Origin of the sequence: Dethiothermospora halolimnae (assembly GCF_037577855.1) — a bacterium.
Lineage (GTDB): Bacteria > Bacillota > Clostridia > Tissierellales > VENL01 > Dethiothermospora > Dethiothermospora halolimnae.
On record NZ_JBAKFX010000008.1, the window covers coordinates 1 to 57,671 of the forward strand.

Annotated in this window: 58 protein-coding genes, 1 tRNA gene, 1 other RNA gene and 1 other annotated feature (1 of these 61 running past the window's edge); of the genes, 9 read left to right on the forward strand and 51 right to left on the reverse strand. The window is 31.0% G+C overall.

Annotated features, from left to right (window positions below):
- Positions 1–185 precede the first annotated feature (185 nt).
- From V6137_RS05060 to V6137_RS05080, 5 genes are all read right to left on the reverse strand, one after another.
- Positions 186–1,667, reverse strand: coding sequence for a DUF7922 domain-containing protein (locus V6137_RS05060; RefSeq protein ID WP_425446802.1), 1,482 nt, complete (start codon positions 1,665–1,667; stop codon positions 186–188).
- Positions 1,668–1,976: 309 nt separating this feature from the next.
- Positions 1,977–2,843 (reverse strand): 16S rRNA (adenine(1518)-N(6)/adenine(1519)-N(6))-dimethyltransferase RsmA, encoded by an 867-nt coding sequence (gene rsmA / locus V6137_RS05065; RefSeq protein WP_425446803.1) that lies wholly within the window; start codon positions 2,841–2,843, stop codon positions 1,977–1,979.
- Positions 2,843–3,379, reverse strand: a complete 537-nt coding sequence (gene rnmV / locus V6137_RS05070; protein ID WP_425446804.1) for a ribonuclease M5 — start codon at positions 3,377–3,379, stop codon at positions 2,843–2,845. The genes rsmA and rnmV overlap by 1 nt, the downstream gene beginning before the upstream one ends.
- A gap of 199 nt (positions 3,380–3,578) precedes the next feature.
- Positions 3,579–4,580 carry a resuscitation-promoting factor gene (locus V6137_RS05075; protein WP_425446805.1) on the reverse strand — a complete coding sequence of 334 codons (1,002 nt, stop codon included), beginning with the start codon at positions 4,578–4,580 and terminating at the stop codon, positions 3,579–3,581.
- 286 nt (positions 4,581–4,866) lie between these two features.
- The gene (locus tag V6137_RS05080) at positions 4,867–5,340 is read right to left on the reverse strand and encodes a hypothetical protein (RefSeq protein ID WP_425446806.1); all 474 of its coding nucleotides are present in this window, start codon (positions 5,338–5,340) and stop codon (positions 4,867–4,869) included.
- A gap of 177 nt (positions 5,341–5,517) precedes the next feature.
- Here V6137_RS05080 and V6137_RS05085 point away from each other — a divergent pair, with 177 nt between their 5' ends.
- On the forward strand, positions 5,518–7,638 hold the full coding sequence (locus V6137_RS05085) for a methyl-accepting chemotaxis protein (RefSeq protein ID WP_425446807.1): 2,121 nt from the start codon (positions 5,518–5,520) through the stop codon (positions 7,636–7,638).
- A gap of 71 nt (positions 7,639–7,709) precedes the next feature.
- On the opposite strand, the gene V6137_RS05090 is transcribed toward V6137_RS05085, so the two are convergent.
- The 5 genes from V6137_RS05090 to V6137_RS05110 all read right to left on the reverse strand — a co-directional run bounded on the left by V6137_RS05090 (position 7,710) and on the right by V6137_RS05110 (position 16,516).
- Entirely contained in the window at positions 7,710–9,389 is a 1,680-nt protein-coding gene (locus V6137_RS05090; RefSeq protein WP_425446808.1) for a methyl-accepting chemotaxis protein, read from the reverse strand.
- Positions 9,390–9,749: 360 nt separating this feature from the next.
- Positions 9,750–10,523 carry a TatD family hydrolase gene (locus tag V6137_RS05095; RefSeq protein ID WP_425446809.1) on the reverse strand — a complete coding sequence of 258 codons (774 nt, stop codon included), beginning with the start codon at positions 10,521–10,523 and terminating at the stop codon, positions 9,750–9,752.
- 455 nt (positions 10,524–10,978) lie between these two features.
- The gene (gene metG / locus V6137_RS05100) at positions 10,979–12,925 is read right to left on the reverse strand and encodes a methionine--tRNA ligase (protein ID WP_425446810.1); all 1,947 of its coding nucleotides are present in this window, start codon (positions 12,923–12,925) and stop codon (positions 10,979–10,981) included.
- A 225-nt stretch (positions 12,926–13,150) separates the two neighbouring features.
- Positions 13,151–13,394, reverse strand: a binding site (T-box leader).
- 78 nt (positions 13,395–13,472) lie between these two features.
- Positions 13,473–15,083 (reverse strand): RDD family protein, encoded by a 1,611-nt coding sequence (locus V6137_RS05105; RefSeq protein ID WP_425446811.1) that lies wholly within the window; start codon positions 15,081–15,083, stop codon positions 13,473–13,475.
- 119 nt (positions 15,084–15,202) lie between these two features.
- Positions 15,203–16,516 carry a nucleotide sugar dehydrogenase gene (locus V6137_RS05110; protein ID WP_425446812.1) on the reverse strand — a complete coding sequence of 438 codons (1,314 nt, stop codon included), beginning with the start codon at positions 16,514–16,516 and terminating at the stop codon, positions 15,203–15,205.
- A 222-nt stretch (positions 16,517–16,738) separates the two neighbouring features.
- On the opposite strand from V6137_RS05110, the gene V6137_RS05115 reads away from it, so the two are divergent.
- Positions 16,739–17,596, forward strand: a complete 858-nt coding sequence (locus tag V6137_RS05115; RefSeq protein ID WP_425446813.1) for a glycosyltransferase — start codon at positions 16,739–16,741, stop codon at positions 17,594–17,596.
- Positions 17,597–17,661: 65 nt separating this feature from the next.
- Entirely contained in the window at positions 17,662–18,267 is a 606-nt protein-coding gene (locus V6137_RS05120; protein ID WP_425446814.1) for a class I SAM-dependent methyltransferase, read from the forward strand.
- A 65-nt stretch (positions 18,268–18,332) separates the two neighbouring features.
- Here the strand turns inward: V6137_RS05120 and V6137_RS05125 are convergent, their stop codons facing one another.
- Genes V6137_RS05125 through V6137_RS05135 form a run of 3 tightly spaced genes read right to left on the reverse strand, consistent with a single transcriptional unit; the run spans position 18,333 to position 21,234 of the window.
- The gene (locus V6137_RS05125) at positions 18,333–19,451 is read right to left on the reverse strand and encodes a DegT/DnrJ/EryC1/StrS family aminotransferase (RefSeq protein ID WP_425446815.1); all 1,119 of its coding nucleotides are present in this window, start codon (positions 19,449–19,451) and stop codon (positions 18,333–18,335) included.
- Positions 19,448–20,485: a dTDP-glucose 4,6-dehydratase gene (gene rfbB / locus V6137_RS05130; protein WP_425446816.1), complete on the reverse strand. Its 1,038-nt coding sequence runs from the start codon at positions 20,483–20,485 to the stop codon at positions 19,448–19,450. Before rfbB ends, V6137_RS05125 begins: the two co-directional genes overlap by 4 nt.
- A complete protein-coding gene (locus V6137_RS05135) occupies positions 20,482–21,234 on the reverse strand; it encodes a sugar phosphate nucleotidyltransferase (RefSeq protein WP_425446817.1) in 753 nt (250 codons plus the stop codon). The genes rfbB and V6137_RS05135 overlap by 4 nt, the downstream gene beginning before the upstream one ends.
- Positions 21,235–21,379: 145 nt before the next feature.
- Between V6137_RS05135 and V6137_RS05140 the strand changes: the two genes are divergently transcribed.
- Positions 21,380–22,075, forward strand: coding sequence for a glycosyltransferase (locus V6137_RS05140; protein WP_425446818.1), 696 nt, complete (start codon positions 21,380–21,382; stop codon positions 22,073–22,075).
- A gap of 250 nt (positions 22,076–22,325) precedes the next feature.
- Here V6137_RS05140 and V6137_RS05145 read toward each other — a convergent pair whose 3' ends face one another.
- From V6137_RS05145 to V6137_RS05175, 7 genes are all read right to left on the reverse strand, one after another.
- Positions 22,326–22,988 carry a NeuD/PglB/VioB family sugar acetyltransferase gene (locus tag V6137_RS05145; RefSeq protein WP_425446819.1) on the reverse strand — a complete coding sequence of 221 codons (663 nt, stop codon included), beginning with the start codon at positions 22,986–22,988 and terminating at the stop codon, positions 22,326–22,328.
- Positions 22,989–23,001: 13 nt separating this feature from the next.
- Complete coding sequence (locus V6137_RS05150; protein ID WP_425446820.1) at positions 23,002–23,535, reverse strand: spore maturation protein; 534 nt, start codon at positions 23,533–23,535, stop codon at positions 23,002–23,004.
- A 1-nt stretch (position 23,536) separates the two neighbouring features.
- A complete protein-coding gene (locus V6137_RS05155) occupies positions 23,537–24,112 on the reverse strand; it encodes a nucleoside recognition domain-containing protein (protein WP_425446821.1) in 576 nt (191 codons plus the stop codon).
- Between the two features lie 497 nt (positions 24,113–24,609).
- Positions 24,610–25,830: an HD domain-containing protein gene (locus V6137_RS05160; RefSeq protein WP_425446822.1), complete on the reverse strand. Its 1,221-nt coding sequence runs from the start codon at positions 25,828–25,830 to the stop codon at positions 24,610–24,612.
- A 22-nt stretch (positions 25,831–25,852) separates the two neighbouring features.
- On the reverse strand, positions 25,853–27,700 hold the full coding sequence (locus V6137_RS05165) for an ATP-binding protein (protein WP_425446823.1): 1,848 nt from the start codon (positions 27,698–27,700) through the stop codon (positions 25,853–25,855).
- A gap of 302 nt (positions 27,701–28,002) precedes the next feature.
- Entirely contained in the window at positions 28,003–29,094 is a 1,092-nt protein-coding gene (locus tag V6137_RS05170) for an HD-GYP domain-containing protein (RefSeq protein ID WP_425446824.1), read from the reverse strand.
- 107 nt (positions 29,095–29,201) lie between these two features.
- Positions 29,202–30,218 (reverse strand): DNA double-strand break repair nuclease NurA, encoded by a 1,017-nt coding sequence (locus V6137_RS05175; protein ID WP_425446825.1) that lies wholly within the window; start codon positions 30,216–30,218, stop codon positions 29,202–29,204.
- 142 nt (positions 30,219–30,360) lie between these two features.
- Here V6137_RS05175 and V6137_RS05180 point away from each other — a divergent pair, with 142 nt between their 5' ends.
- A complete protein-coding gene (locus V6137_RS05180) occupies positions 30,361–30,600 on the forward strand; it encodes an AbrB/MazE/SpoVT family DNA-binding domain-containing protein (RefSeq protein WP_425446826.1) in 240 nt (79 codons plus the stop codon).
- Between the two features lie 34 nt (positions 30,601–30,634).
- Here the strand turns inward: V6137_RS05180 and V6137_RS05185 are convergent, their stop codons facing one another.
- From V6137_RS05185 to V6137_RS05280, 20 genes are all read right to left on the reverse strand, one after another.
- The gene (locus tag V6137_RS05185) at positions 30,635–30,823 is read right to left on the reverse strand and encodes a DUF1858 domain-containing protein (protein WP_425446827.1); all 189 of its coding nucleotides are present in this window, start codon (positions 30,821–30,823) and stop codon (positions 30,635–30,637) included.
- 10 nt (positions 30,824–30,833) lie between these two features.
- A complete protein-coding gene (rsmI, locus tag V6137_RS05190; protein WP_425446828.1) occupies positions 30,834–31,685 on the reverse strand; it encodes a 16S rRNA (cytidine(1402)-2'-O)-methyltransferase in 852 nt (283 codons plus the stop codon).
- Positions 31,672–32,439, reverse strand: a complete 768-nt coding sequence (locus V6137_RS05195; protein WP_425446829.1) for a tRNA1(Val) (adenine(37)-N6)-methyltransferase — start codon at positions 32,437–32,439, stop codon at positions 31,672–31,674. The genes rsmI and V6137_RS05195 overlap by 14 nt, the downstream gene beginning before the upstream one ends.
- Positions 32,440–32,939: 500 nt before the next feature.
- Positions 32,940–33,110, reverse strand: coding sequence for a DUF362 domain-containing protein (locus tag V6137_RS05200; protein WP_425446830.1), 171 nt, complete (start codon positions 33,108–33,110; stop codon positions 32,940–32,942).
- 90 nt (positions 33,111–33,200) lie between these two features.
- Positions 33,201–34,010: a PSP1 domain-containing protein gene (locus tag V6137_RS05205; RefSeq protein WP_425446831.1), complete on the reverse strand. Its 810-nt coding sequence runs from the start codon at positions 34,008–34,010 to the stop codon at positions 33,201–33,203.
- Positions 34,011–34,012: 2 nt separating this feature from the next.
- Positions 34,013–34,993 carry a DNA polymerase III subunit gene (locus tag V6137_RS05210; protein ID WP_425446832.1) on the reverse strand — a complete coding sequence of 327 codons (981 nt, stop codon included), beginning with the start codon at positions 34,991–34,993 and terminating at the stop codon, positions 34,013–34,015.
- Between the two features lie 23 nt (positions 34,994–35,016).
- Positions 35,017–35,346 (reverse strand): cyclic-di-AMP receptor, encoded by a 330-nt coding sequence (locus tag V6137_RS05215; RefSeq protein WP_425446833.1) that lies wholly within the window; start codon positions 35,344–35,346, stop codon positions 35,017–35,019.
- A gap of 14 nt (positions 35,347–35,360) precedes the next feature.
- The gene (locus V6137_RS05220) at positions 35,361–35,687 is read right to left on the reverse strand and encodes a cyclic-di-AMP receptor (RefSeq protein ID WP_425446834.1); all 327 of its coding nucleotides are present in this window, start codon (positions 35,685–35,687) and stop codon (positions 35,361–35,363) included.
- Between the two features lie 159 nt (positions 35,688–35,846).
- Positions 35,847–36,464, reverse strand: coding sequence for a dTMP kinase (gene tmk / locus V6137_RS05225; RefSeq protein WP_425446835.1), 618 nt, complete (start codon positions 36,462–36,464; stop codon positions 35,847–35,849).
- A gap of 16 nt (positions 36,465–36,480) precedes the next feature.
- On the reverse strand, positions 36,481–37,896 hold the full coding sequence (locus tag V6137_RS05230) for an aminotransferase class I/II-fold pyridoxal phosphate-dependent enzyme (RefSeq protein ID WP_425446836.1): 1,416 nt from the start codon (positions 37,894–37,896) through the stop codon (positions 36,481–36,483).
- A 347-nt stretch (positions 37,897–38,243) separates the two neighbouring features.
- A complete protein-coding gene (locus V6137_RS05235; RefSeq protein WP_425446837.1) occupies positions 38,244–38,435 on the reverse strand; it encodes a sigma factor G inhibitor Gin in 192 nt (63 codons plus the stop codon).
- A 99-nt stretch (positions 38,436–38,534) separates the two neighbouring features.
- Positions 38,535–39,032, reverse strand: a complete 498-nt coding sequence (locus tag V6137_RS05240) for a hypothetical protein (RefSeq protein ID WP_425446838.1) — start codon at positions 39,030–39,032, stop codon at positions 38,535–38,537.
- 15 nt (positions 39,033–39,047) lie between these two features.
- The gene (locus tag V6137_RS05245) at positions 39,048–40,205 is read right to left on the reverse strand and encodes an NAD(P)-dependent malic enzyme (RefSeq protein ID WP_425446839.1); all 1,158 of its coding nucleotides are present in this window, start codon (positions 40,203–40,205) and stop codon (positions 39,048–39,050) included.
- Between the two features lie 11 nt (positions 40,206–40,216).
- Complete coding sequence (locus V6137_RS05250) at positions 40,217–40,768, reverse strand: Fe-S-containing hydro-lyase (protein ID WP_425446840.1); 552 nt, start codon at positions 40,766–40,768, stop codon at positions 40,217–40,219.
- A gap of 18 nt (positions 40,769–40,786) precedes the next feature.
- Positions 40,787–41,629 carry a fumarate hydratase gene (locus V6137_RS05255; RefSeq protein WP_425446841.1) on the reverse strand — a complete coding sequence of 281 codons (843 nt, stop codon included), beginning with the start codon at positions 41,627–41,629 and terminating at the stop codon, positions 40,787–40,789.
- 121 nt (positions 41,630–41,750) lie between these two features.
- Complete coding sequence (locus V6137_RS05260; protein ID WP_425446842.1) at positions 41,751–41,915, reverse strand: hypothetical protein; 165 nt, start codon at positions 41,913–41,915, stop codon at positions 41,751–41,753.
- A gap of 232 nt (positions 41,916–42,147) precedes the next feature.
- Entirely contained in the window at positions 42,148–42,789 is a 642-nt protein-coding gene (locus V6137_RS05265; RefSeq protein WP_425446843.1) for a 50S ribosomal protein L25, read from the reverse strand.
- Between the two features lie 269 nt (positions 42,790–43,058).
- On the reverse strand, positions 43,059–43,679 hold the full coding sequence (locus V6137_RS05270) for a 50S ribosomal protein L25 (RefSeq protein WP_425446844.1): 621 nt from the start codon (positions 43,677–43,679) through the stop codon (positions 43,059–43,061).
- 163 nt (positions 43,680–43,842) lie between these two features.
- Complete coding sequence (locus tag V6137_RS05275; protein ID WP_425446845.1) at positions 43,843–44,124, reverse strand: pro-sigmaK processing inhibitor BofA family protein; 282 nt, start codon at positions 44,122–44,124, stop codon at positions 43,843–43,845.
- Positions 44,125–44,183: 59 nt separating this feature from the next.
- Positions 44,184–44,450: a YaaL family protein gene (locus tag V6137_RS05280; RefSeq protein WP_425446846.1), complete on the reverse strand. Its 267-nt coding sequence runs from the start codon at positions 44,448–44,450 to the stop codon at positions 44,184–44,186.
- 130 nt (positions 44,451–44,580) lie between these two features.
- Between V6137_RS05280 and lepB the strand changes: the two genes are divergently transcribed.
- A complete protein-coding gene (gene lepB, locus V6137_RS05285) occupies positions 44,581–45,174 on the forward strand; it encodes a signal peptidase I (RefSeq protein WP_425446847.1) in 594 nt (197 codons plus the stop codon).
- Positions 45,175–45,215: 41 nt separating this feature from the next.
- On the opposite strand, the gene V6137_RS05290 is transcribed toward lepB, so the two are convergent.
- The 11 genes from V6137_RS05290 to V6137_RS05340 all read right to left on the reverse strand — a co-directional run bounded on the left by V6137_RS05290 (position 45,216) and on the right by V6137_RS05340 (position 55,606).
- The gene (locus V6137_RS05290; protein WP_425446848.1) at positions 45,216–46,007 is read right to left on the reverse strand and encodes an ABC transporter permease; all 792 of its coding nucleotides are present in this window, start codon (positions 46,005–46,007) and stop codon (positions 45,216–45,218) included.
- On the reverse strand, positions 45,994–46,641 hold the full coding sequence (locus tag V6137_RS05295; RefSeq protein WP_425446849.1) for an ABC transporter ATP-binding protein: 648 nt from the start codon (positions 46,639–46,641) through the stop codon (positions 45,994–45,996). Before V6137_RS05295 ends, V6137_RS05290 begins: the two co-directional genes overlap by 14 nt.
- Positions 46,642–46,819: 178 nt before the next feature.
- Positions 46,820–48,106 (reverse strand): S41 family peptidase, encoded by a 1,287-nt coding sequence (locus V6137_RS05300; RefSeq protein WP_425446850.1) that lies wholly within the window; start codon positions 48,104–48,106, stop codon positions 46,820–46,822.
- 285 nt (positions 48,107–48,391) lie between these two features.
- The gene (gene recR, locus V6137_RS05305) at positions 48,392–48,991 is read right to left on the reverse strand and encodes a recombination mediator RecR (protein WP_425446851.1); all 600 of its coding nucleotides are present in this window, start codon (positions 48,989–48,991) and stop codon (positions 48,392–48,394) included.
- Positions 48,992–49,272: 281 nt separating this feature from the next.
- Positions 49,273–49,611, reverse strand: coding sequence for a YbaB/EbfC family nucleoid-associated protein (locus V6137_RS05310; protein WP_425446852.1), 339 nt, complete (start codon positions 49,609–49,611; stop codon positions 49,273–49,275).
- 49 nt (positions 49,612–49,660) lie between these two features.
- The gene (dnaX, locus tag V6137_RS05315) at positions 49,661–51,268 is read right to left on the reverse strand and encodes a DNA polymerase III subunit gamma/tau (RefSeq protein WP_425446853.1); all 1,608 of its coding nucleotides are present in this window, start codon (positions 51,266–51,268) and stop codon (positions 49,661–49,663) included.
- A gap of 84 nt (positions 51,269–51,352) precedes the next feature.
- A complete protein-coding gene (locus V6137_RS05320) occupies positions 51,353–54,037 on the reverse strand; it encodes an HD domain-containing phosphohydrolase (protein ID WP_425446854.1) in 2,685 nt (894 codons plus the stop codon).
- Between the two features lie 68 nt (positions 54,038–54,105).
- An RNA gene (gene ffs, locus V6137_RS05325) (signal recognition particle sRNA large type) lies at positions 54,106–54,369 on the reverse strand.
- Positions 54,370–54,381: 12 nt separating this feature from the next.
- Positions 54,382–54,476, reverse strand: a tRNA-Ser gene (locus V6137_RS05330).
- A gap of 318 nt (positions 54,477–54,794) precedes the next feature.
- Positions 54,795–55,229: a DUF948 domain-containing protein gene (locus tag V6137_RS05335; protein WP_425446855.1), complete on the reverse strand. Its 435-nt coding sequence runs from the start codon at positions 55,227–55,229 to the stop codon at positions 54,795–54,797.
- A gap of 17 nt (positions 55,230–55,246) precedes the next feature.
- Positions 55,247–55,606 carry a YtxH domain-containing protein gene (locus V6137_RS05340; RefSeq protein WP_425446856.1) on the reverse strand — a complete coding sequence of 120 codons (360 nt, stop codon included), beginning with the start codon at positions 55,604–55,606 and terminating at the stop codon, positions 55,247–55,249.
- A gap of 304 nt (positions 55,607–55,910) precedes the next feature.
- Here V6137_RS05340 and V6137_RS05345 point away from each other — a divergent pair, with 304 nt between their 5' ends.
- The 3 genes from V6137_RS05345 to V6137_RS05355 form a co-directional block, all read left to right on the forward strand.
- On the forward strand, positions 55,911–56,474 hold the full coding sequence (locus tag V6137_RS05345; RefSeq protein WP_425446857.1) for an ECF transporter S component: 564 nt from the start codon (positions 55,911–55,913) through the stop codon (positions 56,472–56,474).
- 19 nt (positions 56,475–56,493) lie between these two features.
- Positions 56,494–57,027: a DICT sensory domain-containing protein gene (locus V6137_RS05350; protein WP_425446858.1), complete on the forward strand. Its 534-nt coding sequence runs from the start codon at positions 56,494–56,496 to the stop codon at positions 57,025–57,027.
- Between the two features lie 148 nt (positions 57,028–57,175).
- Positions 57,176–57,671, forward strand: partial view of a hypothetical protein gene (locus tag V6137_RS05355; protein ID WP_425446859.1) — the start only. The gene runs 833 nt beyond the window's last position; 496 of the gene's 1,329 nt are visible here — the first part of the coding sequence; it begins with the start codon at positions 57,176–57,178; its stop codon lies beyond the right edge, outside the window.

Genomic DNA, 57,671 nt, shown 5'->3' on the forward strand with positions numbered 1-57,671 from the left:
TGCCGCCGACTTCCTTCAGATTCCACCTCACGGTGGACACCCTTGTCTTCAGCTAGCACCTATATCACCTTCGGTGTTCGGGACTTTCACCCTATAGACTGTGTCCATGCTGGGCACACATAAAAAAGGATTTTGCCTAGGCAAAATCCTTTTTTGCTTAAACTAAAACTAAGACTTAAACTCAATTATCTCCTTGGTTTTGTTGGGGTTAATGGGGTTACTATTTTACCGCTTAGTGGCTCTATATGTAGTAACCAATATCCTACTTTTTCTGTACTTTTCATTTTACTTTCCACCCAAGTTACAAAGCCAGTTGTACCCCTATAGGGTTGATCTGATAGTGTGAATCTGCCAGGCACTCCATAAACATAATACTTTATATCGTTATCCTGTTCTAATATTCCAAATATATAGTGATCATATCTTCTCATTAGACTTTGACAAGTTGTTGTTCTAGACATAAATGGATAGGGATAGTACATATTTACCATATAATTATAAAATGGTAAAAAACCTTTATAGGCATTTTTCTCATCATATTCAACTTCCCAGAATCTATAATTTTCTAAAGAATACTCGAATGGCTCAACCTCTTGAAAAAATTTAAGTATATTTAAAGTATAATTAGCTACCTGTTCAGCATAATTTACAGCCCTATTATCATAACCCATATTTCCGTTTATGGAGTATCCATACCTATTATATTTATTATGAAAATTTGTTTCATTATCTTTAATATTCTTTTGTTCTTTCACATAGTAGTCATCCATTTTTCCCTCTATAGTCATATAGCCATCTTGGTTTTTTATATTATTAACTCTATGCTCTTCATATCCTACATCTATAGTTTCATCTTCCATATCTTTTTTCTTCATATGACCATTGACATTATCTTCTTCTATGTTCTCTTTCTGTTTAGCCTTATTCCTTAATACATTACTTTCAATACCCCTAATAGCTCTAACCTCTTCATGCCCCTCTTCTTTTGTCTCCCAATATCCTTTTCTTACCTCTTCTTCATATACATCATCATTCATCTCTCTTTCTACTCCAGTCTCTGTATCTTCTATTTCTTCCTTCTCTTCTCTTTTAATCTCTATATCTTTTCTTTCTTCTTTCTTATTTACACTTTCTTCTCTACTTAACTCCTCTACTTCATCTTCAATCTCTCTTTCTACTTTAATCTTTGTATCTTTTACTTCTTCTTTAGCCTCTATATCTTCTACTTCCCCTTTCTTCTTTACACTTTCTTCTTTATTTAAGTTTCTTATTATCTTTTCTATATCATATTTTTCCCCATCAATGTAACCATATAATAGAACCTCAATATCGTTATGTTGCTTTTTCCCTATTAAAACGGTAGCAAATTCATCTATTGATAAATTAGTTTTAAGAACATTTTCTGGATTGAACTCTGTTGATACATTTCCTCTTCCATTATCAGTTATGGGAATCACACCCATATCAACCCAAGTCATATTATTATCTTTAGATACTAAGTACCCTCTATAGATGTCATCCTTATTACCCTTAAGTCCCTCAACATTAAAGCTAACTTTTCCCCGTCCATTTCTCACCTCTATTTTTGTATGCCCTTTAACTTTACTATTAAAAACCTTCTTTCTACTTTCTAATATTATAAACTTTCTTAAGTATTTTTTAGCCACACTACTTCCCTCCTTTCAATCCTTATTATCAATATATGTGAAAGTAGGGGAATAGTTTACAAAAAAATAATAGTGAGCCAAAAGCAAGGCTCACTATTATTTTTTTGTAATTTTAAATTTTAAATTATAAATTAAAAGATAGAAACAAAGGCACCTTCGGTGCTCCTTTGTTCAGTTTAAGGTGCAGATACCAAGGAATTGACAATTCCATAGTTCAATGAGCTGTGGGATTACGAATCCCCCAGCAACTAAAAGTAAGTTTACTATTATACTATATAGTCTTAAAATCATCCTGAATATATTCAGACCCTACATAATACTTTCTATATGATTAGCTAGCTTAGCGTATTCCTCTATTGTCAAAGTTTCTGCCCTTCGTTTAGGGTCTATATCACAGCTTTCAAGGGCATTTCTTATATCATCCTTTTCTAGACCTAAGGTACTTTTACTTAGAGAGTTTAATAAAGTTTTTCGTCTTTTACTAAAGGCTGCCCTTACTATATTAAAAAATAATTTTTCATCCTCCACATTAACTTTAGGCTTATTATATACATCTAGACTTATAACCGCTGAGTCTACATTTGGTTTTGGTATGAACACATTTTTCGGTACATCTACTATAATATTTGCATCACAATAATATCCAACCGCTATTGATAATGAACCGTAGTCCTTGGTTCCAGGTCCTGATTTCATTCTATATGCCACTTCTTTTTGTACCATTACCACTATTTTGTCAATATCAAGCCTCTCTTCTAGTAACCTCATAATTATTGGAGTAGTAATATAGTAAGGTAGATTGGCAACTACCTTTACTTTTTTATTATTAAATTTATCTTGAAATAGCTCCTTTAAATCTATCTTGAGTACATCCCCATTTATAACTTCAAAATTATCATAATTTTCTAAAGTTTCATTAAGAACTGGTATTAACCTCTTATCAAGCTCTATTGCAATAACCCTTTCTGCCCTTTCACAAAGTTCCTGGGTAAGGGTACCTATTCCCGGTCCTATTTCTAGTACATAATCATCCTTTGTTATATTTGATCCGTCACATATATTATCTATAATATTTCCATCTATTAAAAAGTTCTGACCTAAACTTTTTGAAAACCTAAACCCATACTTATTAATTATTTCTTTTGTTTTACTTGGGGTATATAATTTTTTGTCCATTACCCATCTATCCTCCTAATAGCATCATTAAATTCCTCTCTTGTTATGCCATAGTTATTTAACCTTTTTAAAAACTGCTTAGAATTACAATACCCTATTCCCAGTATTCTACCTAATTTACCCCTTCTATTTGAAGAGCCCTCTATTCCTATTAGTTTATGTAAGAATAGGTCTGTTCTTTTAAACTCAGTTCTACTATCAGTTGATTCTACCCTTACCCTTTTAAGGGCATCTATTATATCTTCAGGCTTTGCATTTTCGATCCCCACATTATCCCCTTTAATAGCTTTGTCCTTAGGTAAAAAAGCATGTTTGCAATTTTTTACTTCCCTTGAAATCATTTTTCTTATCTTCTCCCCTGGATAGTCAGGATCTGTAAATATTATTATTCCCTTATTCTTAGCAGCTAATTTTATTCTCTCCATAACACCCTTTGGAAAGCCCAAGCCTCCAGTTGTTATTATTTCAGCATCAACGGCCCTCTTTATAGCCGCAACATCGTCTTTTCCTTCCACAACTATAACTTCCTTAATCAAATTTTTATCCTCCTTTTACTTTCTTATATATTATTATATCAATATATTTTGTATCTATTGGGTATTTTATAATATTTCCAACCTCTTGCTATCAATAAATTATCATTTATTGATGGTATTTGCAACAAATTATAAAAGATAATCCAAGGTACAGAGAGGAAAGTACAGTAAAAGAGGGCTGGATATATCCAGCCCTCTTTTACTCTAGTATATAAACTCTAACTCTTCTTAACCCAAAATCTAATGCTTTTTTTCTATTTTTCATGAATAGGTCTATTCTTTTTCCCTTTATTGCTCCCCCAGTATCCTCTGCTATTGCGTATCCATAATCTTTAGTTCCGTCTAATGATTTTATATAAATTTTAGTTCCTAGGGGAATAATTTTGGGATCTACGGCTACAACTCCAGGTCTTACTTTAGTTCCTGAAGCAGTTATGCCATAATATTTATCTCCGGGCCTTTTCCCTGTACTTTGATAGGATAAATCATAGGCACTGGCAGTCATATCTATGTAGCTTCTATAGGTAACTCCACCCCTAGAGGCTACAAAATAATTTTTACTCCCCTTTTCTATTATCCTATTAGTAGGAGTTTCCTTTATATTTTCTTTAACCAGCACTTCTTCCTTAAGGTCTCCATTTTCATATATCTTTTTTACTTGTATAGTCTTTATTCCATTTTTACCTTTTTGTATCTCCTTACTATCACCTAATGCTAAAGAATCATTGGATTTAGTTAAGGTTCTATAGGGTATCTCTTCTTTATAATTTTCTACTATTTCATCTACCTTAGTTACTTTTATCTCTAAACCTTTTTTAATTTTGTCTTGTAATAATGGGGTTACTTTATCATTATCATCAATAACTATATTCAAATCTTCTAGCAAGGATTTTACATCTTTATGGTTTGAATTCGTTTCTATTTTTTTATTACCATTATAAACAGTAACAGGTACAGCCCTCCTTATTACAATTTCCATACCGTCGGTTAATTTGTCCTTTAGTCCAACATTTATATAATCACCTTCACCAATGTTAATGTTATTGCCAATTAATAGTTCTTCGGCACTAGATGCCATGGTATTAAAGGCAACCTTCTCATCATCTATTATAACCTTAACTTCATTAAATAAATGGCTATAAATGCCTAGTCCTATAACCATAATAATTATAACAAAGAATATAATCTTTTTTTTACCCATTTTCTTACCTCCTTATTTAACCACCTAGATAAGTTTATTTTAAAAATAATGTTTTGTCAAATTTTTAGCATTTTACTGTTGTCATCCCAGATATTACTATTATTGCTATTACTATCTCTATATTATATTAATTATATCCCATATATTTCTTTTTATTCATAAAAAAAATGCCTAAGGGCATTTTTGTACAGAGTCCAAGGTGCAAAGGACATAGAAGTAATGGGCCCATAAATAAAAGGGACCCTAGGTCCCTATTTAAATTATATACACATTATATACTATATACTTATCTTCTAGGATTCATAGGATCCATTGGATACATTGGATAGTCCTCACCCATATCTGGCATCATTGGATAATTAGGGCATGGTTGATAGCCCGGAGACATGGGTTGCTGATAGTCCATACCTGGCATCATTGGATAATTAGGACATGGTGGATACATATTTTGTTGCATACATTTCTCCATACAACTTCTCATACATTCCATCATCATAGGATTCATACCCATACCACCCATACCTGGCATAGTTGGATACTGGGGATACTGAGGGTACTGAGGGTACTCAGGATACCTAGGACATTCTGGCTGTCTAAATTCAGGCATTGTAGGTTGCCTAGGGGGCATTGGATAGTCTATTGGCTCCCTTCTTGGTGTTTCGGGACATTCTATTGGTTCTCGTCTTGGTGGTTTAGGACATTCTATTGGTTCTTTAGGTGTCTTCTTTTTTCTATCATCATATTTTCTAGATTTTCTCATTAAATCAACTCCTTAATATGCTTTAATCTATCTATTAACATTATATGAAAACTAATAAATGGTGTTACTATAGATGTCTGTGAAATTTAACTTAGATTTTACATGTAAAAAAAGGATATTGGAGTTTTTTGTCGAATATTGTATTGTGGTGAAATAGCTCTAAAGGAGGCTAATATAATGAAAAAATTTAAAATCAATAGAAAAACTTTTAGTAAAATCAGTTATAAGATTGTATTTGCTATTCTGTTTTGTTCTATTATAATTTCTACAATAGTAGGATTAACAGGATATATTAAAAGTAATAATATTATTACAAAGGAGTCCAAGGAAAAGCTTGAGTATATGTCTAAATATTATGGTAGCGATTTTAACAGAGATTTTGAAAAGGTTGAAGATATAGCAAATAATCTTAAGTATTTAATAACTTCTAAATTTAATGTTGAGGAGTTAAAAAACAATTCTAATTACTTAGAAGAATTCAAGGAAAATATAAGTCCAATAGTAAAGGAAATAGCCCAGGAAAGTAGTAGTGCCAAATCTGCATATATATACTTCAATTGGGAGTTAACAGGAGAATCCCATGATTTATATTATATAGATCATGACAAGAACGGTACAGTGAGTAGACAAGCTCAAGTGGACATTTCCTTTTATAAAGAGGGTCCAACAACAGATGATCCTAAATCTTGGTGGTTTAAACCTATAGAAGAAAAAAAAGGTGTATGGACTGATCCCTATGTTTGGGAATTTGATGATGGTACCAGCGATATTTTTGTATCATATACAGAGCCGGTTTTTATTGATGACAAATTAATAGCTGTTATCGGAACAGACTTTATGTTTGATGATATGAATGAAATAATATCCAATCTAAAGATATATAACTCAGGATATGGATTTTTAATGAATAGTAACGGTGACTTTTTAATCCATCCAGAGTTTAAAGGTCAAAATTTTAAGACCATGGCAGATGGTAAATTTTCTTCAATAGCTAAAGAGATGTTAAGTAATGACTTTGGTATAACAACATATAAACTAACAGATGGTAAAGAGAAAATAACATCCTATACAAAGTTATCAAATGGATGGGTTTTCGGTATAACCCCACCTAGAAGTGAAGTTTTTTCAGGATTAACCTCCCTAAGAAATCTAATTATAATTATTCTTATAATAGGTCTAATATTATCATCTATCTTAGCTACTGGTGTGGGACGAATTATATCCAAACCCTTAACAACAATATTTAACCACTTAGATAAAATTTCAACAGGAAACTTTAAAGTTTCACTTCCTAAAAAATATTTAAAAAGAGATGATGAAATTGGAAGTTTAGTTAAGTCCCTACTTAATATGCAGGATAATCTAAAGTCCCTTATAAGTAATTCTAAGGTAACAGCTCAAAGAGTAAATGTAGCTTCCCATTCACTGGCTTCATCTAGTGAAGAAAGTAGTGCCTCTGCTGAAGAAATATCCCAGTCAATAGATGAAGTATCAGTAGGGGCATCGGAACAAGCCCGGGATGCAGAAAACACTAATATGCTAATGATAAAACTTAGCGAATCCTTTAATGAGTTATCCCTCAACGGGAACAATATATTGTCAAGTATTAAAAGTGTAATTAACGACAATATAAAGGGTGTTAATTTAATAAGAGACTTAAAAAGTAAGAATGAGTTTAATAATAATTCCATAGATAATATTGAAAGGTCAATTAATAAATTAAGTAATAAAATAATGAACATAGAAAATATTCTAGAGACTATAACATCTATTTCAGACCAAACTAATTTACTTGCATTAAATGCTAGTATAGAAGCTGCAAGGGCCGGGGAAGCTGGCAAAGGTTTTGCCGTTGTTGCCAATGAAATCCGTAAACTAGCTGAACAATCTAATGGTTCTGCTGAGAAAATAAGTAAAATAATTTATGATATACAAGATGAAAATGCTAAAACATCTAAGCTAATGGATGAAGTGAAACTTAGTTCTTCAGAACAAACTAAGTGTGTTGATTCTGTCAATATATCTTTTGAGAGTATTTCCCAGTCTATTGAGGATATTAGTAACGAAATTGATAAAACCACCATGCTTATTAGGGATATGAACAATAGTAAAGAAAAAATACTTAGTTCAGTAGAGAGTATATCCGCCATATCAGAAGAGACTGCTGCAGCTTCTGAAGAGGTAAATGCATCAATGAAAGAACAGGCAAATACAGTTGAAGAGGTTACTAAGCTGGCAGAAGAATTAAATAGTTTATCAGATAAATTACAAAGGGAAATAGATAAATTTAAAGTATAAACATTATCACTAGTAAAATTTGTTCTAAATAAAACCCTAGGGACATAATATATACCCCTAGGGTTTTATATTTAGATATTAAACTTATCTATTTTACCTTTCAGTTCTTTAGCTAAATCTCTTAGTTTATCACAATAGCCATTTACTTCCTCCATGGCAGCAAGTTGTTGCTGTGTAGATGCTGATACCTCTTCAGTTGATGCTGATGTTTCTTCAGATATTGCTGAGATACCTTCTATACTGGAAACCAACTTATCCTTTTTGCTTTTCATATCTGTATTAAGTGTTTCTATATTATTTATTCTATTTTTTATTTCATTTATTCCTTCGTATATACTGTTAAAAATATTTTTTGTCTCTATTACAGTCTCATCTTGCTCCTTGGATATTTCTTTATTAATCTCCATTAGGTTAACGGCACTTTCAGATTTACTTTGCATATTGGAAATAAGATCCCCTATTTTATCGGTTGCGTCATTTGTTTCCTGGGCAAGCTTTCTTATCTCTTCAGCAACTACAGAGAAGCCTTTTCCAGCATCTCCAGCCCTTGCGGCTTCTATGCTTGCATTTAGCGCAAGTAACTGGGTTTGTTCCGCTATTGAATTAATGGTTTCCGTTATAACACCTATATTATTGGAACTATCATTAACTTCTGTCATAACATTTCTGACATTTTTAGAAGCTTCATTTCTTTCTGTAGACTTTTTAGTTAATATATTAACTATCTCTAGACTTCTTTTATTCCTTTTTTCAAGACTTTCAAATATATTCCCCATATCATCTATTGATGTTGCGATTTCATCTATACTACCGGATAATTCCACAGCATTTGTAACACCTTTTTCAGTTTCATTTGCCTGTTCGGAGATACTTCTTGCTATCTCATCCATGGTTTTAGCAACCTCATTTGCTCCCAGCTTAGTATCTTCAGTTATATCTGAGAGGGATATGGAGGAATTGGATACAATTTCACCTGAAGTTTTAACGTCCTTTATTAGACCCTTTATACTATCTAGCATATTATTTAGCCCTTTGGATATATGACCTAGTTCATCATCGGTTTTTATGTTACACTGGACATCTAAATTACCCTTTTCAACTTCTTTTATTACACCTTCAATCTTCTTCATTCTATTGGTTATCCTTTTTATAAAGAAGTAATAAATAATCGAAGCTATAACTACTATAACTATAGTTAATATTATAATCTGAAGGGTGAGCTTATTTAATTCCTTTTCCACAATACCCTTATCTATGCCGGTTCCAAACATTCCTATTACCTTTCCCTGTTTACTTTTTATAGGTATGTATTTAACATATAACTTTTTCCCTAATAAGGTCATTTCTCCTATATATTCTTTGCCATCTTTTAATACATCATTGGCTATATTTTCATTAACAGTATTTCCTATTAGTCTATTATTATCTTTCTTTCTCATACTTGTGGCTACACTTTTATTTCCCAAATATATGGTGGAATATGCCCCAGTATCCTCTTTTATTTTATCAAATATGGCACTACTATCACTTAATAAATTCCATCCTTTATAGAGTTTACCACTTTTCTCTTGCCAGTACCCTGAATACCTCTCATTTAATAGACTAAATCCCAATTTAGAGATAGAATTCATCTTATCCCTTACTACTATTTTCGATATCATCATATTGGTTGTTAATATAATTGTTGTTGTTAATAAACATAAAAGCACTATGTTTATTAAAAGTAATTTTCCTTTTAATTTAAATTTCAAAATAACCTCTCCTTTTGATACAAAATAATATTTTTTACATTTTTTTATGTTTTTTGCTAGTATATTCTACCATACAACATAATTTATTAAAATATACCGAAAGCCCTATAGTAATACATTGTTAAATTATTGAAATAAAATATTTAAAAGGTTCTATTGAAATAAATAAGTTTTTATCTAGGTTTTATATGAAAAAATAAGGGTTAATATTATTTGTAATAATACTAAATGATATCGTTTTTTAATTTTAAATTAAATATTTGTAAAGTATGTGGAGATACTTTGGAAATTATAAAGTACAAAAATTTTACGCAAAAAAAGAAGGGACTAGATGTGCTTAGTCCCTACATAATTTATTCTTTATTTTTCATTTATTTTAAATAGTTTTTTTGTGTTTTCAGCGGTTTTTTTCATCACCTTTTCAAAGGATATTCCCTTAAGTTCTGCTATCTTACCTGCTATATATCTAACATTTAATGGTTCATTTCTTTTTCCCCTATGGGGTTCTGGGGTAAGATAGGGTGAGTCGGTTTCTATAAGGATATGGTCTAGGGATATTTCCTTTGCAACTTCTTTAGGCTGCTTTGCATTTTTAAATGTTATAGGCCCAGAAAATGAAATGTAAAATCCCATATCTATATATTTTTTAGCCATTTCAGTACTGGATGAGAAACTATGGATAACCCCTGTTAACTTTCCATCGTATTCTGAAGATATTATGTCATAGGTATCCTTATGTGCCTCTCTATCATGGACTATTATGGGAAGATTTAGTTCCTTGGCTAGTTTTATTTGCTCTCTAAATTTCTCTTTCTGTATATCCCTTGGAGAATTATCATAATGATAATCAAGTCCTATTTCCCCAATGGCAACTACCTTCCCCTTTTTAGATAAATCCCTAAGTAAACCTATGGTGTCTTCTCCCATATTTTTTGCTTCATGGGGATGGATTCCCACAGCTGCATATATGTTATCATATTTCTCTGACATATTAACAGATTTTACCGACGATAAAAAATCAGCCCCGGGATTTATAACTATATCAACATCATCTTCTTTTAAGCTTTTTATTATTTTATCTCTATCTTTATCAAATCTACCATCATCTAGATGGGCATGACTATCGATTAGCATTTTTATTACACCCCCTTTACCGAGGCAGGACCTCGGAATTTTAAATTGTAAATTTTAAATTATAAATTGGTACTTTTTCTTAGTTTTTGGTTGTTAGTTGCTTTTATTCTTTTAATGGGTTTTATTTTCAGCTCTTTTCCGCCGCTTTCAGGGCGGGGAGTCTGGGCATGCCCAGACCCTACATTGTTTGGTTACTGGGGGATTACGAATCCCCCAACAACAGAAATGAGGTTATTTCTTAGTTTTTGGTTATTAGTTACTTTTGTTTTTTATTAGTTTTGTTTTCGGCCCTTTTCGCCACTTTCAGGGCGGGTGGACTGGGCATACCCAGTCCCTACATCCGCCGAAGCAGTGGCTGAATATATTCAGCCTCACATAATGAAATTTTACGACCCTAGGGAGTAAAATCTCATTAACTGTCCACTGTCAATTGTCAACTGTCAACTGATTTAAAGTTATCTTAACTCTGCTCCACTTTCTATATCTTCAAGTACAGATGCCAGTGTAAGTTTCTTATCCTTCTCAGCAGAAAGTATCATACCATGGGACTCTACTCCCCTAAGTTTTATTGGCTTGAGATTGGCAACTAATATTACCTTTTTACCTACTAAATCCTCTGGAGAATAGTATTTAGCTATGCCTGATACCACTTGTCTTTCCTCTTCTCCAACCTTAAGTTTAAATACCAATAGTTTATCGGCATTTGGATGTTTTTCACAGCTTAAAACCTCTGCTACCCTCATCTCTACCTTATCAAAATCATCTATCGTTATTAAATTATCTTCCACCTTTTCTTCCTCCTTTTTGCCTTTTCTTTTAGCTATAAAGTCATCATTTATTTTAGTTAATTTTTTTAGTTCTTCATCTATCTTAAGTCTTGGGAACATTACCCCGTCTTTTTTAACCTTAAGACCTGTGGGAAGTTTTCCCCAGTCAAATAAATCATTCCATTCTGTTCCTTGACCATGGTCAAGTCCCAATTGTCTCCATATACTATTTGATGTATCCTCCATAAATGGTCTTATTAAAACAGATATGATTCTAATGGATTCAGAAAGATTATATAATACTGTATCTAATCTATCCTTTTTATCCTCCTCTTTAGCTAATATCCATGGTGTTGTTTCATCTATATATTTATTGGTTCTTCTTATAAGCTTCCATATTTCTTCTAAACCATTGCTAAAGTCAAGATTATTCATATACTCTTCTAACTTAGGCGCTACTGATAATGCAATATCTTTTAGGTCATTATCAACTTCTTCACATTCCTTAGCCTCTGGCATAATTCCACCGTTATATTTTTCAACCATAGTCACTGTTCTACTTACGAGGTTTCCTAGGTCATTGGCAAGGTCTGAGTTTATTCTCCTTAGGAATTTTTCGTTTGTATATTCCCCATCACTACCAAATGTGAATTCTCTAAGTAAGAAATATTTTAATGCATCTTTACCGTAAAGATCTATTATAGGTTCGGGATATACTATATTTCCTTTCGATTTTGACATCTTATCTTTTCCAAATAATATCCACCCATTGGCAAATACCTTTTTAGGTAAAGGCTCACCTAATGCCATAAGAATACTTGGCCATATTAAAGTATGGAATCTAACTATTTCTTTACCTATTAGATGAACATTGGCAGGCCAATATTTTTTATAATCATGGTCTATTTCATCAAGATACCCTAGGGCACTTATATAATTACAAACTGCATCAAACCATACATATATGGTGTGTTCCTTATCAAAAGGTACTGGAATACCCCAATCAACAGTTGTTCTACTTACACACAGGTCATCAAGTCCTGGTTTTAGGAAGTTATTTATCATTTCATTTTTACTAGATAAGGGCTTTAGAAAGTCTGGATTTTCTTCAAAATGCTTTATAAGTCTATCTTGATATTTTGATATCTTAAAGAAATATGCTTCCTCTTTAGCCTTCTTAACTGGCCTGTTACAATCGGGACAATTACCATCTTCTAATTGGGTTTCCGTCCAAAAGGCCTCACAGGGTGTACAATAGTACCCTTCATATTCACTTTTATAGATGTCTCCCTGTTCATATAATTTATTAAATATTTTTTTGACTGTTTCTTCATGATACTCATCGGTTGTTCTTATGAATATATCGTAGGTTATGTCTAAAGTTTTCCACAGCTCTTTTATATTAGCAACTATTTTATCCACATATTCCTTAGGTTTTACACCTATTTCTGTTGCCTTTTCCTGTATCTTCTGTCCGTGCTCATCGGTTCCTGTTAAAAACTTTACATCATAACCAGTGAATCTTTTAAACCTAGCCATAGCATCAGCCGCCACAGTTGTATATGTATGACCTATGGTTAAATTATCACTGGGATAATATAGTGGTGTTGTAATGTAGTAATTTTTATTCTCCATTTTTGTATACCTCCCTTATTTTTTTAGAGAATAGATAATAAAGAATAAAGAATAGATTTGGTGCAAAGTGGCCTTTGCCACTTTGTTTTTATTTAATTTCTTTGGTTGGGGGATTACGAATCCCCCAACAACAGGAATTTTTACGACCATAGGGAGTAAAATCTCCTTATTTATTCTTTATTCTCTATTCTTTATTCTTTGCATTAAAAAAATCCCCCGTCTCAATATAGAGACGAAGGATGATTTCGCGGTACCACTCTAGTTTTTCTAAACTTCACAGTTTAGAACTTATCAGGTTATAATATATAACCCTGTGATTTTAACGGTCACAACTCCGATATAGCCTACTTAAGGGTTCAACTATATAGTTCATGGGCCATCTTCAGCTTAACATCTATGGTCAGATTTCACCAATCCTGACTCTCTGGGCATAGAATTATAAACCTACTCTTCCAATCAACACTTTTATAATATATAAATTTAGTATAATCTGTTTTATGAAAAATATACATGACTTTATTTTATTTGTCAAGGGATTTATTTTTTCTTACCATATAGAACCTATCTTATTTGCTAGCTTTTCAATAATATACCCTAACTTATCCCTTTCATATATTTCTATTTTATTGTCATTTATAATAATCAATTTCTTATTATCATTGCCCCTTATATCATATACCCCTAACAAATAAATCTTATTTAAACCCTTTAAATCTGATATTTTTGTTACTTCCCCTTTTCTACTTTCATATATACCATTTAAACCTGACTTTTCTATCTCGGCCATTCTATAATACCAAGCGGTTTCTTCATAATCCCTAGTTCCTATTGTTATTATTAATTCATCTCTTCCATTATTATCTATATCAGATACCTTAATATCTGTTGACTTTAGATCTATAGCATTTCCATCCCTACTATTAGGTAGATCTTCTATTTCATAATTACCATTATTGTATTCAAATTTATTTAACTTCATACTTCCATTAGGGTCAAATAGATATAATTTTTCTTTACCACCAAATCTACCCTTTATTAATATTTCAGTGGTTTTATGGGTGTTAGTATATACCCTTTTCTTATTAATACCGGTTATCTTGCCATTTTCTAAGATAATCTTTTGAAACTCACTTGTATTAAGATGTTCTACTAACTGAAGTATTAAACTATTCTTTCCATTTTCCTTTATTATTTCTAAGGAACTTCCAGGTCTGCCGTTGAGACTTTTCCCATATAATACTTTACTATCCTTTAATACTAAGCTATTATTATTTAATGTATATAAGTTTAACTTCTCTATGGCTTTGTTATCTTTTGGCTTATTATATCTTGATACAGTAAATATATCTAAGGTCCCATCATTATCTATATCCATAACCTCAAAATCATTTATATGGATACTTTTAAAACTTTCTTTTATCTCCTCAACCTTAATAGTATTTTCCAACTTAATAGTGTTATCTAAGCTAAATACTTTTAAATATATATTATCTTCATCTGATATAAATACCATAAGTTCATCTTTATTATCATTATCTATATCACATATTTTACTATTTTCTGTATTTGAGTATCCAAAGTCAGATTCTATAGTATCTATTTTTTCAAACCCTAACATATCCGTGTTATCTGTTATTTCAAACAATAGACCATATAGTATTAGTAAAATAGATAAAACTACAGCTATTACTTTAAATACCTTTCTTTTTTTAGTATATATAATCTCTGATTTTTGTAATTCTTCCTTGGCTATAGGTTCATTATCAACCTCTATAACTATGGTATTAGCGGTTATATCATGCCATGTTTGATTGTTATATCCATGAAAATACCATAAATATCCTATATATAAAGGTAGCATCGATATAACCTTTGTAATATTTCTTATTATTGATTGCTTAATAGATAGTTTATTTCCAGTATAACTTACCACTTTTAGCCCTAATATCATTTTACCTAAAGTAGCTCCATATAGATATATAAGTATGATTTCATATAGATGTGGAATTAATAACATCATAAAATATAAGTATATGTTGTCTGTTGATGTTATTATCCATGTTAATATTGCTAATAATATGCCATCTATAAACTGAGCAAAAAACCTTCTCCAAAATGATCCATATTCTATTGATGATGACCCTTCAAACTTTATCATAACATCCCCCCTTTGGAATATTATAACATATTTTATTATAATAAAGGGTTAAGAATGAAAGAAAGATTAGCTAAAGTTACTACTCTAACTTACTATTCTTAACTCTTTATTACTAATTATTATAACCCCCAGTATATATATCCTAGTTTTTCTGCTACCTTATTATTAAATATTCTTTTTATATCTATTAACACCTTATCTTCTTTGTCTCTATACATAGCTTCTATATCTTCAAAGGTTAAAGCATTAAAATCATCATGTCCTACAGTAAAAACTAGAGCATCCATATCCTTTATATCTTCTAAGTCACATAGCTTAATATTGAGTATATCTAGGGTTTCATCATAATCGGCTACGGGGTCATAGACCCTTATGTTTATCCCATTATCCTTTAGACCCTTTATTATATCTATTACCCTAGTATTTCTTATGTCGGGACAATTTTCTTTAAAGGTTATTCCCATTATAGCAACATTTAAATCGTTAATATGTTTATATTTTTCCTTTAATTTATTTATGATATTTGCCGTTACAAACTCTCCCATATAGTCATTTATCATCCTACTTCCTGTTAACACCATGGGGTTATATCCTATTTCTGAAGATTTGAATATTAAATAATAGGGATCAACGCAGATACAGTGTCCCCCAACTAATCCAGGACTAAAATCTATAAAGTTCCATTTAGTTTTAGCAGCCTTAATAACTTCCTTAGTATCTATATCCATATTATTAAATATTATTGCCATTTCATTAATAAAGGCTATATTAATATCTCTTTGGGAATTTTCTAATATTTTAGCAGCCTCAGCTATTTTTATGGTATCTGCCCTATATACTCCGGCATCAATTATCATCTCATATGTCTTAGCTATAGTATCTAAAGCTTCCTTATCCATTCCAGAAACTATTTTAGTTATTTTATTTAATGTATGAATCTTATCTCCTGGATTTACCCTTTCTGGGGAATAACCAACTTTAAAGTCTATACCACATTTAAGTCCCGATTCTCTCTCAAGTACTGGTATACATACATCCTCTGTGACCCCTGGATATACTGTTGATTCGTATACTACAATTGAACCCTTTGACATATTTTTACCAACAGTCTTACTGGCATCAATGATATACTTTAAATCCGGTGTTTTATCTTTGTTTATAGGTGTTTGTACTGCCACTATATGAAATTTAGCCCCTTTAATTTTTTTATCATCGGTGGTAAAATCTATATTAGCTTTTTTTAAAGCCTCATCCCCCACTTCCTTTGTTCCATCTATTCCCTGTTTATATGTTAAAATTTTTTTCTCACTTTTATCATAACCTATAACATCTGTAACTTTAGAAAAGGCAACAGCCAATGGCATACCAACATAACCAAGACCTATTACTGAGATTTTCTCTTGTCTTTTCTTTATTCTTTCATATAAATCCAATTTCATCTCCCCTTTATTTAACACTTTATCTATTTAGAGAATATTAAACTCTTTTTCTAATATTGTATGCCTTTATTTTTGTTAGGTGAGAGGAAAGGTAGCTTATGGGCTTGACAACCAGATTTTTAGTACGATAAAAAAACATGTGCATAAGATATAGTAGAAAATGGTTAATATTACTTGCAGTAAATCCTATAATATCCTTTAATTTGAGGTGAAAAAATGTATGGTAAGGACATTAAAATAAAAATAAATATAAATGAAGAACCGGTAAAATGCAGGATTCCAAGTACCATCACTAAACCTGTAAATAATTATCCCAGTAATTTAGTTAAAAAAAGTCTAAAAAATAATTTTAATATATATTCTAAAAAATCTAAGGATAAATCCCCTGGGGTTACAATCATAACTAGCACAAAACGGAACAAGTTTATAGATAGGGTTTTTGATAACTATAAAAGACAAAACTATAGTAATAAAGAACTTATTATTATATTAAATAAAAATGATATGGATTTATCAAAATGGAAAAAGAAATCAGAAAAATATAATAATATCAGGATATTTAAAGTTGATGAAAATGAACCCTTAGGAGTTTGTCTAAACTTTGGAGTTACTAAAAGAAAGTATGATTATATGGCAAAGTTTGATGATGATGACTATTATGGACCAGATTACTTGGTTAATATGATGGAGGAGTTTAAAAATACCGATGCCCATATAATTGGTAAGGATAATTATTTTGTATACTTTGAAAATGATAATATTTTAGCAGTTAGAAAAAGAAACAAACAAAACCGCTTTGTAAATCATGTGGCAGGTTCAACCCTCGTTATAAAAAAAGAAGTTCTTAATAAGGTTAAATTCGATAGTAAATTAAAAAGAGGGGTCGATACAAAATTCCTTAAAGATTGTAAAAAACAAGGCTTTAAAATATATTCATCGGATAAATATAATCATGTGGTTTGCAGACGTCCAAACTTAGATGAGCATACCTGGCAAATAAGTCAAAAAGATTTTTTAAGAACATTAAAATATATTGCCCATACCGATAATTTCGAGCCCTATGTAGTGAGATGAGATTGAAAAATATATGACAACACCCATATAGGATAATAAATTTATCATTGTAAAGGAGTTTTAAGATGTGTGATTATTTAGATTTGATTAATAAAGTTAATATAAAAAAACCCCCTGGTATTAAAACTAAAAAATGGAGTTTTTATCATAAAGATACTCAAAAAGAAAGAATGGCTGCCATGATGGATTTTGACTATGGAGATAAGGTTTTAGAAATTGGATGCTGTATAGGCTTTTTGGGAGTTTTAATTTGTAAATATAATGAAGGTATCAAAAATTATACTGGTATTGATTTAGATAAGGATTATATAAAAATAGCCAATAAGCTATCTAAAGTAAATAATCTATCTAAAATAAAATTTATGGTGGCTAACGGATGTAATATAAATGCTATTGATGACGATAATTTTAATACGATCATTATGGCGGAAATATTAGAACATTTACACTGTCCTATGGATATGTTATTAGAAGCTAGAAGGGTATTATGTAAAAATGGAAATATTATAATAACGGTACCTTCTAAGGGTGCCTTACCCCCTAGCAAAGAACCGGAACACGTTCAAGATTTTTCGGTAAGTGATATGAAAAATTTAATATCTAAAGCTAAACTTAAATTAATAAAACACTTTAAGGTTAATAAATGGGAGTTCTATTTGACTAAAAAATAGGCTGGGGGATTAGAATGCCCCCAGCAATTTAATTTGTCTAAATATACTTAGAAGGTAAACTTGGGCTATCTAGATAGTTTCTTTAAATATTTAATGATTTTACTAACTATATAATCTATTTCCTCTTCTTTTAGGCTATTATATAAGGGTAGGGCTATGGTTCTCTTGCTTACTGTTAAAGTATTTGGAAAGTCATTTTCCCTATACCCTAATTTATTGGCTATATGGGGTTGAATATGGATGGGAGCAAAATATGGCTTACATCCTATCCCCTTCTCTATTAAATAGTTAATTAAGTTATCCCTATCTATACCTTCCTCTACTTGTATAGTATAAATAAACCAACTCATTTTAGTAACATTCTTATCTATATAGGGAGTTTTTATTCCATCTATATTTTTTAATTTTTCATTGTATAATTTAGCGACTTTTCCCCTTTTTATTAATATTTCATCTAGCCTATCCATCTGTGCCACCCCAAGGGCAGCATTAAGTTCGCTCATTCTAAAGTTATATCCTAATCTTTCATGTTGAAACCATGAGTTTGATGATGCTCTACCTTGGTTTTTCATACTTCTACATAAATCTCCTATTTCTTTATCATTGGTTATAACCATGCCCCCTTCCCCCGTCGTAATTTGTTTATTTGGGAAAAATCCAAATACTGACCCATGGGCTAAGGTCCCTGCTTTATAGCCCTTATACTCTCCTCCTATAGCCTCACAGGCATCTTCTATTACCTTTATGTTATATTTATCTGCAATATCCATTATCCTTTCCATATTAACTGGCTGCCCGAAAATATCAACGGGTAAAATAGCTTTAGTTTTTTTAGTAATCTTTTCTTCTATTTTGTCAATATCTATGTTTAAAGTTTTAGGGTCAATATCAACAAAAACAGGGGTTGCCTTTTCAAATAGAATGCAATTAGTAGATGCTATAAAGCTAAAGGGAGTAGTTATAACCTCATCCCCCTCTTTTATCCCTAAAGCCCTAATAAGAAGATGAAGTCCACTGGTTCCACTATTTACTGAAATAGCTTCTTTTACTTTAAAATATCTTTTAAATCTATCCTCAAACTCAGCTGTCTTTTCCCCCATACTTAGCCATCCTGAATTTAAAACTTCATTAACTAAATTTACTTCTTTTTGTGATATATCTGGCTTTGATAAAGGTATTTTCATATCAAATCACCTAATTTCTTATCCTTATTTTTTACCTTATCTAGCCATTCTTTATTTTTTAAATACCATTTAATGGTTTTTATTATCCCCTTGTCAAAGGATAAAGTAGGCTCCCAACCGATTTTTCTTATTTTATTTGGATCTATAGCATATCTTCTATCATGACCTTTTCTATCTTCAACATATTCTATTAAATCTTCTGTTATACTTTTATCAAAGTTTTCTTTTAAATAATTTATAATTGTTTTTATAACATAAATATTTGCTTTCTCATTATGGCCTCCTATATTGTATATCTCTCCAATTAATCCTTTTTTAATAACCATATCAATTGCTCTACAGTGGTCATCTACAAACAACCAATCCCTTATATTTAGCCCATCTCCATAAAGGGGAATTTTTCTTTTATTTATACAATTATCAATAACTAGTGGAATTAATTTTTCAGGAAATTGGTAGGGACCATAATTATTTGAACATCTAGTTATGTTTATAGGCATTTTATATGTGTCATAATATGCTTTCACTAGTAAGTCAGCCGATGCTTTACTTGCCGAATAGGGACTATGGGGATCTAATTGCGTTTCTTCAGTAAAATATTCATCATCTTCAACAGAACCATATACTTCATCTGTTGAAACTTGTAAAAACCTTTTACCTTCCTTAAAGTTTCCCCCATTCTCCCAATAATCCTTTGAAACATTAAGAAGATTCCCTACACCTAATATATTGGTTCTAATAAATACTTCAGGACTTTTTATGCTCCTATCAACATGGGATTCTGCTGCAAAGTTAATAATATAGTCAACTACATTTTCATTAAATATCTTTTCTATTAACCATTTATCACATATATCTCCCTTAATAAATTCATATCTATTATCATTAAATAAACCCTTTAGATTTTCTAGGTTTCCTGCATAGGTTAATTTATCAATATTAATGACTTTTATTTCTTTATAGTTATTTAATAAATATCTTATGAAATTTGAGCCTATAAACCCTGCACCACCAGTTACTAAATAGGTCTTCATTCCATATCTCCCCCATTGACTTTTAATATATCGGCCAAATCTATATCATTAGCTAAATTATTAGCTGTATGCAAGGAACTAAACGTACCTGCATCGATCCACCAACCTTTTAAAGTATCATAGGTTAATAAACTATTTTTTACATACCAATTATTTACATCAGTTATTTCTAACTCTCCCCTATTTGATGGCTTCAATGTTTTTACTACATCAAAAACCATTGGGTCATACATATATATACCCGTGACACAATAATTAGTTTTGGGGATTTTGGGCTTTTCTTCTATATCTATTATCCTATCCCCTTCAATATTGGCAATCCCATACCTTTTAGGGTCATTAACCTCTTTTAAAAGTACTTTTGCCCCCTTATCTTGTTTCATAAACTTTTTAACATATTGGTTTATATTATCTTTAAAAATATTATCACCTAATATTACTAGACTTTTATCATCTCCTACCACTTCTTCACAAACTCCTAAAGCCTCAGCTATACCTCCAGGTCTATCCTGGATTTTATATATAAGGTTTAATCCAAATTCCTGTCCATTTCCAAGTAAACTTGTTATTTGTCCCATATGCTCCCTTCCCGAGACAATAACAATGTCTTTTATCCCAGTTTCTTTTATTTTAGCTAATAAGTGGAGTATCATCGGATATCTTCCTATGGGAAGTAAATTCTTATTTATTACCTTAGTTAAAGGAAATAATCTAGACCCTGTTCCACCGGCTAAAATAATACCCTTCATCATAAACACCTCTCTTTTAAAAAGATTAACTATCTACTTGTATTTTATGTAAGTGTTTTACCTTTGTTCCCATAAGCCCTCACTATTAGTAACTATTCTAGATTTTCTACATATTTTATATTGAGAAGCTCAAAGGAGTGATATTGTGAGTAAAAAAATAATTGTAAATAGTATATTTAATTCCTTAAAGGGTTATAAAAAGGGATTAAAAAAGGAATGGATAGATTATAGGATTAAAATATTTATGAATTTTACTTTAAAAAGTTTAAAAAAACAAACCAATCAAAACTTTCTAGCATTGGTCCAGTATGCACCTGAAACTAAAGACCTTATAAAAAATGCTTTATCTAAGTATAATAAGCTACCTAAAAACGTAAGGTTTGTAACCCCTGATGAATATGATAAAGAGGTTATAAAGAATATAGGTGGTCATAAATATTTATATGAGGTTAGATTAGATTGTGATGATATGTATCATAAAACCTTTATAGAACAACTTCATAATCATACTCCTAAAAAAAACACCCAAGTTTTAATGTGTCAAAATGGGTATTTATATGACTCAGTAAATAATAGACTAGCTAGATTTCCTTATAAGTCATCTAACTATTATGCAAATATATATAGGGTTAAAGATTATTTGAAGGGACAAAGATATAAAAGAACCCCCCACGGTCATATTCTAGATAAATTTATATGCGAAACAACTAACAAACCCAATTATATCCGCCATGCCCATTTAAAAAATAACCTAACAACCTTTGAACGCTACAATTTTAAAAAAAGTGCAATAATAAATGGTAATAATAAAATTAAAAAAATTTTAAAAGAGTTTTTCTAAGATAAGGAAGGGGAAACCCTTCCTTCCTACTTTACAAATATATTTAAACAAAGTAAGCAGAAATGGGAGCCATCCCGCAGGATTTGTGAAAATATAGAATAAGGGAGAAAATCGTTTGAATTCCACTGTCTGAGCGTAGCGAGTTTGGAATTCTATTTTCGACCGTTTCTCTATATTTTCCAAATCCCAGGACTGGCGGACATTTCTGCTTACTTTGTGGATACGGCGGAAGAACTATACATCCTTCCTTTTATAAATAACTATCTCCTATCTCTCTAGATTTAATAACCTTTGCTGGCACACCATAGGCAACTTTAAAATCCGGTATATCTTTTAGTACCAATGAACCTGCTCCAATAATTGAATGTTTTCCTATCTTTATTTTATGTATAATCTTAGCTCCTAAAGAAACAGCACTAAATCCGTCTATAAAAACATTTCCTCCAGTTGTACCATTAGGGGCTATACTTGAAAAATTTTCCATTTTATTATCATGGTCAATGGAACAATTTGTGTTTAAAATACAAAATTTCCCTATCTTTGTATTGCTGTTTATGGTCACTCCTGGCATTATTACAGTTCCTTTGCCGATTTCAACATTTTTACCAATTTGGGCCGATGGGTGAATAGCCTTTATATAGTTAAATTTAGGATAAATATTACTTATGTTTTTATACACTGTATATCTAGCCCAATTGTCTCCAACGGCAATTATTCCCCCTTTTAAATTATATTTTTCAATTAATTTAGGTATATCTTCTTCCCTTCCTAATACTTTATAGGACAGTGTTTCTTCTCCTACTTTCCTAAACCTATCTAGTAATCCTATTATATTATATTTTTTTTCCTTTTCTATTATATCTATTACTACTTTTGCCTGCCCTGAGGAACCTATAATTATTACATTTTCCATTAACGACCCCCCTTTATCTAAAAACCAAACTACAAACCACAACCGATGCTATGACCGCCGCTATGTGAGATATTAGGGCTGCCTTTAATGTATGTCTAGAATTTTTAATTCCCACCGCTCCAAAGTATACTGCCATAGTATAAAATATAGTTTCAGCAGAACCCATCATGGTAGATGCAACACGACCTATAAACGAGTCTGGTCCATAGGTTGTTACTATGTCCTCTACTATGCCTAAGGCTCCACTTCCCGATATAGGTCTCATTATAATAAGAGGAAATACTTCCTTAGGTATATTTATTAAGTTGAAAAATGGACTTAATAAGTCTGTTAAAATATCCATAGCTCCAGAACCTCTAAATATACCTATGGCTACAAATATAGCTATGAGATATGGCATTATTCTTATTGCTGTTTTAAAACCTTCTTTAGCCCCTTCTACAAAACAATCATATAAATTAACCCCTTTTATGTAGCCATGGATAAGTATTATTGATATTATAAAGGGAATTATTGATACTGATATTATCTCTAATATTTTTATCATACTAATTCCTACCTTCCAGTAGTTTTACACTTATTATTCCAACTATAGTAGACACAGTTGTTGCTATTAAAGATGTTCCTATTATCTCTGTGGGATTAATGCTTCCTGCGTCTGCCCTTATTTTCAAAACAGTTATTGGAACAAGTTGTATTGATGACATATTTATAACTAAAAACATACACATACTGTTTGTTGCTCTTTTTTTATTATTATTTAAGCTATTCATTTCCTCCATAGCCTTTATACCAAGGGCTGTGGCAGAGTTACCTGCTCCAAACATATTTGTAACCATATTCATTATTATCATACTTATGGCAGGGTGATTCTTTGGTATATCAGGAAATAGTAACTTGGTTATGGGTCTAAGTAGTTTTCCAAAGCCATCTATAAGACCAGATTTTTTTGCTATATTCATAAGACCAAGCCAAAGAGCCATTATCCCCGTAAGGCCTATGGAAAACTTCACGGCCTCTGTTGTGTCATTTATAACAACAGTATTTATAATATCTATTTTCCCTGTAAAAAGGGCTACTATTATTCCTGTAAATATTAGGAAAAACCAAATTATATTTATCAAAGTAGAAAACCCCCTGTGCCGAAGCAGGGCTTCGGAATTGTTAATTTTTAATTGTTAATTGTTAGCTTTGGTGAGTCCTAAGTTTTTGTTTTAGGCCACTGCTTCGGAATTTTAAATTGTAAATTTTAAATTATAAATTGTGGTGTTTCATGGTTTTTGGTTGTTAGTTAGTTTTGGGTTTTTATTAGTTCTGTTTTCGCCTCGTTCCCGCCACTTTCAGGGCGGGGGCTGAATATATTCAGCCTCTACATTGGCTTGTTACTGGGGGATTCGTAATCCCACAGTTTTGACCTTTTTCAGTTTTATTGGTTGGGGGATTACGAATCCCCCAACAACAGTAGCTTCGAATTCATTCGAAGGTTTTCTTCTCTATTCTTTATTCTCCATTCTTTATTCTTTATTTTTACCTTTCTTCTTTAAAATAAGTATATGTACAATTTTATTTGATAATGACAAAAGCCAGTGGAATAAATTCCACTGGCTTTTGTCATTAATTTTTATCTATTTTTGTATCTTGTCAAATAATTACTCACTATATATTCTATATGAATCTTAAATTTTTCCATGGGTTCCTCTGGATTTAATAATTTCCTTGTGGCTATTATATCGGCTAATGCTATTAGTAAAATATCCAGGGTTTCACTTTCCATTTTATTAAAGGCTTCGATTAAATTCTTATTGCTTAAGTCATTTTTCTTATAAAGTACTAGGGGAATCATATGATGTAATACTATATTATATAGTATATCCTGTTCTTTTTTAGATAGACCAAACCTTATGGCTATATCCTTTATCATATCTGCTCCGACCTTTTCATGGCCCCTAAATCTTGTACGTCCCGTTTCATCTACCCATCTTGCTGCTGGTTTTCCAACGTCATGGAAAAATGCCGCTAATTTTATTAATTGGAGTCTACTATGATTTTTATAAACCCTTTTCTGTGAGTATTTTTCATACTCTTCCCTTATATGTTTTTCAAAGTATCCATCAGTATATATTATATTTTCTACGGTTTTAAGGGTGTATATGGAGTGGGTAAGGGCATCTACAACATGATACTTACATTCCCCCACATCCCTCATTGTTTCTATTTCTGGAAATATAAATTCTAATATATTTAGCTCATACTCCATATATCTAAAATAATAGTAACTGTCCTTATAGCTTAATATGTTAAGAACTTCCTCTCCTATGTCTTTGGAACATATATTGGTTAACAAAATTTTATTATTTATTATTATGTTTTTAGTTTTATCACAAAGCTTAAATCTATACTTTGCCATAAGTTTTATAGCTCTTAGTAAGTTTATTGGATTTTTTAATAGTTTTTTTGAAGTATGTTTTATAATATTGTTTTTTATATCCTTTAATCCATCTAAGGGATCTATTATTTTATTTAAATCCATATAATCTTTTATATCAATAGCAACTGCCTCTATGGTAAAATGTCTATCTAATAATTCTTCCTCTATATTTTTATTAATAGACTCTATATTTAGTTCAATATCATTATATGATATATTTCCATCTGTTAGTTTTATTTTTTCTGTGGAGTTTGATAATATATTAACTAATTCTTTTTTATTACCCTTTACTAAGATTTTAATGTTTTTTGTTTCCCTGTTTAAAACTTTATCTACTAGATACCCATCTACTATATAAATTTCAATATGATTTTCTATGCTTATTTCTTTTAGTAAAGATAATATATACTCCACAGCAAAACCTCCTATTTTTTATTTAACCTATTTCCTCATAGGATACACAAAATGGAGTTTCCTTTTTGTTTAGTTTTCCCATTTTTACTAGAGCTTCTAATTTATCCTTTAAAAACTCCACATCAAAGGTTATTTGATGATCTGTATCCTCTTCTATTTCCCTTATTACATCGTTTATGTTCATTTCTGAAATCGGTAGTTTTCCCTTTATTAGTTTTAAAAACTTTTCTTCCTTTTCCTGTTGTTGTTTTACAAGCTCATCAAATGGATTTAGTGTATGGGGACTAGATGTTTTAGCTGCTCTAACCCTTATTGGGATAGTTCTGCCCATTATTGCCGACGAAATAAAGGCATCCCCTGACTTTAGATATGGAAGTCTTTTGGCCTCCTCACTATCTAAGTCCGTCTCTTCCTTTATGGTTTGTATATCAGAACCCCTAACGGTTCTAAATATCATTTTAGTGTTTAATTGGGCAGTTATGGTTTCTTCTAATAGCGTAGGTCTTTGGGTTGCAAGGATTAAGAATACTCCGTATTTCCTTCCCTCTTGGGATATCTCCTTTAACACCGATTTTGATGGTGAATTATATCCTTTAGGTGCAAAGTTATGGGCCTCATCGGTTGCTATTATAAAGGGAGGAAAGTAATCAGCCACAGTATTTTTATATTGGGCATCCTTATATTCCCTTCTTTTATGGTATAAGTTACTAAGTAAATAGGATGAAAACACCTGAAGTAACCTTATGTTTCCTTGAATTACTAATAGTTTTCCAGATTTAAGACCTTCATATACTTCTTTTACATCATTACTAAATACCCCATCGTTATAAAGCCTGGTTAATCTCCATATTATTCCTTTAACAGAATTGGCAGGACAACTTTTATCATAATTGTCGAAAAGCTCCTTACAGTCAAGCCACCTTTCCCGTTCAATATTATTTTGACTATTTCTTATAATATTATCTAGCTTAGACACTGATCCTAAGTCTTGGGCTTCAGAAAGTCTTTTTAATCTATCATAAAAGCTTTGATAGGAATCCTTTCTTTTATGGAGGACATCTATTACATTACTCATGGCATCGGATAATGACCCCGATGCATCCAGTAAGTTTTTTAAGTCTTGGGTTGTCAAATCAGTAAAGTTAACCCCTACATCTTGTCCTATTTGCAAGCATTTAAATTTATCTCTAAAATCTATATCATGGTTATTAAAGTAATCTGCTTTATTGGAAAAATCCATTTCAAAATGGGGATCTAGTACCACAGTGGGGATACCTAGTTTCATGGTTTCTTCTAATAAAACCCTCATACCAAAGGACTTACCTGATCCTGAACCTCCAAATATACTTATATGGGGGTATTGATGCATAGATTTTATATCAAATATAAATGGTATGCCATTTTGGTTCTTTATTTTATTTTCTTCATATATATATGCAATATCCTTTAGGTTAGAGTCCATACCATCTACCATTTCGTCTGTGCTCTTTATTACTCCCATTACTAGACCATTATCTGGGGTAGTCTTTACAAGCATATCCTTTACTTCTTCAAATGTGGGAAATCTTATATCTGAACCTGTTTCTACAGGATACTGGGCTTCATTCAATAGCCTTACCTTGGCTATATGGATAGTTTCATCATCTATATCATAGCCTATAGCCTTTAAAGACTCTATAACACTATCATCAACTAAACCACCATTTATATTAAGGGGTATATATCTATTATAGGACCTTGTTTCAACAACCTCTCCCATAAGTTCCCCTTGGTTTTTATCCATTATTATTAGCATCTCATTTATCCTAAAGTTTTTATCATTTGACCCAACATAAACCTCCTGTTGGGTAGTTATACCTACTACCTTCATTTATTTTCTCCACCACCTTGGCCGAAGCGATGGCTTCGGAATTGTTAATTGTTAATTGATAATTGTTAATTTTGGTGCGTCCCGTTTTTTGCCTTGGACCGATGCTTCGGAATTTTAAATTATAAATTGGTACTTTCTCTTAGTTTTTGGTTGTTAGTTGGTTTTGTTTTTTTTACTAGTTTTATTGGTTGGAGGATTAGGAATCCCCCAACAACAGTAGCTTCGACTTCAGTCGAAGGTTTCCCCATCTATTCTTTATTCTTTGCTTTTATATTTCTTCTTTCTTCTTTACCCATTCTTATTTAAAAACTAATATCGCATCTATCATCTACAAAAAGGGTTAAGTCCTCCATTAAATCCACTATCTTAAAACCTCTATAAAGTCTGCCGTCGGGATTAAGTACTAGTTTTACCTTTGGTCTGGTGGGGTTATCTTTATTTACCTTTGTTACTAATCCTTTTTGGCCTGTATTTAATAATACTCCACTACCTTGGGGAAAAAAGGTTATGTTTTTTACCAGTGCATCATATATTTTTCTATCATGTTTAGCTATTGCCTCCGATGATATAGCTTCAAGGGCTTTATATATTGGTACTTTTCTTTTATATACCCTATCCCTCACCATTCCATCATACATATTACACACAGAAACTATTTGGGTATATATGTTTATATCGTGTCCCTTAAGCCCCATTGGATATCCGCTTCCATCTATTTTTTCATGGTGAAGCAGTACTATGGTTTTTACTATTGATGATACACTTACGTTATCCTTTATTATATCATATCCATATCTTGTATGCTCCCTAATTGTTTCAGCCTCAAGTTCCGTTAGATTTTGGGATTTATTTAATATTTCCGGTGGAATTTGTAACTTTCCTATATCATGTATAATTGCTCCTGTGGCTATCTCATTAATCTTGTCCTCTGGAATATTTAACTCCCTAGCTACTAATATACTTAAAATTGCAACGTTAACCATATGGTTATATGTGGCAACATCTGTACTCATCATTTCCACCATATTAAATAATATATCCTTATTCTTCTCCATATTATTAATTATTCTGTAAATAATATTTTTTACGTCTAGATATTGTTTATTATCCATTATTGTTTTATTTTTATTTCTTGGTATTAAATCATTTACTATATTCTTTATTTTATTTACTGCTTTAAACCTCAATACATCATCTAATACATTTTTAATTTCTATATCTTTTGATATTTCATCATCTATATATACAGCAGGTATATTTTTATGTTTAAGCTGTCTAATATAGTTTTTGGTTAACTTTGTCCCGGAAACCAATAAAATCTTTCCATCTTCACTAAATATACTCTTGCCCAGTTTCATATCTTGTTTTAATCCTTGAACACTTACTATTCTCATTATAATCACCCAGTTTTTTGTTATTATGCTATAATTGTATATGATTTATATGATTTGGTCTATCCAACAAAGTACTTAGTTAGATAATAGTTAACTATTATCTAAACTTAAAATTCCCTTTTACTTCTTTCTGTTACAAATAACTTTTCCCTTATATCCCTATCTAAGTACCTTTCTAAAAGTCCATTTATCACTTTATCGGATATTTTTACTTCACTGTCTATTATATCAAGCCAAAGGGGTATTCCTCTACCCATTTGGGGAGTTAGGGTAAATACTAGATTTGCCATTTCTTCTATATAATCTTTTTGGCTAGATATTATATCCATACCTATAATTGAAGGGTCTTTTGATGTTCTCATAAAACATGATGTAAAGCCTTCATCGGTTTTCTTTGTTTTATCTTTAGATACCCTTATTATTTCCCCATACTCTAAAACACCATATAATAGTTCTCTATCGTATATATTATTACTATCTTTAATTTTATTATCCTCTTCTAAACTCATGGATATTATATTTGTTTTAATGTCTTTAATTACACCTATAAGTATAACATTATTCTTCTCACATTCCCTTTTTAATTTATTCCATTTATCTGCACATTCTATCTTATACCTTATTAAGGATCCATCCATCATTATCACAAAGGGTTTTAGTTTATCTATAGATTCTATTGCTGCATCAACTTCTATTGCTGCCAATTTATATTTGGTTATTGCATAATTCTTATCCTCCATAGATAATGTGTCATCATCACTTATTTTTTCTAGTATTTCTTTTTCTTTATCCATATATAAGGGAGTGTAAAAATCAGCAATATATATAGGGTTGTCCTTATATATTGAACTCTTGGCTAAACTTTGGAATAATTCTATAAAGTGGGGAAATGCACTGCCTATCCTATTCTTAGAGCCATCAACGGCTACAACCCCTCCACTTTTTTTGTACTTTTCCATTTTTTTCGTTGATATTCGACAAAGTTTTTCTACCTTCCCTATGTTATTATTTATATAACAACGGATATCATCTTTATCCATTTTTAAAACTTTTTTATAATTATTATTAAGAATTTGATTTAAATTTTTAACTTCTTCTTTCAGTTTATCACTGATGTTCAGCATAATTAACACCCCAATATAACATTTTATTATCAATTTGTAACATAAAAGTAAGTTGACTTTTATTGTAATATATGGTATCATTTCTTTGTAAAAAAAAGTCGATAATTGCGACAAACAACTATTATTTAGGAGGATGGATTAAATGAAATCAACTGGAATTGTGAGAAAAGTAGACGAGCTAGGTAGAATAGTTATACCAAAGGAATTAAGAAAAACTTTCGATATTGCTGAAAAGGATTCTCTAGAAATATATGTAGATGGTGAACAAATAATACTTAAAAAGTATTCTCCAGCTTGTATATTCTGTGGACAAGCTAAAGATGTTGAAGAATACAAAGGTAAAAAAATCTGCCCAGAGTGTAGAGAAGACCTAAAAAAATAATAATTACTTAATTAAGCGACCTCTGGTCGCTTTTTTATATATTATTTAGCTCATCTATTAACATATCCACATCTACTCCATTGGCCTTTGCCGCTACTTCCAAAGTTTCATCATGGGCACCATTACATAGAAAACATTCCATATTATATTTTTTAAAAATTTCAATAGACTTTATATTTTTTATAATTATACTAAAGACCTTCATATCTTTTTCAATTTTCATAGTCATCCCCCTAAGCATCTATATCTATAGACTCCTTATAAACATCCCTTTTTGAAATATTCCTTTCCTTTGATACCTTTTTAATAGCTACTTTTTTATTAATCCCCTTATCCATATATAACTTTATATGTTCTTTAATAGTCATATCCTGCCACATTTCTTCATTAATACTTTTTAGTTTGTCCTCTGATAATCCTTCTATTATTATAACAAACTCACCCTTTGGATTTTCCCTTTGAAATCTTTCTATACACTTATCTATATTACCCCTAAATATCTCTTCATACTTTTTTGTTAGCTCCCTAGCTATAACTAATTTTCTATCTCCTAGTACTTCCTTTATATCCTTTAGCAAATCTTTTATTCTATGGGGAGACTCATATAATATTATTGTCCTTTTTTCCATCTTTAAATCCTCAAGACTTTTTTTTCTATCCTTTTTCTTTGAGGATAAAAATCCTTCAAAAACAAACCTTCTCGTTGGTAACCCTGATGATACAAGGGCTGTTATTAATGCTGTAGCTCCCGGTAATACTGTTATGTCTATATTATTTTCAATAGCTATTTTTATTAAGTCTTCTCCAGGATCAGATATACCTGGCATACCTGCGTCGGATACGAGGGCTATACTAAGTCCATCCAACATTTTATTTATAAGATAAGGGCCCTTTTCTTTTATATTATGTTCATGATAGCTAGTAAGTGTTTTCTTTATATTATAGTGATTTAATAGTTTTATTGTATGTCTTGTATCCTCTGCAGCAATAATATCAACTTCTTTTAATGTGTTTAGTGTTCTTATTGTTATATCATCTAGATTTCCTATAGGAGTGGGACATATATATAATTTACCTTGACTCATGATTTTCACCCTTTTCCATTCCATATATATCAAAAATTTCATCTGTATATGTATTATTATCATTATACACATATAATGGCTTATTAAACTTTAATTCTGGTTTTGCTGCCTTTATTCCCTTTATTAAAACCATATTGGGCTTACTATCAGCCCTAGGATGAACAAACCTTATGGATTTTGGCTCTATTTTATATTTTCTTAAGCTGCAAAATATATCGACTATTCTGTGGGGTCTATGAACCATAAATAGCCTCCCATTATGTTTAAGAAGTCTACTGGATATCCTTATTATATCATCAATTGTACATTTTATCTCATGTCTTGATATAGCTTTTTTATCCTCTGGATTTATTATACCAGAATCCTTTAACATATAGGGGGGATTTGTTGTTACCACATCAATTTTATTGACCCCTAATCTTTCAGGTGCTTCTTTTAAGTCCATATTTATTATTTCAATATCCTTTTCTAAATCATTCATCTTTACACTTCTCTTTGCCATTTCTGCCACTTCTTTTTGTATTTCTATGCCATATATCTTCTTTACTTTATACTTAGCCCAAACAAGAAGGGGAATAATGCCTGTTCCAGTCCCTAAGTCAACTACTGTTGAATTCTTTTTTATATCACAGTAGTTTGATAATAATACAGCATCCATACCAAAACAAAACCCATTAGTATCCTGTATTATCTTAAGTCCTTCCCGCTGCAAATCATCTATACGTTCATTTTCCTTTAAGTCTATTTTAGTCAAAACTTTACTCCTTTCCCTTTTGTTTAAAGAATAGAGAATAGAGAATAAATAATAGATATGGTGCAAAGTGGCCATAGGCCACTTTGTTTCTATTATAGTTTCCTAGGTCGGGGGATTACGAATCCCCCAATAACTGGTTTTTTCTTACATAGTGAAATTTATAGCTTTCAATTCATTAGAAGGTTTACTTATTTATTCTTTATTATTTATTCTTTATTATTTATTATTTATTCTTTATTATTTATCCTCTATATATTATTATACCATGCCTTTTATTTAGATAATAAAGAATAGAGAATAAATAATAGATATGGTACAAAGTGGCCATAGGCCACTTTGTTTCTATTATAGTTTCTTGGGTTGGGGGATTACGAATCCCCCAACAACTAGTTTTTTCTTACATAGTGAAATTTGTAGCTTTGAATTCATTAGAAGGTTTACTTATTTATTATTTGCATTTTAAAAAAAGACCCTCACAGGGTCTTTTTTATGTATTATAACTAGTCTTGTACTGGAGCATCTACTGGGCATACGTTTGCGCACGCACCACATTCAATACATCCTTCAGCTTCTATAACATATTTATCATCTCCAGCGCTTATAACGTCAACTGGACATTCTGGTTCACAAGCTCCACAGCTTATGCAAGAGTCTAAAATTTTATAAGCCATTATGTTCACCTCCTTGTAGGTTATATATTATACCTTTTTATTTTAACATTTATTATTGTTATATAAAAGTACTTTTATTATTTTTTAAATTTATTTCATATTAATCTCATCTAGTACAAATGGTACTATTTCCTCGGAATCATCATCAGCCTTTACTTTTACCTTTACCATTTCAAGCAGTGTACTGGTGTCTGTTACGATTCCCTTACCTCTAGGGGTATTGACAACTGACCCTACCTCTGGCATTTTATCTATAATGTCTTCATACATTTCATGTTCATATTTCAGACAGCACATAAGCCTTCCACATATCCCAGATATTTTTGTGGGATTTAATGATAAGTCTTGTTCCTTAGCCATCTTTATTGATACCGGTTCAAACTCCCCTAAAAATGTACAGCAACACAAGCTTCTACCACAGGGACCAAGACCACCTATCATTTTGGCCTCATCTCTGACTCCTATTTGTCTTAGTTCTATCCTTGTTCTAAATATTGATGCCAAGTCCTTTACAAGTTCCCTAAAGTCAACCCTACCGTCTGCAGTAAAGTAAAATATAATTTTGTTATTATCAAATGTATACTCAACATCTATTAGTTTCATATGAAGACCATGGGCTTCAATTTTTTCAAGACATTTATTAAAAGCATCACTTTCCCTTTCTTTGTTTTCCCTATGATGGGCAATATCTTCTTCTGTTGCTATCCTTATGACCTTTTTCAGTGGAGAAACTATTTCATCCTCGGGCACTTCTTTAGGTCCCACAACAACATTTCCAAACTCTACACCTCTGGCTGTTTCAACTACCACATTATCATCTAGTTTTATATTTATATCATCGGGATCAAAGTAATATATTTTCCCGGCTTTCTTAAATCTCACTCCTACTACTGTAACCATCTTTAGCCCTCCTGTATTTTTAGAAGCATAATTTCAATAGCTAAATTGAAATTTACCTTTGAAGCTATATTATTTTTAGTTTCTTTCACAGTTTCTATTATATCATGTATTTTCATTTTTGATAATTTATTGGATTGATTATTTAATATATCTAGTTTATCCCTATTTATTATAAATTTATTGTGGTCTAATTCTTTAACAAATAGTATATCCCTAAACCAGATAAGTATCATATCTAGTATATCATCTATATTTTCCTTATTCTCTTCAAAAAATTTTGATAAGCTAAAGATTTTTGATTTATCACCCTTTAGGGTATCTTCTATGGTATTTATTAATTCTTCTCTTATATCATTAAACTCCTGGGATACACTTAAGTCTATAGCTTTTCCTATTATTCCATTGGAAAAAGATGTTATTATTTTTGCCCTATTATCGTCTATACCGTACTTGTTTATAAGCCTATCCATAATTATACTGGAGTCAATCCTTGTAAATTTCAATATTTGACATCGGGATATTATGGTAGGTAAAAGGCTGTGACTATTTGTTACAGTCATTAAAATCGTAGCATATTTAGGAGGTTCTTCTAGGGTTTTTAAGAAACTATTTTGAGCAAATGTGGTCATGGTATCTATATTTTCTAATATGTATATTTTCTTGTCTCCTTCATAGGGCTTAATATTTATAGTTCTTTGTAGCTCCTCTATTTTTTCCTTTTTAAATGTTTTCCCATCGGAGGAGTAAACATATACATCTGGGTGATTATTAGAATCAAATTTAATACAGGATTTACATTCATTACACGGGGCCGTCCCCTTTTCATCACAAAGAAGGGTCTTTGCAAAGGCTTTAGCCACCATTGTTTTACCTATGGATTTAGGTCCCTCTAAAAGGTAACTATGGGATACATTATTTCTTTTTATTGTTCCTTGTAAGCTTTTTATTATTTTATCATGTCCTACAATATCATTAAAATCCATAAACACCCTCCACTATTTTAATATTAAACCTTTTCAAAATTCTCCACATCAACAACAAATATTGTTGCTCCCCCAACCTGTACCTCGACTGTATAGGGATTATATACCCCGGATGCCCAAGTTGTAGGGGCTGGAGATGTTGTAACTTTTTTTCTAGATTTACAGGTCTTTCTTATTATATCTATAACATCATCTACCTTTTCTTTTTCTACACCTACTATTATAGTTGTATTTCCTGATTTCAAAAACCCTCCTGTTGATGCTAGTTTAGTTACTCCAAAGTTATTTTCCATAAGTTCATCTACAAGTTTTCCTGAGTCTTCATCTTGTACGATGGCTATAACTAACTTCATACGTAGCCCTCCTTTTAAATCTGTTCATATCTTTCAACATCTAATGTAAATACCGTTGCTCCCCCTACCTTTATTTCCATTGGATAGGGTACATATGTATCCCCTGTTAATGTCATTGAAGATAGTGTAGTTGTTACCTTTCTTACTCTACATATCTTTTCTATTATCTCATATACCTTTTCTACCCTTTCCTTTTCCACACCTATAAGTAATGTTGTATTTCCCGACTTTAAAAATCCCCCTGTTGATGCAAGTCTTGTTATGCTAAACTTGTTTTCAGTCAACTTATCCGTTAATTCGGAAACATCATCATCCTGGACGATAGCTATAATAAGTTTCAAGATTTCCCCTCCCCTCGAGTTTAGTTAATAATTGAGAATTGACAATTGAGAGTTGACAGTTTAAGGTGATTTTACTCACTTTGTTCGTAAAATATTATATTGAAATGGACTTTAGCCCATTTGTACTTTAATTGTCCACTGTCAATTGTCAATTCTCCCCTATAATAAAAGGTCTATCTTATTCTTTACCTGCTGAAATACTTCTTCTATGTCCTTTGTTGCATCTATTATTTTTATCCTTTGTGGATATTTTTTAGATAGTTCTATATATCCATCATAAACCTCATTATGGAAGTCTATGCTCTCCATCTCTAGCCTATCCTTCTTACCCCTTCTTGCCATTCTCTTAAAGGCATCCTCTGGCTTTATGTCAAAGAATAATGTTAAGTCTGGTTCTATATTTTGGGTAGCAAAATCGTTTATATTTTTCACTTTATCTATACCTATATTTCTAGCTATGCCTTGATATACTAGGCTAGAGTCCACAAATCTTTCTGATATTACTATTTTACCCTTTTTAAGGGCTGGTAAAATTTTTTCTTCAACATGCTGTGCTCTAGATGCAGCATATAAAAGGGCTTCTGTAACAGGGGACATGTTGGTATTCTTTGTATCTAATACCACATTCCGTATAATTTCGCTTAATTCTGTCCCCCCTGGTTCCCTTGTTATAACTATATTATAGCCCTTTTCCTTCAAATAATTTGTCAAAAGTTTTGTTATTGTACTTTTCCCAGATCCATCAGGACCTTCCATTGTTATAAATATGCCCTCCACTTATATCAATTCCTCTCTATTTAATTATTTCAATCATTTCTTCACCATAATCTGAAAATCCAAGTATGGATACCTTATTATCTATTAATGTTCTTATATAGTTTATGATTTCCTCAGTTATTAATTCCCCAGGACTTAGTAGGGGTATCCCAGGGGGGTAGGGTATTATGAAGCTTCCAGATACTTTTCCTTTACTTTCATTTAAGGCCATATTTCTTTTATCACTATAAAAGGCATTATATATAGGCATTTTAATATTAGGTTTTATATTTTTTATATTAATATCTAGTATTTCCTCTTCTATATATTTATTATTATTTATATCCTCTAATGCATATATAAGCTTCTCTATGTCTTCTTTATCATCTAATAGTGTCATTAGAGCTAGTCCATAATAATAATCTGACATTTCAAGTTGAATATTATGTTTAGCCCTAAGTATTCTTTCAATTACACTTCCTTTAATACCCTTTATATTAATAAGAAATTTAGTCGTATCAAAGTCATAATTTTTTTTATTTATATATTCCCTACCCACTATGTTTATACCATCTATATTATTTAAATAAGTACTTGCCTCTTTTATATAATCTAATAAGTCATTTAGTTTGCCCGCCCCATATTCATCCATATATCCAATGGCTAAATCAATAGATGCCATTAATAGATATGATGGGCTTGTACTTTGATGGATTGCTAACATTTTCTTTAGTCTACTTATATCTATTCTATCGGTTACCACATGAATCATGGAACTTTGGGTAAAGGCTGGTAATGTTTTATGGGTACTTTGTACTACTATATCTGCCCCTGCCTCTATGGAGGATTTAGGAAGTTTTTGGTTAAATATCAAATGACTACCATGGGCCTCATCTACTATTAATACTCTATTGTGTTTATGGACCACATTAACAATGCTATCTATATCGCTACAAACACCATAGTATGACGGATAGGTTATAACAACAGCTTTTATATCCTTATCTTCTTTTAATTTTTCCTCTATGACATTTGGATTTAACCCTAGCTCTATATTTTTTTCACTATCATAATCTGGATATATATACTCAGCTTCAAGTTGTCCCAATATCACTGCGTTATATACAGATTTGTGACAATTTCTCTGGATAAGTATTTTTTCCTTTGGGTATAGAACTGAATTTATTGCACTATATATCCCTGCAGTTGTACCATTTACACTATAAAAGGTCTTCTTAGTTTTAAATATTCTAGATGCTAAATTTTGGCTTTTAAGTATTATGGACCTGGGATTATGTAAATTATCGGTTCCCCTAACTTCAGTAACATCAATACTGGGAATCATATCATAAAGTTCTGATAATACCTTTTTTCCCTTATGCCCAGGCATATGAAATCTTATATTATTTTCATTTATATATTTTTTTAGTCCATTTATTAGTGGAGTATTCATAAAAAAACCTCCTACATTTTATTTATTCTATATTGAGCTTAATATCTCCTGCTAAGTGAAACAAAGGCGACTTTGTCGCTTCTTTGTTTTGTGTAGGGGGCAAAGAGCAGGGAGTTGTTGATTCCATAGTATGGGTAACACTTAATATATCCCATTGTAGGGCTTCAATATATTGAAGCCTTAGGTCTTCTTCTAGAAGACCTACTATGTCAAAGAATATATTTTCAATAAGCTGTGGGGTTACGAATCCCCCAGCAACTAAGTTGTATTATTTAACTAGTATATATGGCTTTAAAATCGTCCTGAATATATTTAGAACCCACATAAAAAAGATATAGGTTTCATTCCTATACCTTTTCCCCTTTTACCATAATATAATCTATCCAAGCATTTGTTATAATAGATTTATAATACTCATATTTTATATCGTCCATATCCGTCTTACCTATTTCCTCTAAACAATCTAGGCAAATATGTATACCAAATATTCCCATACTTTTTTTATTTTCACCACAAACTTTGCATCTGTTATTAGCCACTTAACCATCCCCTTTCTACCATTGTGTCTATAATTATTGCCTTATACTATATTATTATTCATATTGCATGACCAATGTTCCTAAGGGGATGGTCCTTTTTTAGCCTTCTATTTTTCTCCTTTTCTTTAACATATCAATGAATTTATCACTGGGTTTAAAAATGAATCTAATCTGTTTTCCCTCTCTATTAAACTCTCCTACATAAAAGTTATTATAATCTTTATCACATACAAATTTATAGGTATAATCTATGTTGCTATCTTCTTTCATTTCACCATAGGGAATAAGTTTCTCTATATCCTCTATATCTATCATTAACGATACTTTTGATTTCTTTCCTATGGACTTTTCAAATATTAAAGTATCATCTGCTATTTTATATGTGTAATATTCTATAAATTTAGTTACTATAAATGAACAAGCTGCAACAGATATTAACAATATAGCTATACTTACTATTCCTGCATATTTTTCTCCTAAAAAGTTTGTAAGACTTATTAAATAGTTTATTATAAACACTGCTATTATTACTAAAACAATAATTTGCCAAAAGGGTCTTTGCTTCCTTGCAACACTCTCCTTTAAAATAGGTTTCATAATAATCTTTCCTTTCTATATTTCTTTGGCAATTTTATAAACTGCCTTAGACACAGCCTTAGTTACTTTCCCATCAAAGGGGTCAGGTATAATATAATCTTCTTTTAAATCACCATTATCTATTACCTCTGCTATGGCTTTGGCAGCGGCTATTTTCATGTCATTATTTATCTCTTTACTACCAGCATCTAGCACTCCTCTAAATATTCCTGGAAAAGCCAGTACATTATTTATCTGATTTGGAAAATCAGATCTCCCTGTGGCTATTATTTTAGCACCGGCTTCCTTAGCTAAATTAGGCATTATTTCAGGAATAGGGTTTGCTAAGGCAAATATTATTGGGTCATCTGACATACTATTTATCATATCTTTAGTCAATACATCTGGTGCCGAAACCCCTATAAATACATCCTTATTTTTTATAACTTCAGTTAAACTACCCTTTTCATTCTGTGAATTTGTGATATTTAACATATCCTTTTTTATCCAATTTAGATCGTTTCTAGTTCTATCTATGGCTCCTTTACTATCACATAATATTATGTTCTTTATTCCAATATTATGTAATAACTTTGTTATGGCTATCCCAGCAGCTCCTGCTCCATTTACTACAATTTCTAAATCTTTTATCTCTTTATTTAATAGTCTCATACTATTTATAAGTCCTGCAAGTACTACAATAGCCGTACCATGTTGGTCATCATGAAATACCGGTATATCCAATTCTTCCTTTAGTCTCTCTTCTATTTTAAAACATCTTGGAGCCGAAATGTCCTCTAAATTTATACCACCAAAGGAAGATTTAATTAATTTTACCGTATTTATTATTGTATCTATATCATTTGAATCTACACATATGGGAAAAGCATCAACATCTGCAAACTCTTTAAATAATATTGATTTTCCTTCCATAACAGGCAATGATGCATCGGGACCTATATCCCCTAGACCTAATACTGCACTACCATCTGTAACAACCGCCACCATATTTCCCTTTGATGTATACTTATAAATATTCCTACTTTCTTTTTCTATTGCCCTACAGGGTTCTGCAACCCCTGGAGTATATGCTATGGATAAACTATCTTTATCCTTAACTTTCACCTTAGAGTTAACCGATATTTTCCCCCTATATTTTTCATGCATAAGTAGTGCCTTCTCTTTTGTATCCATTTAAACCACCCCTATTTTCTATATTTCTCATTTTCTATATTATATAGGTTATTCCCATTACAATCAATTACAACTATAGCCGGAAATTCCTCAACATATATCTCTCTTATAGCCTCTGTGCCTAAATCTTCATAGGCTATTATTTTTGATTTTTTTATACAATTTGATATTAATGCCCCGGCTCCTCCTATTGCTCCAAAATATACTCCATTATTATCCTTCATAGATGATATAACCTCTTCACTTCTTTGTCCCTTTCCTATCATTCCCTTAAGGCCCATATCAAGAAGGGCTGGGGTATAGTCATCCATTCTATAACTTGTTGTTGGACCGGCTGATCCTATAACTTGACCTGGTTTAGGTGGACAAGGTCCCACATAATATATAATTTGATTTTCTATATCAAATGGTGGCTTTTCCCCCTTCCTAATTGAGTCAACCAGCCTTTTATGGGCCCCATCTCTTCCTGTATATATTTTTCCTGTTATATATACCCTATCTCCAGCCTTAAGCCCCTTTACCTTTTCATTGGTTAGTGGAGTTTTTATCTTTATTTCCTTCATATTATCACAACCTTTCAGTTAGATCTCTATACTCATATGTCTAGCAACATGACAATTTAAGTTTACAGCCACTGGAAGTCCAGCTATATGGGTAGGATAGGTTTCTATATTTACAGATAGAGCCGTTGTATTACCCCCTAACCCTTGAGGTCCTATTCCAAGATTGTTTATTTTATCTAAAAGTTCTATTTCTAAATCCCTAATATGCTCCTTATCACTGTGACTATTAAGATCCCTTAAAAGGGCCCTCTTAGCTATTAAACATGCCTTTTCCATGGTTCCTCCTATTCCAACTCCAACAACTATTGGTGGGCATGGATTGGGCCCTGCCTTTTTAACCGTATCTATTACAAATTCTTTTATGCCTTCTATTCCATCGGATGGCTTTAACATCTTAAGAGCCCCCATATTTTCACTTCCAAAGCCTTTAGGGGCAAAATGTATATTTATTTTATCCCCCTTTACAATATCATAATGTATTATTCCCGGAGTATTATCATTTGTATTTTCCCTGATTATAGGGTCTTTTACCACTGATTTCCTTAAGTATCCTTCCCCATACCCTAGTCTTATTCCTTCATTTACCCCATCAGTAATATTACCACCCTCTATATAGACATCTTCCCCTATATCTATAAAAAACACTGCCATGCCAGTATCCTGACATATGGGTACCCTATCTGTACTAGCTATTTTTTCATTTATGATTAATTTATCTAATATATCCTTTCCAATTGGAGATGTTTCTTTATTTTTAGACTCTTTTATTTTATTAATAACATCATTGCTTAACTTATAATTTGCATTTATACACATCTCTTTAACTCTATTGGTTATTTCTTTAACATTGACTCTTCTCATAAAAATTACCTCCTTCTGGGGTTTTTATGGGTTTATTATATCACAAACATATAGTGGAAAGTGGAGAAGGGAGAGAGGAGAGATAAAATAAGTGTAGGACTCAATATATTGAGTCCTACACTTATTTTATCATTCTTATATTTGATTTTCTTTTTATGTTATAACTGTTATTTCTTTTTCTTATGGACTTTTTGGATGTTTTAGAATTAGATATTATATCGGCAATTATAAAAAGTTGAAATAAAAAGATAGGAATTAGTAAGATTATTAATAATAGCATTTTCATCCAATCATCTCCCATTTAAATTTACAGAACTTTTAGTAATATTGTTTATTTTTACCTTTTTTATATTATAACATATTCTTCTTATATTTTATATAGGAGTCTAGTATTGATTTTAATCAGGGAATAAATAATAAAGAATAGAGAATAGATTAGAAATGTATTATGCTCAAACCCTATATTACTCATAATTTTTTATATAAAAATAAAGGATGAATCCATATGGATTCATCCTTTATTCTTCTTCTGTTTTTTCATCTTCCCCTACTAGCTTAGGTTCTTCTTTCACTTGTATAAAGTCATCATTTGGTTCATCTTCATCTAGAAACTCTTCTTTAAATGTTGAAAGGGTTGCTATTATTTCTTCGGTATCACTTAATATTGAAATCTCATCTCCAAATTCTACATCTGATATTCTTAATGAATTTCCTAGGGTTAGATTAGATACATCAACAGATATAGACTTTGGAACATCATTTGGATAACATTCGATATTAATTTTTTCAAGTTGTTGTTGCAGTATCCCATTGTCTTTTATAAGTTTTTTACCACTTATGGTTATAGGTACCTGGGTATGTATTTTTTCAGATACATTTACCTGTTGTAAATCAATATGTATTATCTCATCGCTTATAACATCCCTTTGTACTTCCTTTATCATAGCTGGATAATCAGTTCCATTTATTGACACACTTATAACAGCATTTTCTCCAAATTCCCTTATTAGCTTATTTAATTGATTGCTATCAATTTCTAGGGGATAATTTGTAAAGTGGTGACCATATATTATCCCTGGAACATTACCCCTTCTTCTTGTTCTATGACTTGCATTGGTTCCAGTTTCATTTCTTAAACCACAGCTTAAAAGATTGTTCAAAAAACATCCCTCCCGTCTTTCTTCATTAGTATGTCCAAAGTTATTTTTTTTAAACGGGAGGAGGAAATTTTTAAGTTGGGGGATTACGAATCCCCCAACAACTTAAATAATAAATACCACAACAATTTAAATAATAAATACCACAACAATTTAAACGATGAATTTACTTCAACTTAAATAATGAATTCCTAAATATTTAAAAATTATAAATACTTTAAACTCAAAAATAGGGCTTGGATACATCCAAGCCCTAATCTCTCAACTTTCCTCTATTCCAAAATGCTTTTATCACTTTCATATATTGGTTCATCAGTATCTTCGCTTATTTCATCGCTGGTGGTTGATGTAAGGGATACAACAACCTCTGATAATTCATTTAACACATCTATATTTTCATCATTCAATACATCCATATCTTCTACCAATAATGCCTCCCCATATTTAAGATTAGAAACATCTAACTCAAAAGATTGGGGTATATACTTAGGTAAACATTGAATATCAAGTTCCATTAATTGTTGTTGTAATATTGTTTTTGAACTCTTTACCTTTTCTTTTCCCGCTAAGTAAATAGGAACCTGTATTTTAATCTTTTCGTTATCGGATAATTGCTGAAAATCTATATGTAGTAAATTATCCTTTATTGTGTGTCTTTGTATATCCTTAATTATTACAGGAACTACCTCTCCGTCTAGTTCCATATTAACGGTACCCCTTTGTCCATATTTATTTAATAACTTTTCCATCATGGATTCATCAATCTTTATTGACTTTGTCTCTTTATTATGTCCATACACTACAGCTGGGATAAATCCTTCTTTTCTTAATTTATTGGAAGCTGATTTTCCACCACTATTTCTTAACTGAACCTTTAATTTTGATATTGGCATAAAAATTCCCCCTTTTTGTATTTTATTCCTTATATATATTAAAGCAGAAAATTTAGAATATTTCAAATAAAAATAAATCCAATATTTAGTTTTGGACTTATTTTTTATATACCATTATTTAACTTTATTAAACATCCTAATTTTTATAACAGTTTTTTAATGATTAAGTTAAATTTAAAATATACTTAAGGGCAATCAATAAAATAATTCCTGGTACTCCTAAAAAACCTGCTATTAGTGCCGTCACAGGGTTAATGCCAATAAAAAATCCAAAAAACCCTCCAAAAAAATTAATTACAAATAAAACTACTCCTCCTATTAATCCATTTATTAATAATTTAAAAATCCACTTTAATGGTATAACCAATAGCCATCCTACAAGATATAACATTATGAGCCCAACCATATATGCAATTATTACACTGGCACTTATATCTACACCCATATAACCACCCCTATATATACATGTCTATATACTAAATATATAGAGATATGAAAAAAATATTACACATGAATGCCTTTTTTTCTTGCTTCCTTTAATAAATAACTATATCTTTTCTTAGTGGCCTCTAGCTTAAAAACTGCATAATCTATAAGGTCAGATTCCGTAACATTATTAAAGTAATCCTCTGCATCCTGCCAATCTTCATGGGCTCTATTTAGCATATAAAGTAAGTCCTTATCATCATCCTTCTGTTCATTTATATTGTTCCGTGAAAAAAAACTTTTAAATTTATTGTTTAGAGTTTCATATAAAGTATTGTTCTCCATAAATATACCCCCAAAATATTATTCTATTTGAGAGTATTGCCATTTTTTAGATATTTATACTAGAAAGTCTTTTCCTTAATAACTTGTCTATGATATAATGGCATATATCAACTATATATACATTAAAGAGGTGGTCATTATTAAAAATAAAATATTAAAGGAAGTTATAGATTGGACTAAATCAATATTATTTGCTTTAGTTATAGCATTATTTATTAATGTATTTTTTATAGAGTCAAGTAGGGTTGACGGTGCATCGATGCTACCTAATTTAGAACATGGAGATAGAATCTTGGCTATTAAAAATAATACTTTATTTAATTTAGATTTCGATTATGGAGATATAGTTATTGTTGACGGAGATGTTAATCATATTAGGACCCTTAAGGATGAGTTTAGGGATAGTTCTATAGTTAGTATGCTTACAGGTAATGTTAATGAAGATATCTGGGTTAAAAGGGTAATAGGCAAGCCTGGAGATACATTAGAGATAAAAAATCATAAACTTTATAGAAATGGTAGTTTAGTAAAGGAAGACTATATAAGGGAAGAAATGACCCAATTAAATGAGACCTTTAAGGTTCCCAAAGACCATATTTTTGTAATGGGGGATAATAGAAACCATAGTGGCGATAGCAGAATGGTGGGTCCCATTCCAATGGGGAATGTTAGGGCTAAGGGGTTATTTAGATTTTTTCCATTTAATAAAATAGGAACGTTGTAAAAAGGGCCACGGGGCCCTTTTTTATCCTTTCAATTTATTTATTATTCTTCAAGTTCCAGTTGGCTCTCTTCATTAAAAAAAGTCTTATACCCTAGGTTAACAAATAGGATTACAGTTAAAGCAACACTCCCTAATATACCTAACATAATGGCAATCTGGTATTCAATAGCAGTCACAGGGGATATCCCTGATAAGATCTGTCCTGTCATCATTCCCGGTAAGAATACAATTCCCATTCCCACCATGGAGTTTATAGTTGGTAAAATAGCTGAATCAAATGCATTATCAACAATTTCTTTAGATGCCATCTTTGGGGTGGCTCCAAGCATTAATGCTGATTCAACAAGATTCTTTTTACTATGGATTCCATCTATTAACCTAGTTACACCTAGTGAAATACCTGTCATTGAATTACCAATTAACATTCCAGCTATAGGAATAAAGTACCTTGGGTCATACCAAGGGGATATATTGATAACTACAAATAAGAAAAATAATAAACTGGATAGGGTCCCCAATATCATTGAAATTGCGATTATTTTCTTTATTTTATTCGATAGTTTAGTTTTAGTTCTCTTATAGATATTGTGGATTGCAAATGCTTCCATAATAATGATTATTACGATTGTTATTAAAGGACTTATATTGTCAAATACATAAACAAGTATATATCCTGTTAAAATCAGTTGTAATGTCATCCTTATAGTAGAAATTACTATTTCCTTCTCCCTTGATATCCCCCTAATCTTAACCATTATAAGTACTAATATCACAAAAACATAGGCGGCAATCATTTGAAATATACTAAGATCTATTATGTTATTGATTTCCATACTCCCCCTCCTTCACTACCTTGCCGTCCTTTACTTTAATAATCTTATTAGCAAATTCCTTGGCAATTTTTTTAGAGTGGGTTACCATAATTAAGGTTTTATGATTTCTCCTTGTATGATCTACTAGCTTCTTTATTATCATCTGTTCTGTCTCTTCATCTAGAGCAGAAGAAGGCTCATCTAATAAATAAACCTCCGGTTCTAATAACATAATTCTACCAAGGGCTAGCCTTTGCTTTTCTCCCCCAGATAGTTTCCCAGCATCCTCTTCTAGTTCTTTATTTAACTTTACAGTTTTTAATATACTAGATAACTCTTTATCTGATACAAACGTCTTTTCACTAAATTTTAATCCTATAAGTAAATTTTCTTTTACACTGCCACTAAATATAGCTGGAGTTTGTGGAAGCATGATAACTTCTCTCCTAAGTTTAATAGGGTCAATTGCTTCTAAGGATTTCTCTTTGTAGGTAATCTCTCCCCTATTTGGACTGATTAATTTATTCAATAACCTTAACAATGTTGTTTTTCCGCTACCACTTTCTCCAACAATACAAGTAATATTATGTTTTGGAATATGGAGGTTGTCTATATCTAGAATATCTTTATACTTTACTTCCTTTAGTTTATACACTGAATCCCTCTCCTTTCTCTAATTTTCCTTCTAACCCTCCTCTGTATTAGCAAAGTTAGCAATAAAATTATTAAGGTTGTTCCTGCTGTTCCAATTATATTTATAATTTTTTGTATCTTAACACTATTTTTAAATACTCTTTTTATAATACTATTTCTCCTTTTCAAATACTAATTACCTATTTAATCTCTAATATAGTTCGTTCAAGTGGACTTTCATCATTATGTATTGTTATATCTGGAATAGTTCCATTGGCTTCATTTCCAGTTCCATCATTATTTAGTCCATAGAACATACTAAACCTAATAATAAGCCCGCTATTAGGAAGTGGAAACAGTATTGGATCTGCCACACCGCCATCTCCACCTGTAGGTGTTCCAACTAAAGTGGCAAAGCCTGTATTCTTACAAAACATAACGAAATTTTCCGATGAAGAATATACCTTAGGACTAGTTAGTACCCATACTTTCCCATTAAATCCATTTGATTTTTTAGATGGGTGTATAGTTTCTTCATCTATAACATAATGTGAAAAAAGTGATAAATTTTCTTTGTTAAGACCATCGAACTCTGGCAATGTTGAAATTGGAAAAATTGAGTTTTCATCAAACCTCGCCTCTAAAAATGGAGTAGTGATGTCCCTTTGTCTTATTAAATAGTATCGTTTAGATGTCTTTTTTTCTGATAAGTTTGGTGATACTATTAATTCTTGCCAATACTTATCACTTCCCCCACTGTTATCTGTAATATCAATAATTAAGTTAGGGTATTCCCTAATCTTTTCAAAGAATTTTTCTAGTTTTAAACGGTCGGTTTCTATATTATCAAATCTAAATGTCTTTACTTTAATATAGGCGATATTTTTATCATCAATTATATCAAACTCTAAGTTTTCTCCATTAACTTGCCCTTTATTTCCACTATTCAATTTTTGTTCTTTATATTCTTCTTTCAATCCCTTTGTGCTTCTAAAACCCTTGTGACTACTATCTAATAGTGAGTAAGTATGTTTGCTTATGGGATTATATAAAGCCTCATACCAAGGTTTCATTTCATTCACTTCTTCATCATCTAGTTCAGTTTTTGATAGAGTAAAGGTATTGTCATAAAAATTATACATATGCCCATCAAGTGCAAGTAAATGACCATAACCTTTAAATTCTTTTAAAAAGTATTGAACTTCTTTCATAAATTCAATATCTGTATTTGATTTTTTTATCTCTCTCTTATATTCTTCATAAACAGCATCCTTATCAATGCCACTTTCTGAAACCTCATTCCAAAAGGGATATGAACTATATAATTTATCCCAAAGGTATTCAAAATCTTCTATTTTTTCTTCATCAGTTAAACCAATGATTGTTTCATGATACTTGTTTAGTCTTGTAAAGGTTATTAATAGTATTGATGTTAAAACTATCAATATCATTATACTGCTTAGTATGATTTTTCTTTTTTTTACCATTTTTATCACCATATCCTTCGATAGTTTAATTTCACATATTTCCCTTTTTTATAAAAACTAATTTTTAAAACATGTCGTAATTCCCCATATTTTTTAATTCTATGTCATTCTAAGTATCCATACTGTTTCTTTATTTATTCTAATATCATACCCCATTTACCTTCTCGTAAAAACAAAAACATGCTCTTAAAGAATTCAAAATGTCTTTAAGAGCATGTTTTTGATAAAACTTTATTTTCAGTTATAAGACTTTCTTGCTATTTTTCCCTTTTTGATAGATCTAATTTATATCTCTCTTCTTCCTTCTAAAGCCTTAGAAAGGGTCACTTCATCTGCATATTCTAAATCTCCACCAACTGGAATACCATGGGCTATTCTTGTTATCTTTATTCCCATAGGTTTTAAAAGCTTTGATATATACATGGCAGTTGCTTCTCCTTCTATTGTTGGATTTGTAGCAATTATTACTTCCTTTATTTCTTCTTTATTTATCCTTTGTAATAATTCCTTTATTTTTATATCCTCTGGTCCTATATCATCCATAGGTGATATGCTTCCATGTAATACATGATAAAGTCCATTAAACTCCCTAGTTCTTTCCATTGCCACAATATCCCTAGGATCTTCCACAACACATATAACACTCTTATCCCGTTTTTTACTACTACATATTGGACAAGGATCCCTATCGGTTAGATTACTACATATGCTACAGTATTTTATATTTTTTTTAGCTTCCACAATTGATTTTGCAAGGCTATTTGCTTCTTCAGTGTTTAAGTCTAGTATATGGAAAGCTAATCTTTGGGCGGTCTTTTTCCCTATACCTGGTAGTTTGGCAAACTCTTCTATAAGCTTTGCAACTGGAACAGCAAAATATTCCATAAATATCCCTCCAGAGTAAAAAAGCGGCCAAAAAGCATGGCCGGCTTTTTCAATTTTAAATTAGTTGGGGGATTACGAATCCCCCAACAACCAATACGGGGAATGAATTCCCTTCTACGGTATTAAGGAATGAATTCCCTTCTACAGTATTAAGGAATGAATTCCCTTATTCCACATTAGGGGGAATGAGTTCCCTTATAGTTTATTGGGATTTATTCCTTTTATAGTAGCTTCGAATTCATTCGAAGGTTACCTTATACCTAGATTATCTTAGTTATTCATTAGAATAATCCTGGTATATTCATGCCTCCTGTTACTTTTCCCATTTCCTTTGAAACCATATCATCTGCTTTTCTTATGGCTTCATTAACTGCAGCAACTATTAGGTCCTCTAACATTTCAACATCATCTGGATCTACAACTTCTTCGTCTATTTTAACCTCTAATATTTCCTTTTTACCATTGGCTTTAACATTTATTGCACCGCCACCGGCAGTTACTTCAACTTCTCTTTCTTCCAGTTCTTTTTGCATCTTAGCCATTTTCTTTTGCATTTTTTGAACTTGCTTCATCATGCCTCCCATATTTCCCATTCCTCCTGGGAATCCTCCTTTTGCCATATACAACTCCTCCTTGTTATTTATATTTATATATTTTAAAGTTTATATATCACTCAACTTCAACTATATCATCACCAAATATGTTTTTGGCTTTTTCAACTAAATCTTCACGGCTATCATCTTCCTGTTGTTCCATAACAAATTTCACATAGACCTTTGCATCTAAATGTCTACTTACTACATCTTCTATATATTCTTTTTTATCCTTCTTCTCAATGGCATCTTTATGGAATCCAAATCCTTCATCATAGGATATAATTAGGGTATTATTTTTAAAGTCTAGCAATTTTCCTTCCCTTAATAATGCATGTATACTTATTCTACCCTTCTTTATTTTTCCTAAAATATCTGGCCAAGCTTTTTCTATTGCTTTAAATGATGCTTCGCCGGAAAAAGTGTGATTTTCTATGGCTTCTTCCTTTTTTTCTTCACTATTTATAGCTTCTTTTTTTACAATAGACTTTTTGTTTCCATTAGTTTTTTTCTTATTATTAATAGTTATATTTCCACTTTTAATTACATTTTCTAATTTATTTATTCTTTCTAATAGCCCCTCTATAGTTAACTCATTATTATTATCACATAATTTTATTATACTGATTTCTAAAACTATCCTTGGTTGGGATGACCATTTACTTTCATTTTCTGCCTCAGATAAAATATTTATACATTTAGTAATGGTTGATAGGTTGGTATTTTTCCCTTGATTTTTTAATCTATCTATAAACTCATCTGTACCATCTATTATGTGATTAACATTTTTAGAGGATTTTACTATCATCAAGTCTCTAAAATGAACTATTAAATCCTTTATAAACTGATTTATATCCTTTCCTTTATTAACTATATCCTCCACAGCCTTAAGGGCATTATCTAGATCCTTATTTAATATATTATCACATAGATCAAAGATTAACTGATTATTAACTATACCTAGCACTGTTAATACATAATCATATGTTAGGCTTTCATCTGTAAATGATATACATTGATCTAATATGCTTAAGGCATCCCTCATGGCTCCATCGGCATTTCTAGCGATTAGATTAAGGGCTTTTATATCTGCACTAACACCTAATTTATCACATATATCCTGCATATTTTCTATTATATATTCTGAACTTATTCTATGAAAGTCAAATCGTTGACATCTGGATCTAATAGTAGCAGGTAACTTTTGAGGTTCAGTTGTGGCTAATATAAATATTAAATGCTTTGGAGGTTCTTCTAATGTTTTTAATAGGGCATTAAATGCCCCTTTAGATAGCATATGAACCTCGTCTATTATATATACTTTATATCTTCCCTTTGAAGGGGGATATTTAACCTTCTCCCTTAATTCTCTAATATCATCTACACTATTATTTGAAGCTGCATCCATCTCTACTACGTCCATTATACTATTATCAAGTATCCCTTTACAAACTTCACAATCATTACAAGGATTCCCATCTTCATTATTTAGACAGTTTACAGCCCTTGAGAATAATTTAGCCGTGGATGTCTTTCCTGTACCCCTAGTTCCTGTAAATAAATATGCATGGGCTATATTGTCATTGATTATTTGATTTTTTAGAGTGGTTATAACGTGTTCTTGACCTAATAACTCTTCAAAATTTCTTGGTCTAAATCTTCTATATAAAGATTGATATGCCATAAAATCACCTACATTTTGTATAATATATTATTATATCAGAATATTAGAGGTTATACCAGAAGAAGGGACCATAGGTCCCTAATTTTAGATTTTTGTTGTTGCTATTTCTTTTATAGATTCTTTCTCTTCTTTAAATATCTTTATAACCACATCTACAACATCTGGATGAAACTGAGTCCCTTTATTATCCTGTAGCTCTTTTATTGCCACCTCAAAGTCCATAGCCTTTCTATAAGACCTACTTGATGTCATTGCATCAAAGGCATCGGCAACTCCAACTATACATGCCTCTATAGGGAGGGGCTCTATATTGTCTTCCTTGGGATATCCTTTCAGATCATATCTTTTATGGTGATACTTAATGGAATTCATTATTATGTTAGAAAATCCTGTGTTCTCTAATATATTACTTCCTATTGTAGGATGTTTTGTTATGATTTCATACTCTTGGTCTGTTAATGCACCGGGCTTACCAAGTATTGTATCACTTATTCCTATTTTCCCTATATCATGTAATATTCCTGCAAATTCTATTTCATCACAAAATTCATTGGAAAAACCCATATACCTAGATATTATTTTTGAATATTTAGATACCCTTAAAGAATGTCCCTCTGTATATTTGTCCTTTGCTTCAACGGCAGCAGCCAATGTCTTTATGGTCTTTATATAACCCTCTTTTAAGTCTTGATAAAGGTTTATATTGTCTATTACCATTGCCATTTGATTAGAAAGGGATAAGGTAATATTTAACTCACTTTTTTCCACTGGTTCCTTAGTTGCTATAAGCATTACCCCTAAAACTTCATTTCTATTTTTAATTGGGATTATATTTGCAAAATTAACTTTACTTTTTTTGCTAAAGAATCCTTTATTATATTTATTCATTTTCTTTTTATCTTTTTTATTAAGTACAACTATCTTACCCTTTCTTACAGCTTCTCCTATCACATCTTCGTCTATACCTATATTATCTTCGCTTACTATATTTGATAATTCTCCATAATGGGCTACTGGTTTAAGCTTGTTATTTTCCGTTAAAAGTCTAATGCTACATAATGGTATGTCTAGCATATTAACTATATCCCTAGTCATATTCTTAAGTAATGTCTCTAGGTCCATGGTGGAGTTTAGAGTTTTACTTATTTTATTAATTGTAGATAACTCATTATTTCTTCTTATTATTTCTTTTTCCATTATACTTCTATTTGTGACATCCCTTATAACACCCTGTATTGCAACCAATCTATTTGATTCATATATTCTATTTGTACTGATCTCTGTAATAATCTCTTTTCCCTTTTTATTGACACATATAAATGGATAGTTTTTTAAATCCTCTTCCTTTATTTGTTCTAATAAATCGTAATTTAAATCTCCACATTTTCTAATAATTTCATTAAAATTTTTCCCTATTAACTGGTTTTTGCAATATCCCATCATATCATTTATCTTATCATTTAAAAATTCGATATTAAAATTATTATCAATAACCCATACTATCTCATCCATATTCTCAATCAATGATCTATATCTACTTTCTGATTCGTTTAACTGGTCTGTTGTTGCTTCTAACTGTTCATATGATGCCTCTAATTCTATATTCATCTCCTGTAGACTACTATTATTTTCAATTAGCTCCTTAGTTTTATCCCTTATGGTGGCAGCCATAGTATTAAATCCTTCAGCTAACTGACCAAACTCATCATTGTTATTAAGATTAATCTTATAATTATAGTTTCCATCTTGTATTTCCCTAGTTCCCTCTATTAATTTATCAAGGGATCTGGAAAAAATTCTTGATACAATTATAGCTAATATCAGTGCTAATATTAATGTCAATACCAATGCTAGAGCTAGATATTTGTTGATCCTGTTTGTATTACCATAAAAATACTCTTTAGGTGTTATAGATGCCACTTTCCATCTAATAGATGAAATAGTACTATGTATAGATATATATCCTTTTCCAATTTCAAATTCTTTCTGTCCATAGTTTCTAAACTTTATATAGTCTAAGAAACTCTTTACTTTTTCATCATCTTCTTTGGCTAATATATCTTTTCCAATGACCTTATATATTTTTTCTGTTGGTCCCACTAGATATGTACTGGAATCTTTAAGTGTATTTATATTTTTTATAGTGTCCACTATAGTTTCTACCTTAAAATCTGCTCCCACTACCCCTTGAAAGTTACCAGTATTATCATATATAGGGGTAGACAAAGTTATTACCTTCTCATTAGTAATCATATCCCTATAGGGTTGAGTCCATATGGGGCCTCCTGCTAGTTTTGCATTTCTATACCAGGGTCTATTTTTAGTATCCACCTTGGGATCAAATCCCTTAATAGAAAAATAATCTGTTCCATCCTCTAAGGCTATATATAGATTTAAAAACTCTTTATTATTTAAAATTTGGGTATTTAAGTATTTTCTTAATCTATCTTTACTATTTTCACTTCCTATAATATCCTTTAAAAAGGAGTAATTATTAGAAGCAGTTTCCAATGTTTTTTCCTTATCTTGAAACCATATGTCTACTTTTTCCACTTCATGTTCTAATGATTTTGCTTTATCCCTAATTGTGTTTTTAACTATTTCATCTTCAACCTTTAAGTTTATGCCTAATGCTATAATAATGGTAGGTACCATGGCTATAACTACAAATATAGCGATTAGTTTTTTTCTGTAAGTATTAAATATCATATTAGCACCTGCCAATTCTGTGGATTTATAAACTTCTATTATTGTCTTATTATTCGACATAAATTTTATAATCCCTTTTTATTGTATAAAAATAAGACCACGAAATATTTCGTGGTCTTATTTTTAAGCCGTGCACCAATCTCGACTTACGGTTCCCAGCGTTACCTAAGCAGTTAGCTCAAATCAGGCACCCCCACGGCACACGAGAGAGTCCACTTACCGCTGCTTCCTTCCGGACCTGACGGGGTTCATGGGTTCCCGTTGCGCAGGACCCAATCGTCAGCGCCACTTACTTAGGGCAGACCTAAAAACTATAAGCCTCAATATGGTGTTCGACCCTGCTATAGCGGATTGCAGGTTACAAGGCACCGCTACCTCCCCGTCTAGCACGGCAAACTTACTATTGGCGGAGAGAGAGGGATTTGAACCCTCGAGACGGTGCAAAACCGCCTACCCGCTTTCCAGGCGAGCGCCTTCAGCCAGACTCAGCCATCTCTCCGTAAAATGTTTTTTATTTGTGTGTTACAAATATATATTATACAGAAATTATATCATTATGTCAACTATATTCCATTGGTAATTTTTGTAATAGTTTAATTTATTTGTTTTTCCCAACGGATATCTATTATATATGTTAAATGATATTTTGTCAAATTTGTTTTAATTGATAATTGACAATTGACAGTTGACAATTAAATGTGATTTTACTCACTTTGTTCGTAAAATACTATATACAAATCGGCTAAAGCCGATTTGTATATTAACTGTCCATTGTCCACTGTCAATTGTCAATTTTTTTAAACCTGCATACACAGATCTACTTATCCTTCTTAACGTATTCCATTATAGTCTTTATTATTTGGGTTACTATCGATATGTAAGTACTTACACCCTCTGTACTTTCCTTTACCGTGGAAACAGTCTTTTCAACGCTGTCTCCCACATTATTTACGGTTTTATTTACCTTTTTAACACTCCCCTTTACATCTCCTGTTATGTCCGTTACGTCGTCGATGATATAGGGTAAAAATTCATCTACATTTTTAGTTATATTGTCCACATTTTCAGAAATGTCCGGTAAACAATTCATAGTTTCTGTAAGGGATTCTTTGTTTTCTTCTATTATTTCATTTACATTCTTTAGTACACTAAATAATTTTTTTATCATCATTATTAAGTATATTCCTAAGACAACTGCCACGATGAATAGTATAATAAGGCCTAAATCCCCAAGAGTAATCGTAGTATCCATAATGCCCTCCTAGAGTTTTATTTGTTTTCTTCTTTTATATCTTCCTTTATTTCTTCTTTAGCTTCCTTTACATCTTTTTTTACCTTTTTTCTTTTTTGTTTTATGTCTTTAACAGATTTTTTGATATTATCTTTAAGTTCATTTTTCTTTTCATTTAAATTATCAATACCTTGCTTAGCACTATCCTTTGCCTCTCCAGCTTTATTCTTTATATCTTCTCTTGTTTCTTTACCTGCCTTAGGCGCAAATAAAACCCCAGCAGCGGCTCCTAGTATTGACCCTATAGCTGTGCCTGCAGCAACCTTTTTCGCCGTCTTCTTTTTTTGTTCCTTTTCTTTTTGTCTTTTCTTATCTTCAATCATATTTTTTATAAACATCCATAGACCTCCTTTATATTTTTAAATTTAACCTATTATATCATTATATTACTGTCTATTAAACATATATACCCCTATTTTATAATTTTTTAACAAATAATTTAAAACAAAGGTACCTTTGGCACTTCTTTGTTCAATGCAGAGATGAGGAGACAAAGGTCATTGACAATATCTTTTATATTTTGTATAATTACCGTAGAATATAATGGAAAAATGAATAGTATATATTTTAAGTATCAGGCCCGCTTGTTAAGAGTGTTATTCTTAACGGTGGGCCTTTTATACTCTAAAAGGAGGTTTTTTTATGAAAGCAAGTATAAAGACAACCTATAAGATTACATATGTATCCATATTGTCTTCTATAGCATTTTTAATAATGTTATTGGAATTTAATATACCTTTCTTCCCTCCATTCCTAAGACTTGATTTAAGTGAAGTTCCTGGGATTATAGGTGGTCTTATTATGGGACCTAAGATAGGTGTATTAATAGTATTTATTAAAAATCTAATACATCTTGTTATAAGTAAAAATTTTGGTATAGGAGAGCTGGCTAATTTTGTAATAGGGGGTTCCTTAGTTTTTTCCCTAACATATACATATTTAAAGACCAAAAAACCTATTATATCTATTTTATTTTCTATTATAATAATGGCTCTAACTTCAGTTTTAGTTAACCTATTTATTATTTTTCCTTTATATTCTAAGATTTTAGGTTTAACCGTGGATAAGATATTAGCTTTAGCATCAAAGTTTAATAGTAATGTAGATAATATAAAAACTTATTTTATCTACGTTATAGCACCCTTTAATCTAATAAAGGGCTTTATTGTAAGCTTAATATCTTTATCTATATATAAACGATTATAAAATTTAGGGGGTATTAAAAATGAAAAACATTTCACTTTATGATGAGATTTTTGATGAGGTTACAGGGGAGGTTAAAAGGTTAAAGAAAAATGAAAATGATAAGATACTAAATTCTTTAACCCTTAAGTATGAAACTGATATTCCAAATCTAGAAAGAATGTGTTACATAATGGAGACAACCCTTCTTAATAGGAAAAGGCCCGATGGAAAGATGTATGTAGGCTTTCAAAAGTTGTCTAGGGCAGAGGAGATATGGGATAGATTTTTAGATATTGCTGAAAATGTTGATAAAATATATGTTTTTGGAGAAAATGATAGAGCTTTAACTCCCCATAAAAATATAAAGTTTATACATTTACCTAAAAATCATAAGTTAATTAGGGAATGGTTTTTAGTTATTAACTCCAGTTTATATAAGTCAATGATGGTGGCTTATGATTTAGATGGATTTGGAGTAAAACCTGTTGAAAAGGATAGAAATTTTAAAGGCGCTAAGACTACCAAACCTGATCTTGTAAATAAATCTACTGAATTATTAGAAGCATTGGTTTAAACAAATGGAGGGCCTTGGGCCCTTCTTTGTTTGGTGCAAAGTGCAAAGTACAGAGCGGTCTGGACTAAATATAATTTAATCCTTCATATATAAATCCTTTCATTAATAAATATAGTAATAGTATTATAACTTCCCTAGGAGGAATACTATGAAAAAAATAATTAAGTTTATGATAATAATCTTATTTGTATATTTATTAATATCAAAATCCTATCTATATACTGCCACAATAAGTAGAGATACCCCTAATGATAATATAAAAGAATTAAAGTTAGAAAATAATAAACTGGAGAAAATATTTAATTATATGTTTCCAAGTGAAGATAAGGCCATATATGTAGATAAATTTAGAAATACAGATAGTTTTGCTGAAACCCCAATACCTAAAATTTTAAATGATGGAATAGAGATACCCTTTGATATTATATATTATAATCCCGAATATTTACGCCCTATATATGATTATAAGTGGAGGGATTTATTCTTTAGAAACTGGCTATATCTACCGCAAAAAATATCAGAGGCCAGACATAAACTTTTTATATTTCCCCAAGGGGCCAGTGGAAATTTTGATTTTACCGCTTCTTTAGGTTTCAATGAAAAGGTACATATAGACTTTTTAAATTATGCCAATTTATTAGTCT

Coding starts and splice junctions, on each gene's coding strand:
- V6137_RS05300 (WP_425446850.1), bottom strand. CDS start 48,106: ATGGTAAAAAAAAGAAAAATCATACTAAGCAGTATAATGATATTGATA.
- rfbB (WP_425446816.1), bottom strand. CDS start 20,485: ATGAAGACCTATTTAGTAACTGGTGGTGCAGGGTTTATAGGCTCAAAT.
- V6137_RS05205 (WP_425446831.1), bottom strand. CDS start 34,010: ATGGTTACAGTAGTAGGAGTGAGATTTAAGAAAGCCGGGAAAATATAT.
- V6137_RS05085 (WP_425446807.1), top strand. CDS start 5,518: ATGAAAAAATTTAAAATCAATAGAAAAACTTTTAGTAAAATCAGTTAT.
- V6137_RS05180 (WP_425446826.1), top strand. CDS start 30,361: ATGAAATCAACTGGAATTGTGAGAAAAGTAGACGAGCTAGGTAGAATA.
- V6137_RS05245 (WP_425446839.1), bottom strand. CDS start 40,205: ATGGATACAAAAGAGAAGGCACTACTTATGCATGAAAAATATAGGGGG.
- V6137_RS05125 (WP_425446815.1), bottom strand. CDS start 19,451: ATGAAAATACCTTTATCAAAGCCAGATATATCACAAAAAGAAGTAAAT.
- V6137_RS05080 (WP_425446806.1), bottom strand. CDS start 5,340: ATGAGAAAATCTAGAAAATATGATGATAGAAAAAAGAAGACACCTAAA.
- rsmI (WP_425446828.1), bottom strand. CDS start 31,685: ATGAGTCAAGGTAAATTATATATATGTCCCACTCCTATAGGAAATCTA.
- V6137_RS05175 (WP_425446825.1), bottom strand. CDS start 30,218: ATGCTGAACATCAGTGATAAACTGAAAGAAGAAGTTAAAAATTTAAAT.
- V6137_RS05200 (WP_425446830.1), bottom strand. CDS start 33,110: ATGGCTTATAAAATTTTAGACTCTTGCATAAGCTGTGGAGCTTGTGAA.
- V6137_RS05345 (WP_425446857.1), top strand. CDS start 55,911: ATGAAAGCAAGTATAAAGACAACCTATAAGATTACATATGTATCCATA.
- V6137_RS05210 (WP_425446832.1), bottom strand. CDS start 34,993: ATGGATTTTAATGATATTGTAGGACATGATAAAATAATAAAAAGCTTA.
- V6137_RS05250 (WP_425446840.1), bottom strand. CDS start 40,768: ATGAAGGAAATAAAGATAAAAACTCCACTAACCAATGAAAAGGTAAAG.
- V6137_RS05150 (WP_425446820.1), bottom strand. CDS start 23,535: ATGATAAAAATATTAGAGATAATATCAGTATCAATAATTCCCTTTATA.
- V6137_RS05170 (WP_425446824.1), bottom strand. CDS start 29,094: ATGAGAATAGTAAGTGTTCAAGGATTAAAACAAGATATGAAACTGGGC.
- rsmA (WP_425446803.1), bottom strand. CDS start 2,843: ATGGACAAAAAATTATATACCCCAAGTAAAACAAAAGAAATAATTAAT.
- V6137_RS05255 (WP_425446841.1), bottom strand. CDS start 41,629: ATGAGAAGAGTCAATGTTAAAGAAATAACCAATAGAGTTAAAGAGATG.
- V6137_RS05075 (WP_425446805.1), bottom strand. CDS start 4,580: ATGGGTAAAAAAAAGATTATATTCTTTGTTATAATTATTATGGTTATA.
- V6137_RS05230 (WP_425446836.1), bottom strand. CDS start 37,896: ATGAATACTCCACTAATAAATGGACTAAAAAAATATATAAATGAAAAT.
- V6137_RS05270 (WP_425446844.1), bottom strand. CDS start 43,679: ATGCCAATATCAAAATTAAAGGTTCAGTTAAGAAATAGTGGTGGAAAA.
- V6137_RS05350 (WP_425446858.1), top strand. CDS start 56,494: ATGAAAAACATTTCACTTTATGATGAGATTTTTGATGAGGTTACAGGG.
- V6137_RS05135 (WP_425446817.1), bottom strand. CDS start 21,234: ATGAAGGGTATTATTTTAGCCGGTGGAACAGGGTCTAGATTATTTCCT.
- V6137_RS05310 (WP_425446852.1), bottom strand. CDS start 49,611: ATGGCAAAAGGAGGATTCCCAGGAGGAATGGGAAATATGGGAGGCATG.
- dnaX (WP_425446853.1), bottom strand. CDS start 51,268: ATGGCATATCAATCTTTATATAGAAGATTTAGACCAAGAAATTTTGAA.
- V6137_RS05165 (WP_425446823.1), bottom strand. CDS start 27,700: ATGAAGGTAGTAGGTATAACTACCCAACAGGAGGTTTATGTTGGGTCA.
- V6137_RS05275 (WP_425446845.1), bottom strand. CDS start 44,124: ATGGGTGTAGATATAAGTGCCAGTGTAATAATTGCATATATGGTTGGG.
- V6137_RS05260 (WP_425446842.1), bottom strand. CDS start 41,915: ATGAAAATGCTATTATTAATAATCTTACTAATTCCTATCTTTTTATTT.
- V6137_RS05185 (WP_425446827.1), bottom strand. CDS start 30,823: ATGAAAATTGAAAAAGATATGAAGGTCTTTAGTATAATTATAAAAAAT.
- V6137_RS05280 (WP_425446846.1), bottom strand. CDS start 44,450: ATGGAGAACAATACTTTATATGAAACTCTAAACAATAAATTTAAAAGT.
- V6137_RS05290 (WP_425446848.1), bottom strand. CDS start 46,007: ATGGAAATCAATAACATAATAGATCTTAGTATATTTCAAATGATTGCC.
- metG (WP_425446810.1), bottom strand. CDS start 12,925: ATGGAGAATAAAAATTACTACATTACAACACCACTATATTATCCCAGT.
- V6137_RS05335 (WP_425446855.1), bottom strand. CDS start 55,229: ATGGATACTACGATTACTCTTGGGGATTTAGGCCTTATTATACTATTC.
- V6137_RS05115 (WP_425446813.1), top strand. CDS start 16,739: ATGTATGGTAAGGACATTAAAATAAAAATAAATATAAATGAAGAACCG.
- recR (WP_425446851.1), bottom strand. CDS start 48,991: ATGGAATATTTTGCTGTTCCAGTTGCAAAGCTTATAGAAGAGTTTGCC.
- V6137_RS05145 (WP_425446819.1), bottom strand. CDS start 22,988: ATGGAAAATGTAATAATTATAGGTTCCTCAGGGCAGGCAAAAGTAGTA.
- V6137_RS05095 (WP_425446809.1), bottom strand. CDS start 10,523: ATGCTAATCGATAGTCATGCCCATCTAGATGATGGTAGATTTGATAAA.
- V6137_RS05320 (WP_425446854.1), bottom strand. CDS start 54,037: ATGTCGAATAATAAGACAATAATAGAAGTTTATAAATCCACAGAATTG.
- V6137_RS05120 (WP_425446814.1), top strand. CDS start 17,662: ATGTGTGATTATTTAGATTTGATTAATAAAGTTAATATAAAAAAACCC.
- V6137_RS05105 (WP_425446811.1), bottom strand. CDS start 15,083: ATGATAAAGTTTGAAGGGTCATCATCAATAGAATATGGATCATTTTGG.
- V6137_RS05340 (WP_425446856.1), bottom strand. CDS start 55,606: ATGTTTATAAAAAATATGATTGAAGATAAGAAAAGACAAAAAGAAAAG.
- V6137_RS05215 (WP_425446833.1), bottom strand. CDS start 35,346: ATGAAGTTAGTTATAGCCATCGTACAAGATGAAGACTCAGGAAAACTT.
- V6137_RS05240 (WP_425446838.1), bottom strand. CDS start 39,032: ATGAAACCTATTTTAAAGGAGAGTGTTGCAAGGAAGCAAAGACCCTTT.